This window comes from Streptomyces jeddahensis, from assembly GCF_001642995.1.
GTDB lineage: Bacteria > Actinomycetota > Actinomycetes > Streptomycetales > Streptomycetaceae > Streptomyces > Streptomyces jeddahensis.
Window position 1 is genome coordinate 56736 of the sequence record NZ_LOHS01000084.1, and the last position, 57671, is coordinate 114406.

At 71.2% G+C, this 57671-nt stretch carries 49 protein-coding genes and 3 pseudogenes (2 of these 52 cut by a window edge); 24 read left to right on the forward strand and 28 right to left on the reverse strand.

The window, feature by feature from the left end; all coding sequences use genetic code 11:
• From STSP_RS17715 to STSP_RS17725, 3 genes are all read right to left on the reverse strand, one after another.
• Window positions 1-683, reverse strand: partial view of a Gfo/Idh/MocA family protein gene (locus tag STSP_RS17715; protein WP_067278707.1) — the 5' portion only. 322 nt of this gene lie to the left of the window's left edge; only the first 683 of its 1005 coding nucleotides appear in the window; the start codon lies at window positions 681-683; the stop codon falls past the left edge of the window.
• Between the two features lie 85 nt (window positions 684-768).
• Complete coding sequence (locus STSP_RS17720; protein WP_067278710.1) at window positions 769-1545, reverse strand: SDR family oxidoreductase; 777 nt, start codon at window positions 1543-1545, stop codon at window positions 769-771.
• A gap of 42 nt (window positions 1546-1587) precedes the next feature.
• The gene (locus STSP_RS17725) at window positions 1588-2766 is read right to left on the reverse strand and encodes a phytanoyl-CoA dioxygenase family protein (RefSeq protein ID WP_067278713.1); all 1179 of its coding nucleotides are present in this window, start codon (window positions 2764-2766) and stop codon (window positions 1588-1590) included.
• A gap of 160 nt (window positions 2767-2926) precedes the next feature.
• Between STSP_RS17725 and STSP_RS17730 the strand changes: the two genes are divergently transcribed.
• The gene (locus STSP_RS17730) at window positions 2927-3973 is read left to right on the forward strand and encodes a LacI family DNA-binding transcriptional regulator (protein ID WP_067278716.1); all 1047 of its coding nucleotides are present in this window, start codon (window positions 2927-2929) and stop codon (window positions 3971-3973) included.
• Between the two features lie 229 nt (window positions 3974-4202).
• On the opposite strand, the gene STSP_RS17735 is transcribed toward STSP_RS17730, so the two are convergent.
• Complete coding sequence (locus STSP_RS17735; protein ID WP_198547373.1) at window positions 4203-4478, reverse strand: DUF1876 domain-containing protein; 276 nt, start codon at window positions 4476-4478, stop codon at window positions 4203-4205.
• Between the two features lie 177 nt (window positions 4479-4655).
• Here STSP_RS17735 and STSP_RS17740 point away from each other — a divergent pair, with 177 nt between their 5' ends.
• Window positions 4656-5867: a cysteine desulfurase-like protein gene (locus tag STSP_RS17740; RefSeq protein ID WP_067279011.1), complete on the forward strand. Its 1212-nt coding sequence runs from the start codon at window positions 4656-4658 to the stop codon at window positions 5865-5867.
• A gap of 47 nt (window positions 5868-5914) precedes the next feature.
• Here STSP_RS17740 and STSP_RS17745 read toward each other — a convergent pair whose 3' ends face one another.
• A complete protein-coding gene (locus STSP_RS17745; protein ID WP_067278720.1) occupies window positions 5915-7237 on the reverse strand; it encodes a hypothetical protein in 1323 nt (440 codons plus the stop codon).
• A gap of 304 nt (window positions 7238-7541) precedes the next feature.
• Here STSP_RS17745 and STSP_RS40805 point away from each other — a divergent pair, with 304 nt between their 5' ends.
• The 3 genes from STSP_RS40805 (at window position 7542) to STSP_RS17760 (ending at window position 13091) form a co-directional block, all read left to right on the forward strand.
• A complete protein-coding gene (locus STSP_RS40805) occupies window positions 7542-11147 on the forward strand; it encodes a SpoIIE family protein phosphatase (protein ID WP_067278723.1) in 3606 nt (1201 codons plus the stop codon).
• 400 nt (window positions 11148-11547) lie between these two features.
• Window positions 11548-11910 carry a bifunctional 3-phenylpropionate/cinnamic acid dioxygenase ferredoxin subunit gene (locus STSP_RS17755; RefSeq protein WP_067278725.1) on the forward strand — a complete coding sequence of 121 codons (363 nt, stop codon included), beginning with the start codon at window positions 11548-11550 and terminating at the stop codon, window positions 11908-11910.
• Window positions 11907-13091 carry an NAD(P)/FAD-dependent oxidoreductase gene (locus STSP_RS17760; RefSeq protein WP_067278728.1) on the forward strand — a complete coding sequence of 395 codons (1185 nt, stop codon included), beginning with the start codon at window positions 11907-11909 and terminating at the stop codon, window positions 13089-13091. Before STSP_RS17755 ends, STSP_RS17760 begins: the two co-directional genes overlap by 4 nt.
• 88 nt (window positions 13092-13179) lie before the next feature.
• Here the strand turns inward: STSP_RS17760 and STSP_RS17765 are convergent, their stop codons facing one another.
• On the reverse strand, window positions 13180-13977 hold the full coding sequence (locus STSP_RS17765; protein ID WP_067278730.1) for an IclR family transcriptional regulator: 798 nt from the start codon (window positions 13975-13977) through the stop codon (window positions 13180-13182).
• Between the two features lie 307 nt (window positions 13978-14284).
• On the opposite strand from STSP_RS17765, the pseudogene STSP_RS38470 reads away from it, so the two are divergent.
• From STSP_RS38470 to STSP_RS17785, 4 genes and pseudogenes are all read left to right on the forward strand, one after another.
• A pseudogene (locus STSP_RS38470) lies at window positions 14285-14539 on the forward strand (sarcosine oxidase subunit gamma family protein); the annotation flags it as partial.
• Between the two features lie 127 nt (window positions 14540-14666).
• Window positions 14667-15755 (forward strand): substrate-binding domain-containing protein, encoded by a 1089-nt coding sequence (locus tag STSP_RS17775; protein WP_067278733.1) that lies wholly within the window; start codon window positions 14667-14669, stop codon window positions 15753-15755.
• A 431-nt stretch (window positions 15756-16186) separates the two neighbouring features.
• A complete protein-coding gene (locus tag STSP_RS17780; RefSeq protein WP_067279013.1) occupies window positions 16187-17413 on the forward strand; it encodes a serine hydrolase domain-containing protein in 1227 nt (408 codons plus the stop codon).
• A 68-nt stretch (window positions 17414-17481) separates the two neighbouring features.
• On the forward strand, window positions 17482-18063 hold the full coding sequence (locus tag STSP_RS17785; RefSeq protein ID WP_067278736.1) for an RBBP9/YdeN family alpha/beta hydrolase: 582 nt from the start codon (window positions 17482-17484) through the stop codon (window positions 18061-18063).
• 12 nt (window positions 18064-18075) lie between these two features.
• Here STSP_RS17785 and STSP_RS17790 read toward each other — a convergent pair whose 3' ends face one another.
• A complete protein-coding gene (locus STSP_RS17790) occupies window positions 18076-19047 on the reverse strand; it encodes a zinc-binding dehydrogenase (RefSeq protein ID WP_067279016.1) in 972 nt (323 codons plus the stop codon).
• Between the two features lie 474 nt (window positions 19048-19521).
• On the opposite strand from STSP_RS17790, the gene STSP_RS41220 reads away from it, so the two are divergent.
• The 7 genes from STSP_RS41220 to STSP_RS17825 all read left to right on the forward strand — a co-directional run bounded on the left by STSP_RS41220 (window position 19522) and on the right by STSP_RS17825 (window position 29305).
• On the forward strand, window positions 19522-21390 hold the full coding sequence (locus STSP_RS41220; protein WP_107441334.1) for a polysaccharide pyruvyl transferase family protein: 1869 nt from the start codon (window positions 19522-19524) through the stop codon (window positions 21388-21390).
• Window positions 21368-22810: an FAD-dependent oxidoreductase gene (locus STSP_RS17800; RefSeq protein WP_067278737.1), complete on the forward strand. Its 1443-nt coding sequence runs from the start codon at window positions 21368-21370 to the stop codon at window positions 22808-22810. The genes STSP_RS41220 and STSP_RS17800 overlap by 23 nt, the downstream gene beginning before the upstream one ends.
• A 214-nt stretch (window positions 22811-23024) precedes the next feature.
• Entirely contained in the window at window positions 23025-23762 is a 738-nt protein-coding gene (locus STSP_RS17805) for a hypothetical protein (RefSeq protein WP_067278740.1), read from the forward strand.
• Between the two features lie 127 nt (window positions 23763-23889).
• Window positions 23890-24369, forward strand: a complete 480-nt coding sequence (locus tag STSP_RS17810; protein ID WP_408646321.1) for a GNAT family N-acetyltransferase — start codon at window positions 23890-23892, stop codon at window positions 24367-24369.
• Between the two features lie 131 nt (window positions 24370-24500).
• Window positions 24501-26012 carry an ABC transporter substrate-binding protein gene (locus tag STSP_RS17815; RefSeq protein WP_067278745.1) on the forward strand — a complete coding sequence of 504 codons (1512 nt, stop codon included), beginning with the start codon at window positions 24501-24503 and terminating at the stop codon, window positions 26010-26012.
• A gap of 69 nt (window positions 26013-26081) precedes the next feature.
• Window positions 26082-27992 (forward strand): ABC transporter permease subunit, encoded by a 1911-nt coding sequence (locus STSP_RS17820; RefSeq protein WP_078067289.1) that lies wholly within the window; start codon window positions 26082-26084, stop codon window positions 27990-27992.
• Complete coding sequence (locus STSP_RS17825; RefSeq protein ID WP_067278747.1) at window positions 27989-29305, forward strand: MDR family MFS transporter; 1317 nt, start codon at window positions 27989-27991, stop codon at window positions 29303-29305. The genes STSP_RS17820 and STSP_RS17825 overlap by 4 nt, the downstream gene beginning before the upstream one ends.
• Here STSP_RS17825 and STSP_RS39195 read toward each other — a convergent pair.
• Complete coding sequence (locus STSP_RS39195) at window positions 29300-29470, reverse strand: hypothetical protein (RefSeq protein ID WP_157902854.1); 171 nt, start codon at window positions 29468-29470, stop codon at window positions 29300-29302. The genes STSP_RS17825 and STSP_RS39195 overlap by 6 nt on opposite strands.
• Window positions 29470-30678, reverse strand: coding sequence for an MFS transporter (locus STSP_RS17830; RefSeq protein WP_067278750.1), 1209 nt, complete (start codon window positions 30676-30678; stop codon window positions 29470-29472). Before STSP_RS17830 ends, STSP_RS39195 begins: the two co-directional genes overlap by 1 nt.
• 172 nt (window positions 30679-30850) lie before the next feature.
• Between STSP_RS17830 and STSP_RS17835 the strand changes: the two genes are divergently transcribed.
• Both STSP_RS17835 and STSP_RS17840 read left to right on the forward strand, forming a co-directional pair.
• Window positions 30851-31774, forward strand: a complete 924-nt coding sequence (locus STSP_RS17835; RefSeq protein ID WP_067278752.1) for a phytanoyl-CoA dioxygenase family protein — start codon at window positions 30851-30853, stop codon at window positions 31772-31774.
• Between the two features lie 90 nt (window positions 31775-31864).
• Window positions 31865-32860, forward strand: a complete 996-nt coding sequence (locus tag STSP_RS17840; protein WP_067278754.1) for an acetylxylan esterase — start codon at window positions 31865-31867, stop codon at window positions 32858-32860.
• A 14-nt stretch (window positions 32861-32874) separates the two neighbouring features.
• Here STSP_RS17840 and STSP_RS17845 read toward each other — a convergent pair whose 3' ends face one another.
• From STSP_RS17845 to STSP_RS17875, 7 genes are all read right to left on the reverse strand, one after another.
• Entirely contained in the window at window positions 32875-33495 is a 621-nt protein-coding gene (locus STSP_RS17845; RefSeq protein ID WP_067278756.1) for an L-threonylcarbamoyladenylate synthase, read from the reverse strand.
• A 130-nt stretch (window positions 33496-33625) separates the two neighbouring features.
• A complete protein-coding gene (locus STSP_RS17850) occupies window positions 33626-36070 on the reverse strand; it encodes a SpoIIE family protein phosphatase (protein WP_067278759.1) in 2445 nt (814 codons plus the stop codon).
• Between the two features lie 210 nt (window positions 36071-36280).
• Window positions 36281-37507, reverse strand: coding sequence for an amidohydrolase family protein (locus STSP_RS17855; protein WP_067278761.1), 1227 nt, complete (start codon window positions 37505-37507; stop codon window positions 36281-36283).
• A gap of 3 nt (window positions 37508-37510) precedes the next feature.
• The gene (locus STSP_RS17860) at window positions 37511-38914 is read right to left on the reverse strand and encodes a glutamine synthetase family protein (RefSeq protein ID WP_067278762.1); all 1404 of its coding nucleotides are present in this window, start codon (window positions 38912-38914) and stop codon (window positions 37511-37513) included.
• Between the two features lie 164 nt (window positions 38915-39078).
• Window positions 39079-39801 carry an FAD:protein FMN transferase gene (locus tag STSP_RS17865; protein ID WP_067278764.1) on the reverse strand — a complete coding sequence of 241 codons (723 nt, stop codon included), beginning with the start codon at window positions 39799-39801 and terminating at the stop codon, window positions 39079-39081.
• A 1-nt stretch (window position 39802) separates the two neighbouring features.
• Entirely contained in the window at window positions 39803-40261 is a 459-nt protein-coding gene (locus STSP_RS17870; protein WP_067278765.1) for an FMN-binding protein, read from the reverse strand.
• Window positions 40262-40271: 10 nt separating this feature from the next.
• On the reverse strand, window positions 40272-41615 hold the full coding sequence (locus STSP_RS17875) for a ferredoxin reductase family protein (protein ID WP_067278767.1): 1344 nt from the start codon (window positions 41613-41615) through the stop codon (window positions 40272-40274).
• 180 nt (window positions 41616-41795) lie between these two features.
• Between STSP_RS17875 and STSP_RS17880 the strand changes: the two genes are divergently transcribed.
• Window positions 41796-42503, forward strand: a complete 708-nt coding sequence (locus STSP_RS17880) for a response regulator transcription factor (RefSeq protein ID WP_198547374.1) — start codon at window positions 41796-41798, stop codon at window positions 42501-42503.
• On the forward strand, window positions 42500-43948 hold the full coding sequence (locus STSP_RS17885) for a sensor histidine kinase (RefSeq protein WP_067278769.1): 1449 nt from the start codon (window positions 42500-42502) through the stop codon (window positions 43946-43948). Before STSP_RS17880 ends, STSP_RS17885 begins: the two co-directional genes overlap by 4 nt.
• A gap of 71 nt (window positions 43949-44019) precedes the next feature.
• Here the strand turns inward: STSP_RS17885 and STSP_RS17890 are convergent.
• Both STSP_RS17890 and STSP_RS17895 read right to left on the reverse strand, forming a co-directional pair.
• A pseudogene (locus STSP_RS17890) lies at window positions 44020-44214 on the reverse strand (LysR family transcriptional regulator); the annotation flags it as partial.
• Window positions 44215-44331: 117 nt separating this feature from the next.
• Window positions 44332-45285 carry an alpha/beta hydrolase gene (locus STSP_RS17895; RefSeq protein WP_067278773.1) on the reverse strand — a complete coding sequence of 318 codons (954 nt, stop codon included), beginning with the start codon at window positions 45283-45285 and terminating at the stop codon, window positions 44332-44334.
• A gap of 202 nt (window positions 45286-45487) precedes the next feature.
• Here STSP_RS17895 and STSP_RS40260 point away from each other — a divergent pair.
• A pseudogene (locus STSP_RS40260) lies at window positions 45488-45571 on the forward strand (siderophore-interacting protein); the annotation flags it as partial.
• A 73-nt stretch (window positions 45572-45644) separates the two neighbouring features.
• Here STSP_RS40260 and STSP_RS17900 read toward each other — a convergent pair.
• The 3 genes from STSP_RS17900 to STSP_RS17910 all read right to left on the reverse strand — a co-directional run bounded on the left by STSP_RS17900 (window position 45645) and on the right by STSP_RS17910 (window position 48564).
• Complete coding sequence (locus STSP_RS17900; protein WP_067278776.1) at window positions 45645-46718, reverse strand: maleylacetate reductase; 1074 nt, start codon at window positions 46716-46718, stop codon at window positions 45645-45647.
• Window positions 46715-47113, reverse strand: a complete 399-nt coding sequence (locus STSP_RS17905; RefSeq protein ID WP_157902855.1) for a hypothetical protein — start codon at window positions 47111-47113, stop codon at window positions 46715-46717. The genes STSP_RS17900 and STSP_RS17905 overlap by 4 nt, the downstream gene beginning before the upstream one ends.
• 77 nt (window positions 47114-47190) lie before the next feature.
• On the reverse strand, window positions 47191-48564 hold the full coding sequence (locus STSP_RS17910; protein ID WP_408646319.1) for an MFS transporter: 1374 nt from the start codon (window positions 48562-48564) through the stop codon (window positions 47191-47193).
• Between the two features lie 264 nt (window positions 48565-48828).
• Between STSP_RS17910 and STSP_RS17915 the strand changes: the two genes are divergently transcribed.
• A complete protein-coding gene (locus tag STSP_RS17915; RefSeq protein WP_067278783.1) occupies window positions 48829-50307 on the forward strand; it encodes an MFS transporter in 1479 nt (492 codons plus the stop codon).
• A 132-nt stretch (window positions 50308-50439) separates the two neighbouring features.
• Here STSP_RS17915 and STSP_RS17920 read toward each other — a convergent pair whose 3' ends face one another.
• The 4 genes from STSP_RS17920 to STSP_RS17935 form a co-directional block, all read right to left on the reverse strand.
• Window positions 50440-50784 (reverse strand): STAS domain-containing protein, encoded by a 345-nt coding sequence (locus STSP_RS17920; RefSeq protein WP_067278785.1) that lies wholly within the window; start codon window positions 50782-50784, stop codon window positions 50440-50442.
• Between the two features lie 194 nt (window positions 50785-50978).
• Complete coding sequence (locus tag STSP_RS17925) at window positions 50979-51695, reverse strand: maltokinase N-terminal cap-like domain-containing protein (RefSeq protein WP_067278788.1); 717 nt, start codon at window positions 51693-51695, stop codon at window positions 50979-50981.
• Between the two features lie 25 nt (window positions 51696-51720).
• The gene (locus STSP_RS17930) at window positions 51721-52257 is read right to left on the reverse strand and encodes an NUDIX hydrolase family protein (RefSeq protein ID WP_067278791.1); all 537 of its coding nucleotides are present in this window, start codon (window positions 52255-52257) and stop codon (window positions 51721-51723) included.
• Window positions 52258-52581: 324 nt separating this feature from the next.
• Window positions 52582-53550 carry an alpha/beta hydrolase gene (locus tag STSP_RS17935; protein ID WP_067278793.1) on the reverse strand — a complete coding sequence of 323 codons (969 nt, stop codon included), beginning with the start codon at window positions 53548-53550 and terminating at the stop codon, window positions 52582-52584.
• 203 nt (window positions 53551-53753) lie between these two features.
• Here STSP_RS17935 and STSP_RS17940 point away from each other — a divergent pair, with 203 nt between their 5' ends.
• The gene (locus STSP_RS17940) at window positions 53754-54917 is read left to right on the forward strand and encodes a PP2C family protein-serine/threonine phosphatase (protein WP_067278795.1); all 1164 of its coding nucleotides are present in this window, start codon (window positions 53754-53756) and stop codon (window positions 54915-54917) included.
• 246 nt (window positions 54918-55163) lie between these two features.
• Here STSP_RS17940 and STSP_RS17945 read toward each other — a convergent pair whose 3' ends face one another.
• Both STSP_RS17945 and STSP_RS17950 read right to left on the reverse strand, forming a co-directional pair.
• Window positions 55164-55592 (reverse strand): SRPBCC domain-containing protein, encoded by a 429-nt coding sequence (locus STSP_RS17945; RefSeq protein WP_067278797.1) that lies wholly within the window; start codon window positions 55590-55592, stop codon window positions 55164-55166.
• A 5-nt stretch (window positions 55593-55597) separates the two neighbouring features.
• Entirely contained in the window at window positions 55598-55945 is a 348-nt protein-coding gene (locus tag STSP_RS17950; RefSeq protein ID WP_067278799.1) for an ArsR/SmtB family transcription factor, read from the reverse strand.
• Window positions 55946-56030: 85 nt separating this feature from the next.
• Between STSP_RS17950 and STSP_RS17955 the strand changes: the two genes are divergently transcribed.
• The gene (locus tag STSP_RS17955) at window positions 56031-56762 is read left to right on the forward strand and encodes a TetR/AcrR family transcriptional regulator (protein ID WP_067278801.1); all 732 of its coding nucleotides are present in this window, start codon (window positions 56031-56033) and stop codon (window positions 56760-56762) included.
• A gap of 396 nt (window positions 56763-57158) precedes the next feature.
• On the opposite strand, the gene STSP_RS41225 is transcribed toward STSP_RS17955, so the two are convergent.
• A protein-coding gene (locus STSP_RS41225) for a lamin tail domain-containing protein (RefSeq protein ID WP_408646320.1) crosses the window boundary here: on the reverse strand, window positions 57159-57671 show its 3' portion. It continues 123 nt past the right edge of the window; only the last 513 of its 636 coding nucleotides appear in the window; its start codon lies beyond the right edge, outside the window; it ends in the stop codon at window positions 57159-57161.

Sequence of the window (57671 nt, forward strand, 5' to 3'; positions counted from 1 at the left end):
TGCCGGGTGTTGGAGACCAGGGCCAGCGTGCCGTCGTCCAGGGTGAGGATGGCCGATGCGGTGTCGACGTCCCCGGCATCGGCGATGTAGTCGGCGCCGCGGTTGGACCCGGTCGCGTACACCTCCACGACCTCCCGGCCCGTCACCCAGCGGACGATGTCGAAGTCGTGGACGCTGCAGTCACGGAAGATGCCGCCGGAGACGGCCACGTACGCGGCGGGGGGCGGAGCCGGGTCCAGGGTCGTGGACCGGACGGTGTGCAGCAGGCCGAGTTCGCCGCTGAGCACGGCCTGCCGGGCCGCCACGTATCCGGGGTCGAAGCGTCGGTTGTAGCCGATGTGGACCTCGACGCCGCTGCCCTCGACCGCCCGCAGCACGTCGAGGCTCTCCTCGACGGTGCGCGCCACCGGCTTCTCGCAGAAGACCGGGATTCCGGCCTTGACGGTGGCGAGGATCAGCTCCGGGTGCGCGTCCGTGGCGGCGGCGATCACGACGCCGTCGACCCCGGCGCCCAGGACGGCCTCGGGGGAGTCCACCGCGGTGGCCCCGAAGCGCTCCGCGGCGGAGGCGGCGGCCGCGGCCACCGGGTCGGTGACCACGAGGGAATTCACCGCATCGAGCTGGGACAGGGTTTCGGCGTGGAAGGCGCCGATCCGGCCGAGGCCCATGATGCCTATACGCATGAGATGTTGCTCCTTCAGCCCGGTCGGGCGGTGCACTGGTGGTTCAGTAGTGGTTCAAGGTGTGTCGTCGGTGGCTACGGTGGACTCAGTCCTGGGCGCCGACGACGTTCTGGTCCCAGTCGATGACGGACCCGGTCACGACGCCGCTGCGGTCGGAGAGCAGGAAGACGACGAAGTCGGCGATCTCGTCTGGCTGTCCCAGCTTGCCCATGGGCAGACGACGGGCGGCCTCCTCGCGCCAGTCGTCGCCGGCGCCGTGGAACTCGCGCTGAATGGCGTCCTCGCCCTCGGTCTCCGTCCAGCCGATGTTGAGGCCGTTGATCCGGATACGGTCCCAGCGGTGCGCGTGGGCGGCGTTGCGGGTCAGTCCGGCAAGACCGGCCTTCGCGGCGGAGTACGGCGCCAGGAAGGGAGGCCCGCCGTGCGCGCAGTTGGAGCCGATGTTGACGATGGCGCCCGGCGCCTTACGGGCCACCATGTCGGCGACGGCCGCCTGCATCGCGAAGAACGGCGCCCGCAGGCTGATCGCCATGTGCGCGTCGAACAGCTCCGGAGTGGTCTCGAGGAGCGAGCCGCGGGAGGTCAGACCAGCGGCGTTGACCAGGCAGTCGATCCGCCCGTGTGCGGCGACGACCTGCTCGACGCTGCCGCGCGCCTGCGCGGGGTCGGCCAGGTCGGCCCGTACGAAGGAGATCTTGGTCCCCGCCTCGGCCAGCTCCGCCACGAGGGCCTCACCGACATCGGCGCGGCGCCCCGTGAAGACGACGTCGGCGCCCTCGCGGGCGGCCGCCCGCACGATCGCCGCGCCGACGCCCTGGCTGCCGCCGTTGACGAGGACGACCTTGTCCTCAAGCAGTCCCATGAATGCGGGTTTCCTTTCAGCTCTACCGGTCAGCTCTGCCGGTCAGCTCTGCCGGCGCTCGGTGCCGGCCTGCAGTTCCTGGCGCAGCCTGTCCGGGCTCCAGCCCTCGTTGAGCGCCTGCCATACGGTGTCCGCCTGCGACGGCGGGGCCAGACCGTCGACCGGCGGGTCGAGGTCCAGGTTGGTGGGGAAGGGATAGCCCTCGGCCGAGGCGGCGACCACACGGCGCAGCCACTCCTCGGAGGCACCCTCGGCCTTGCGGCGCAGCAGCACCGGGAACAGCGCGTTCGCCATCGCCTCACGGTCGACGGTCTCCATGGCACGACCGAAAGCCGAGTTGATCTGCAGCAGGTTCGCCATGCGCCTGATGTCCGCGGACCGGTTGTGGCCCGCCGCGTGGAAGAGCGCGGGGTTGAAGAAGACGGCGTCGGCCTTGGCCAGGGGCAGCTGGATGTGGTGCCGCTCGAAGTAGTCGATGAACTCATGCCGTCGCCAGGCGAGATAACCCGGCTCGTACTTCTGCGAGTGGGGCAGATACAGCGTCGGCCCCGACTCCACCGGCATGTCGCAGTGGGCGACCGCGCCCTGCAGGGTCAGCACGGGGGAGAGGCGGTGTACGTGTGCCGGATAGGCGGCCGCCTGGTCCTGGGACAGGAATCCGAGGTGGTAGTCGCGGTGCACGCTCTGGGCCGCACCGCCCGGGTTGACCACGTTGATCTGCGAGGTCACCTGGTAGCCAGGGCCGAGCCAGGCGTCCGCGATGAGCGCCAGCATGTCGTTGGCGTAGTAGTCGGCGAACACCTCGGGTGACCGGACGGCCATCTTCTCCAGCGCGTTCCAGACCCGGTCGTTGGCACCCGGCTGGGCGAAATGATCGCCGCGCGCCGTGCCCGCCGCGCGTTCCTCGTCGATCAGTGCCTGGAAGGCGGCGGTCGCCCGGTCCACGATGTCCCCGTCCGTGAACGCGCGCTGGAGGACGACGATGCCGGGGCCGTCCAGCAGGGCCCGGACCAGCTCCGCCTGGACCGACCGGCGACCGTCCCGAGTGGCGGCGAGGTCACGCAGACGGGCCGAGTCGTACAGCAGGACGTTCTGCTCGACAGCCTCGGCGGACGGATAGTCGCCCACCGCGGTGCTCTGCCCGACCAGGGAGCGCAGGTCGTCGAGGCTGCAGTCGTCCTCACTGAGCCACGCCCGTGATGCCGTAGCGGTGGGGAGCATCGGCGGGTCCTTCCGAAGCGGTGCTGTTTCCGTCAGTCTTGAGAACCGGTGCCCATCACGCAATGAGCAGACATCCATCAAAAAGCCATCATTCAGAGACATCATTCCAAGCCGTCATTCGAAGCCGTCATCCGAGACAGGGACGAGACAGGGAACAGCCATGGCACACCCGTACCCGATCAGGGAGATCGCCCGGCAGGCCGGCCTGAGCACGGCCACCGTCGACCGCGTCCTCAACAACCGCGGCGGCGTCCGGGAGAGCACCGTGCGGGAGGTGCGCCAGGCCATCGCGGACCTGGACCGGCAGCGGACGCAGGTACGCATCGGCGGCCGCACCTTCATGATCGACATCGTGATGCAGACGCCGGAGCGGTTCTCGTCGGCGGTACGGGACGCCCTGGAGGCCGAGCTTCCGGCCCTGCACCCCGCGGTCATGCGCTCACGCTTCCACTTCCGCGAGACCGGCCCGGTGTCGGAACTGATCATGACGCTGGACCGGATCGCCAAGCGAGGCTCCCAGGGCGTGATCCTCAAGGCCCCGGACGTACCCGAGGTCACCGCCGCCGTCAGCCGGCTTGTCGCGGCGGGCATCCCCGTGGTCACGCTGGTGACCGACCTGCCCGGCAGCGCACGCAGCGCCTACGTCGGCATCGACAACCGGGCCGCCGGAGCCACCGCCGCCTATCTCCTCGGACAGTGGCTCGGCGACCGCCCCGGCAGCGTCCTCGTCACCATCAGCCACGGCTCCTTCCGCAACGAGGAGGAGCGCGAAATGGGCTTCCGCAGCGTGATGCGCAGCGCCCACCCCGGGCGGTCACTGGTCGAGGTCACGGACACCGACGGGCTCGACGCGACCCAGCGGGACCTCGTCCTTGAAGCGCTCAAGCGGGACGAGACCATCAACGCGGTCTACTCCATCGGCGGCGGCAACGCCGCCACGCTCGACGCGTTCCAGGCCCTGGACCGCGAGCTCGCCGTCTTCGTCGCCCACGATCTCGACCACGACAACACCCGCCTCCTCCGAGAGCGGCGGCTCTCCGCCGTACTCCACCACGACCTGCGCCAGGACATGCGCCGCGCCTGCCAGACGATCATGCGCGCGCACCATGCGCTGCCGGACGAGGGCCCGTTCCTGCCCTCGGCGATCCAGGTGGTGACGCCGTACAACATGCCGCCGGGCAGCGCGAACATGCCGCTCGCCGGGTGAGGACCCGCCATCCCGTGTCGGGACGGCCTCACGCCCCGCGCCCCGCTGTCAGGCGTTTCGCGCCGGACCGCCGCGCCGGACCGCCCCGCCCGTGCGGCCGCGCATACGCCGGGCCGTGAGAGTGGACGGCCATGCCGTTGCCCCGTCCCGTGGTGTGGCAGGCGGACCGGTCCGCCTGCCACACCACGGGACGGGTATCACGCCCGTACCGACGTGGCGCCAGGTCAGGTCAGGGGGTCAGCGGGTGCGACGTCCTGCCCGACGCCTCGTCGATCTCGTCGTGCGCCTTGGTCAGCAGCTTGGTCGCCATGTCGTTGAGTGCTCTGGCTCCTGCCACCTCCTCGCCGACCCTCGGCTGGTTCGAGTCGGAGGGGTGGCGGCTGGCGTATCCGTGGGACCGCACCTCGCTGCCATCCGGGAGCCGCACGAGGCCGGCGGCGCGGGTGTGGTGATTGTCCTCCTCGAATTCCAGCTCGACGTGCCATCCGACGGGGTGTTGCATCATCACGATCACCTCCGGAACCGCTGATTCCAGGGTGCGCCTGCGGGCCCGCACTTGCACGACGTGCGCCGGTCTGCATCGGATATTCGGATATACCGTCGTCACCAGCTGACCTGACCGCACTACCTGGGCATGCGCTCCCAGGCCCGACAGGAGTTCCTCGTGACGGACGAGACCACCATGTACGACATCGCCGCGATCCGCGCACAGTTCCCCGCCCTCGCGGCCGGAACGGCGCACTTCGACGGGCCCGGCGGTACGCAGACTCCGCTGCCCGTGATCGAAGCCGTCACGAACGCGCTAGTACAGCCGCTTTCGAACCGTGGCGACGGGACGCCGGGGGAGCGCAACGCCGACACGATCGTCACCGAGGCCCGCCAGGCGATGGCCGACCTGCTGGGCGCGGACCCGTCCGGGATCGTCTTCGGCCGCAGCGCCACACAGCTCGCCTACGACTTCTCCCGGACCCTGGCCAAGACGTGGTCGCCGGGGGACGAGGTGGTCGTCACGCGCCTGGACCACGACTCCAACATCCGCCCGTGGATCCAGGCCGCGGCGCAGGCAGGCGCCACGGTCAGGTGGGCGGACTTCGACCCCGCGACGGGCGAACTGACCCCCGACGACATCCGCGCCGTCCTCTCCGACCGGACCCGCCTGGTCGCGGTGACCGCCGCATCGAATCTGATCGGCACGCGCCCCGCGATAGCCGAGATCTCCCGTCTGGTGCACCAGGCCGGCGCGCTGCTCTACGTCGACGGCGTCCACTACACCGCCCACACCCTTGTCGACATCGAGCGGCTCGGCTCCGACTTCTTCGCGTGCTCCCCGTACAAGTTCCTCGGCCCTCACCTCGGCGTCCTCGCCGCCCGGCCCGCGCTCCTCGAGCCCCTGCAGCCGGACAAGCTGCTGCCGTCGACGAACGCGGTTCCCGAACGCTTCGAGCTCGGCACCCTGCCGTACGAGTTCCTTGCGGGCACCCGCGCCGCCGTCGACTTCCTCGCCGGACTCGGCGGACTCGGCGCGAACGCCGAGCGGGGCCGCCGGGAGCGCCTCGCGTCCGCGTTCGCAGCGATCGAGGAGCACGAGGACACCCTCCGCGCGCAGATCGAGAAGGGGCTGTCCGCCTTCGAACAGATCACGATCCACTCCCGGGCGGCCGAGCGCACCCCCACCCTGCTTCTGACCTTCGACGGCCACAGCACGACGGACGCCTACCGCTACCTGGCCGAGCGCGGCGTCCATGCCCCCTCCGGCTCCTTCTACGCGCTCGAGGCGTCCCGCCGGCTCGACCTGGGAGACACCGGCGGCCTCCGTGTCGGCCTCGCCCCCTACAACGACGCGGACGACGTCGAGAGGCTGCTCGCGGGCCTCGCGGACTTCCTGAACTCCTGAAGCAATCTGAGCGACGTCAGCGAGCCGTCGGGAGAGGGCACGCCGCCTCAACCGGCGACGACATCGCCGAGCACGGCGAGGACTACGCCCCCGCGGGGAAGTCCCGTGAGGAGTGCGGGGGCGGCGTCCTCGTGGAAGGGGCCGTAGAGGACACCGGCGAAGTACTCGTCCTCATCCTCGTATGCGTCTTCGTCGTCGAGCTCGTCGTTTTCTTCGTCATCGAGCTCGTCCACTCCCACGTCCCAGGCGGCGAGGTCGTCCTCCGGTTCGGCCTCGCGGATGACCACCGTCTGGTCGTGCCTGCGGAGGGCCCGGGCCCGCACGTCACCGGCGTCCGCCGCGTTCACCGGATACAGGTCGACCACCTGTTCCCCCGTCGACGGCCACACCGCCACGCGAAGCACCGGCTGCGGGCCCGAACGCAGCGCGCGGGCCCGCCGGTTGAGGAGGAGCCCACGGCCGATCAGTGCGGCGCCCGGCGCCAGAAAGAGGGCGGCCGCCAGTTGCTGCGGCATCGCGTCGTACGGCTCCGCGCGCAACCGCAGCCATGTCCCGTCCACGAGGACGGTCACGGTACGGGCGACCGGGTAGCCGTGCGCGTACCCCGAGCCGATGGTGCGGGTCTCACCGGGGTACGGGCCTTCCAGGAACTCGACGCGCACATCGGGGTCGCCGTCGCCCCCTTCCGCGTAGCCGAGGACCACAGCCGGGACGGCCTCGGCTCGTGCGCCACGGGCGTCCGACTCGGACTGGGCGACCACACCCCACAGCACGAACAAGCCGCCGACCAGGAGGAGAACGGCTCCGGTCGTGATCCGCACCAACCCGCCTCGGAAGCGGGGAAGCGGGCGCGGCAGCGCCGCCCGGTAGCCGGCGGTCGCCTCCTCGTGGAGCGCACGCTGACGGCCACGGGCACGCAGCCGTACGTGCACCGCACACCAAGCCACCGCAAGGCCGAGCGCCATGACCGCGCCACCGGCCAGAAATCCCGCGGAGAGCCGTGAGGCGCCGGCCAACCCCGCTACCGGCACGACGAGCCCGAACGGCAGCAGCACACGCGCCACGCTCGGCAGCCACAGCACCGCGCACGGCAGGAACACCAGGACCGCCGCGAACGGCAGCAGTTGCCAGTCGGTGCCGCACGGATCGCGTTCCGAGCACACCTGGTCCGGCTCCGAGAAACCGATGACCAGCAGGCCGCCGACCAGCGCGACGACCAGGGCCAGGGCCTGCAGACCGAGCCCGGTCCACCGGGGCGGGGCCGCGGCGCACCAGCGGGCGGCGTCCTTGCTGAACCAGTCGGGCGCGGCCGGGACTTCACCCAGCGGCAGAGACAGCGGCAGAGGTACGGCGTCAGAGGGCGTGGTCATCCGCGCAGTATCGGCCGGAACGCACTGGTCCGACAGGGCGTCGGGGATGTCCGCGCACAGGTCATTGCCCCCGTCCGGACGTTGACGGGCGCCGGGACCGCCCGATGCCGGGCGCGGCCGACGGCAGAGTGCGTACGGCGGCCGCGCGCGGCGTCGACGAGCGGCCTTGCCCGGGTGCGCCGGGTCGACCCCCGACACGAGGGAGAGGATATTTGAGATAAACAGTGCGTCTGCGGCGCGACCGCGCTGTGTGAGGCCGTGCCATCGGGCTCTGTGAGGCTGTGCCCAAGGAGAGGCCGAGCCGATGACCACGTCCGACGATCATGCGACGGCGGCGGCCGAGGTGTTCGCCGGGGGCGGCGCGCTGGGCAGGCTGATGAGCCGAGTCGACTGGTCGGCGACGCCACTCGGACCCGTCCGTTCATGGCCGACACGGCTCATCGAGGCACTGCGCATCATCCTGGCCACGAAGCAGCCCATGGTGCTCTTCTGGGGCCCCGAGCTCACGATGCTCTACAACGAGGGGTACTCGGCCGTACTCGGAATCCTGCACCCCGGAGCGCTGGGGACGCCCGCTGCGGAGGTGTTCGGCGAGGCCTGGGAGTACGAGTCCGGCGGAGGGCCGCTCATCAGAGGTGTGAGGGACAGCCGGCAACCGGTCGGCTACAGCAGCCGCCCCTTCGTCTTCCAGCGGTACGGCTTCCTGGAGAAGTCGTACTACGACGGCTCCGTCCAGCCGCTCCTGCTGGACGACGGCCAGGTGGGAGGCGTACTGGCCGTCGTCAACGAGACCACGGCCCGGGTCCTGAGCGAGCGGCGCCTGGGTCTGCTCGCGGACATCGGCTCCCGCACGGCCGGGCTCCTCACCCCGCAGGATGTCGCCCGTGCGGTCGCCGAGGTGCTGCAAGCCAACCGTGAGGACGTGCCGCTGGCCCTCCTCTACCTGATGGGCGCGCCCGGGGAGCTCCGCCTCGCCGCTTCGGCGGGCTTCTCGGAGGCCGCCGTCCAGCCGCCGGAAAGCGTCCAGCTCCAAGGGACCACGGGCGCGGCTGCCGGGCGGACCACCGTCGCGGCTGCCGACGGGACCACCGGCGCGACCCGTGTGCCCGGACTCGCGGCCGCCCTGGCGCCGGTCGTGGAGGAGGCCACCCCTGCCAGGCTTCCGGGCGCCTACCTCGCGGGCCCCTCCGCCGTCGGAAAGGAAGCGACGGCCCTGCCGGACGCATGGGCCCTGCCCCTGACCCGCGCGAGCGGTGTGGCAGGCGTCCTCGTCGTGGGCGTCAACCCGATGCTGCCGGCCACCGCCGCGTACCGGGAGTTCCTCGACGTACTCGCCTCGCTGGTCAGCGCGGCGCTGTCGGCGGCGCACGCCCAGCTGGAGAACCGCCGGCGCGCGGACGAGCTGGCCGAGCTGGACCGCGCCAAGACCGCCTTCTTCTCCAACGTCAGCCATGAGTTCCGCACCCCGCTCACCCTGATGCTGGGCCCGGTCCAGCAGGCGATCGCGCGCGAAACCCACCCGGAGCGGCGCGCCGAGCTCGAACTCGCCGAGCGCAACGCGCAGCGCCTGCTGAAGCTCGTCAACACGCTGCTCGACGTGTCACGGGCCGAGGCCGGACGGCTCCACGCCGTCTTCGAGCCGGTGGATCTCGCGCAGCTGACCGCGGAACTGTCGGCGATGTTCCGGTCGGCCTTCGAGCTGGCCGGCATGGAGCTGCGGATCGACTGCCCGCCGCTGCCGGAGCCGGTGCACGTCGACCGGGAGATGTGGGAGAAGATCGTCCTCAACCTGCTGAGCAACGCGCTCAAGTTCACCGCCGAAGGCGGCGTCGTGGTGCGGATGAGGGCCGCGGGCCGATGGGCACGGCTGACGGTGACCGACACCGGGACGGGCATCCCCGAGGAGGAGCTGCCCCGCCTGTTCGAGCGCTTCCACCAGGTGCGGGACGCAGAGTCCCGTTCCCGTTCCTACGAGGGGAGCGGCATCGGACTGTCCCTGGTCAAGGACCTGGTCGAGCTGCACGCAGGCACCGTGTCGGTGACCAGCCGACCGGACGAGGGCAGCGAGTTCACGGTGGACATACCGTTCGGCACGGCGCATCTGCCGGAACAGCAGCGACCCGGCGTCGAACGCGGCAGACCGGTACGCCCGCCGGACCCGGACGCTCTCCGGGCGCGCGCGGTGGGCTATGTCGGCCAGGCACGGCGGTGGGCCGAAACCGGGCCGGGCCGTGATGCGGACGCGGCACCCTCAGCCGAGGCGACCGGCGCGGATACGCGTCCCCCTACCCGCACCGATGCCGTATCCGACGCGGAACCTGCGCCGGCCCCACCCGCCGCCACCCCGCCCGGCACCGAGGAGCCCCGCCACGCCCGCGTCCTCGTCGTCGACGACAACGCCGACATGCGCTCGTACCTCACCGGGCTTCTCGATCCCGAATACGACGTGCTGCTGGCGTCCGACGGCCAGGCAGCGCTGGAGGCCGCCCTGGCCCGGCCCGTCGATCTGGTCCTGACCGACGTGATGATGCCGCGTCTCGACGGTTTCGCCCTCGTACAGGCGCTGCGCTCCCACCCCCGCACCACCCGCCTGCCGATCATCATGCTCACGGCGATGGCGGGTGAGGAGGCGACGGTGCAGGGCCTGGAGACGGGTGCGGACGACTACCTTGCCAAGCCCTTCTCGGCGCGCCAGCTGCTCGCCCGGGTGCGGGCCAACCTCGAGCTGTCGCGGCTGCGTGAGCAGGTGCTCGAGGAGAGCCGCCGTCATGCGGACATGGTCTCCACGCTGGCCCAGGCCGGCCTGAAGCTCAGCGAGAGCCTCGAGCCGCCGCAGGTCCTGGAGAGTGCCGGCGAGATCGTGATCCCCATCCTGGCCGACGAGATCCGGATACGCCTGACCGATCCGCGGGCCGCCGAGCCGGTCTTCGCCGCAGGGGACCGGGTGTTCGACGAAGAGCTCCTCGACCACGCGCTCGACGCCGTCATCACGTCCGGTAGCGACTGGGGGCGGGCGGGTCTGCCCGCCACCGTGCTGTGCGCACCGCTGCTCTCCCGCGGCCAGGTCATGGGAGCCGTCGCCATCGCCAGGCACCGAGGGGCCTACTCCCAGGGCGACCAGCGATACCTCGACGCCCTGGCCAGCCGGCTCGCCCTGGCGTACGACAACGCGACCCGCTACCAGAACGAACGCCATCTCGCCCTGACCCTCCAGCGTGCGCTGCTCCCGCAGCAACTGCCCCAGACACCCGGCCTGCGCACCGCCTCCTACTACCGGGCCAGCGGCACGGGAGCGGAGATCGGCGGCGACTGGTACGACGTGATCGCGCTCTCCGACGGCGGCATGGGGCTGGCGATAGGCGACGTCATGGGCCACGACGTCGATGCCGCCACGGTGATGGGCCGGCTGCGTTCGGCACTGCGCGGGCTCGCGCTGGACCGCGAACCGCCCGAGGTGATCCTGGCGAAGCTGGACGCCTACCTGAGGTCACTCGACGTCGACCACTTCGCGACCTGCCTGTATGCGGAGTACGAACCGCGGACACACCGGCTCTCGTACGCCTCGAGCGGCCATCTCCCGCCCCTGATGGTGGCCGGCGAACGGACCGGCTTCCTCGACGTCCGTCCGGGTACCCCGCTGGGACTCGCCGGAGACGCACCCTGCCACCACGAGCTGGAACTGCGTCCCACCGCGGGTCTGTTGCTGTACACCGACGGCCTGGTGGAGAACCACGGGCTGCCTCTGGACACCGGGCTGGCCGCACTGCGCCGCGCCTGCGCCACGCTCTCTCCGCCCGCACTGGCGGACCCGAAGTCCATCATCGGGCGAGCCCTGCAACTGCTCGACGTGCCCGGCCGTGTCGACGACGACACGGCCCTGCTCGCCGCGTCGGTGACTCCGATCGCTTGACGATCAAGGATCCGCTGGTGCAGCGAGGCGCTCCATGAACCAGCCTGCTCACCGATCCTTGACCCACCAGGTCCGTGCTGTCGTCGCGCGAGGGAAGGGCGCCCCAGTCAGCCTGGAAACGATCAACGGTGGATCGACCGCGGTTTCTGACCGGACCCACACCGGACCCACACCCCCCGGGAACGGCGGTCTCGCCGGCGTTCGACGACGCCCGTACGACGCCCGTACGACGCCCGTACGGCGCTCGACGACGCCCATGGCGAGGCCGCCGTTCGGCGTTTTCGCGCGCGCGTCGAACCGTGCCCGAAGGGCCTCTGGAACTCCTTGACAAGGGTTTGGGGGAACCTCAGACTGATGTTGCGCTTACCGCAATCCGTTCCGCTATACGCACCGAGGTGTCATGATGATTCCCGCGTGCCGTCTCGCAGATCTGCCGCGAGGCGAGGCCTTCCGGCTCGACATCGACCCGCCGATATCGGTGTTCCACACCGACGACGGCGAGGTCTTCGCGATCGACGACACCTGCACCCACCAGGACGCCTCGCTCGCCGACGGCTGGCTGGAGGGCCCCGAGGTCGAATGCCCGCTGCATGCCTCGAAGTTCGACCTCCGGACCGGCGCGGTCGACGCACCGCCGGCGAAGCTGCCCGTGCGCACCCACCAGGTCCTGATCGAGGACGGCGTGATCTACGTCCAGCCGTCCACGGACGCCCCGAACCTGCCGCCCTGCGTCGCGTCCCGGCTCGCCGGAGGAGCCGCGTGAGGACGGTGGCCGTGGTGGGCGCCTCGCTGGCCGGGTTGTCGGCGGCGCGCTCGCTGCGGAAGCGGGGGTACGACGGGCGGCTGGTCGTCATCGGCGACGAACCGCACCGCCCGTACGACAGGCCGCCGCTGTCCAAGGAGTTCCTCGCCGGCGGCATGGGCGAAGCGGATCTCGCGCTGGAGACGGACGACGAGGACCTGCAGGCGGAATGGCTGTTCGGGGCCCGGGCCACCGGACTCGACCGCCAGACCCGCACCGTACGGCTCGCCGACGGCCGCTCCGTACGGGCCGACGGCATCGTCATCGCCACCGGCGCGGCGGCGCGGGCGCTGCCGGGCACCGACGGTCTCGCCGGAGTGCACACGCTGCGCACGCTGGACGACGCACGCGCCCTGCGCGATGAACTCGCCCTGGGCGGGCGGCTCGTCGTCATCGGGGGCGGGTTCATCGGCGCCGAAGTGGCCTCCACCGCCCACGGGATGGGCCTGGATGTGACGGTCGTCGAGGCGGCGCCCACACCACTGGCCGGTCCACTCGGCGAGACCATGGGCAGCGTCGTCTCAGCGCTCCACGCGGACCACGGCGTACGGCTGTTGTGCGGCGTCGGTGTGAAGGGGCTGAGCGGGGAGACCCGCGTCGACGCGGTCCTGCTGGAGGACGGCCGGACCCTGCCCGCCGACCTCGTGGTCGTCGGAGTGGGCGCCCGCCCCTGCGTCGACTGGCTGGAGGGATCGGGTGTCGCACTCGAGAACGGCGTGAAGTGCGGGGCCGACGGCCGTACCAGTCTCGCCGGTGTGGTCGCCGTCGGCGACTGCGCCAACTGGTACGACCCGGTCGCGGGCATCCACCGCCGCGTCGAGCACTGGACCGGCGCCCGGGAGCGGCCCGACGCGGCCGTGGCCGCGCTGCTCTCCGGGGGAGCAGCTGAACCGGGCCTGCCCAAACCGCCGTACTTCTGGTCCGACCAGTACGGCGTGACGATCCAGTTCGTGGGCCACTCCGCCGGGGCCGACAGCGTCACGGTCGAGGAAGGGTCCCCGGACGACCGCAGCTTCCTGGCCGTCTACCGCCGCGCCGGACACCCCGTCGCGGTGCTCGGAATGAACCAGCTGCGGCTCTTCACCCGCTGGCGCAAGCAACTCGCAGCCGCCACGACGTTCCCCGCGATGAGTGCACTGTGACCTCGACCAGCCTGCCGGAGAGCCTGATCGCCACCCTCCCCGGCTCCTGCAGCCCGAGTAGCGGCGACCGCGTCGTGCAGGGACCGGATCAGCCCAGGAAGCCCATCCGGTGGCTGATCTCCTCCGCGCCCTTGAGCAGCACCGGCGAGAGCTCGTGCATGCGCTCCTCGGTGAAGCGGTACGAGGGCCCGGAGGCGCTGAGCGCCGCGATGACCTCGCCGTCCCGGTTGCGGACGGGAGCGGCCATGGCATGGAGACCGATCTCCAGCTCCTCCAGGGTGTACGCGTAGCCGCGCTCCCGGGCCTCGGCGAGGTTCTTCTCGAGCTTCGTCTTCGAGGTCAGGGTGTGCGGGGTCAGCTTCTCCAGGCCGGCGTCGGACAGCAGTGCGGCGCGTTGCCTGGCGGGCAGGTGGGCCAGCAGGATCTTGCCGCTGGACGTTGCGTGCAACGGGGTCAGCTGGCCTACCCAGTTGTGCGCGGTGACGGCCCCCGGACCGCGCACCTGGTACAGGTTGATCGCGTAGTGCTCCTGCATCACGGCGATGTTGACCGTCTCGCCGATCTCCTCCGCGAGGCGCTCGCAGACCGGGCGGCCCTGCTGGGTGATGTCGATGCGTCCCGTGACCGCGCCGGCCAGGCGTACGATGCCGAAGCCGAGCCGGTACTTGCCGCGCTCGCCCGCCTGCTCCACCAGACCGCGCGCCTCCAGGGCGCCGAGCAGCCGGAACGCGGTGGACTTGTGAACCTCGATCTCTGCAGCCACCTCGCTGACGCCCGCCTCGCCGCGCTGGGCCAGGATCTCCAGGACGCTGATGGCGCGGTCGACGGACTGTACGCCGCCGGCCCCTGAACTGGTCGTCTCGGTATCCGAACTGAAGTGGCTCACAGCGAAACCATACGCGCAGTAAACAACGGCGGCGCAAGTAACAGCTGCGAAACCCAAAGCTCGCAAGCGTCGGCGCATCTACCACGCGCGCGGCAAGGTGCTGAGCGGCTCCAGCAGCATCAACGGCATGAGCTTCCAACGCGGCAACCTGAGTGAGGCCCGCCGCCGGGTGAAGCCGCCTGCCCCGCCATGGTGGGTGGCGGGAAGTTTGGGCGGTCGGTCCCTGGGTCCTGCCCGAGGAGCGCTGCCCTGGCTCGCGCTCCACGATCGTCACGGACGGGGCTTGCGACGGTGACCGGGACCAGCTGTGCTCGTCTCAGGCCCGCGCGCCCGCGACCTGCCGGCCCACGGCTGCCCGCTGGACCTGTATCCGCGCGCATTCCGTGCCGGACGCTGCGCCCAGACCACGCTGGCCCGCACACAGGTCGTACTGTTCGCGCGGGAGCAGCCCGAGCGCGGCTTCTGGGTGCTGGTCCGTTCGTCCTTCGCCGGATACCTGACGGACTGGCTGCTGGACGCGGCGACGGAGTACGTCCGGACTGACCGACGAGAAAACGCCTGACGCGGTCGTCAGGACGCAGGCGGCCGTAGTCGCCATGCAGGCGCGGCGGTGACAACACGGCGGACCGGTTCCGATATGGGTCTATTGTCTGGTTAGCGGTGGGGGACGGCCCAGGGAGGTGCCTCGCATGAACGGCTGGCGGGGTCGTACTGCCGTCGTCGTGACCGCGCTGTCGCTGGCGGTCGGCGTCGCCGCCTGTGACCGCACCGACGGCTCCGGCTCCGACGACGGCGGCTTCGCCATCGGCCTGCTGCTCCCGGCGAACGGGACCTCCCGCTTCGGATACTTCGACAAGCCCTTGATCGAGAAGAAGGTCAAGGAGCTGTGCGGGGACTGCGCGGTGGAGTATGCCAACGCCGGGGGAGATGCGGCGATCCAACGGCAGCAGATGGGCTCCATGATGACCAAAGGGATCAAGGTCGTGATCCTCGGTGCCGTCGACCCCATGGCCCTGCGCTCCTCGGTCGAGGACATGAAGGAGGCGGGCATCCCGGTCGTCGCCTACGACCGCCTCGCCGAGGGCCCGATCTCGGGCTACGTCACCTTCGACGGCGCCCAGGTCGGCAGGGTCCAGGCCGAGGCGCTGCTGAAGGGCATGGGCGACAAGGCGGACGGCGGCCGGATCGTGATGATGAACGGCGCCGTCACCGATCCCAATGCGCGCTGGTTCAAGGGAGGCGCGCTGTCCGTGCTCGAGGACAAGGTGAAGATCGCGCAGACGTACGACACCGAGGGGTGGCGGGAGGAGAACGCCCACACCAACATGTCCGGCGCCATCGCCGCCCTGGGCGTCGACGGCATCGACGGCGTCTACGCCGCCAACGACCGGATCGCCTCCGGTGTCATCGCCGCTCTCAAGGCCGCCGATGTCACGCCGCTTCCGCCCGTCACCGGGCAGGACGCCGATCTCGCGGCCGTGCAGCGCATCCTCACCGGCGACCAGTACATGACCGTCTACAAGCCCTTCAAGCCCGAGGCGGACGCCGCTGCCGCCATGGCCGTCGCCCTGGGCCGCGGAGAGGACATCGGCGGCCTCGCCCGGACCACCGTCGACAGTGCCACCGCGAAGGACATCCCCGCCGTCCTGCTGACCCCCGTGTCCGTGACCGTCGGCAACATCAAGGACACCCTCGTCAAGGACGGCATGTACACGCTCGACGAGATCTGCAGCCCGGAGTACCGGACCGCCTGCGACAAGGCCGGGCTCACCGAGTGACCGACGAGGTGCACGCGCGCAACCGCGGGCTCGGCGGCTGGACCGTGGAGCGACTGGACTGTGGAGCGTTGGGCAGGTCTCGCACCTGCATCTCCCCGCCGGGGGCGGAGCGTCTTTCTTTGGACCACCAACGCGAGGCGGCACCGGTTCCCGGAGGCGCCTGAGATCAACATACGGGGAAGGACAGCTCCTCGCCGCCAGACGGACCTCGCGAGGACTCCAGTCGGCGGAGCCGTGACGGGGCGGGCGCCGGTGGTGGCCGTGCTGCCGAACGGGTCAGTCCCGGGCGCCGCCACCCCGCAGGGCGCGCATCCCGGACGTACGTTGTGCCTGGCAGACGTCTGGCCGCTGCAGCCTCCTCGGGCTTCGGGGTGCGCACGTCGGCCCGAAGATCACGAGGCCGGAAAGAAACACCCCTGGGGATGATGCGCATGCGCAGGCACGTCGGGATCGCGACGGCAGCACTGTCCGCCGGCGCGCTGCTGACATCCGCGGCGTGCTCCGGCGCCCCCGAGTCGGTCCCGCCGGCCGCGGCGGTCGCGACGTCCGGGACACCCTCTCCCGGTGCCACGGTCCGCGATCTGACCCCAGCGGTCGCGGAACAACTCGACAAAGCCGTCACCGACACGCTGCGTCAGGCAGGCGTGCCCGGCGTCATCGTGGGGCTGTGGATTCCCGGAAAGGGCAGCTACGTCCGCGCGTTCGGCGTCGCCGACAAGAGCAGCGGCGCCCCCATGTCGGACGGGCTGCGCATGCGCATCGGCAGCGAGACCAAGACCTTCACCGCGACAGCGGTCCTCCGGCTGGTCGACGAGGGCAAGGTCGGCCTAGACGACACGGTGTCGAAGTACGTGGAGGGCGTGCCCAACGGTGACCGGATCACCCTGCGCCAACTCGCCGGCATGCGCAGCGGGCTGTACCCGTACACGGACGACCCGGGCTTCGTCAAAGCCTTCCTCTCCGATCCCGACCGCAGGTTCACCCCGCAGGAACTGCTCGACTACGCCTTCCGGCACCCCGTGGGATTCCAGCCGGGCCAGAAGTTCCAGTACTCCAACACGAACGCGATCCTGCTGGGACTGGTCGTGGAGAAGGCGAGCGGCCAGCGATTCGGCGACTATCTGAAGCAGCACGTCCTGGAGCCGAGCCGGCTGGACAACACGCTCTTCCCCACCGGAGCGGAGTTCCCCCAGCCGCACGCACACGGCTACACCACCCAGACGCCCGACGGCCAGGTCGCCGATGCGACGCACTGGGACCCGTCCTGGGCCTGGTCCGCCGGAGCGATGATCTCGGACCTGTCCGACCTCCGCGCATGGGCCCGTATCGCCGCGACGGGCACCCTCCTCAAGCCCGCCACGCAGGCGCAGCGACTGCGGACCCTGCCCACCGGCTACGCCGGGACCGGATACGGCCTCGGCATCTTCACCAACCACGGCTGGATCGGGCACAACGGCTCCCTGCCCGGCTACCAGTCGGTCACGGTCTACCTGCCGTCGGCCGAGGCGACCCTGGTGATCCTCAACAACACCGACACCCCCTACGAGGGCAACGAGAACAGCACGCTCTTCGCAAAGGCGGTCACCAGCATCGTGACGCCCAGCAACGTGTACGACCTGCCGCCCACGCCTCCCTCCACGGCGTCGCCGTCGCGGTGAGCCGCGTCCGCGGTGAACTGTCACGCTCGTGCCGGACACGGTCGGCGCCTGTCATAGAGTGCGGCCCCATGTGGAACCGTAGTTTTCTGATCCTCCACGGCGTCGAGAACCGGCGCCCGGCCGAGCACTGGCAGTACGACCTCGCGCAGCGGCTGAGGGAACACGGTGAGCAGGTCTTCTATCCGCAACTGCCCGATCCCGACCAGCCGTCACTCGACGCCTGGGTCGAGGCGATCGAGGCCGAGCTGCGGATGATGCGCGGTGAGCGCGTCGTCGTGTGCCACAGCCTGGGATGCGCGGCATGGTTCCACGTCGCCGCGAGGCGCGGCGAGACGCCCGCCGCCGACCGCGTGCTCCTGGTCGGCCCGCCGGGACCGAGCGCGTTTTCCTGGGACGCCATCGCCGGGTTCACGCCCGAGCCGCTCGACCTGACCAGGCTGAAGCTCGCCGTGGCGACGCCCCGGCTTGTCTGCTCCGACAACGACCCGTACTGCCCGGAGGGCGCCGCCGAGGTCTTCGGCCGCCCGCTGGGCTGCGACGTCGACCTGCTCACGGGCGCCGGGCATCTCGCCATTCCCGACGGGTACGGTCCCTGGCCGTCGGCACTGGACTGGTGCCTGGACCCCGGCACCCGGCTGACGGTCAACTGACTCTTCCCGTGATTACGGGATGAGCAGGGCCTTGCCCAGGACGGAGCGGGCCTCGATCGCGTGGTGGGCGTCGGCAGCCCGGGACAGGGGGAACTCCTCTGCGATCACCGGGTGCAGTCGCCCCGCTGCCGCCTCCGCGAGCGCTTTCGCGGTCAGCCGTACGATCTCCGGCGCGTCGTACTGCACATCGGCGATGCCCCGCAGGGCGATGCCGCGCCGCCGTGCGCTCTCCTGGTCGAGCTCGGCGAAGCCGCCGCTCGGCGCGCCGTGGGCGGACACGCGCCCGCCGTCGGCCACCAACCCGAAGGCGAGGGTGCCCAGTTCACCCCCGACGCCGTCCAGCAGCACGTCCACGGGCATCCCGCCGAAGGCGTTCCGTACGTGCTGCGTCCAGTCGCCCTCTGTGTAGTCGACGACGGCGTCGGCGCCCAGCCGCCTCACCAGTGCCAGCTTCTGCGGGCCCCGCGCGGCCCCGACCACCTGTGCTCCCGCCGAGTGCGCGATCTGCACCAGAAGCGTCCCCATGCCGCCCGCGGCCCCCAGAATCAGCACCCGGTCGCCCGGCTTCACCGCGATGGCTTCCATGATGCCGATGCCGGTCACGCCGTCGTGCGCGAGCGCGGCCGCCTCCCGGGAACCGAGGCCCTCCGGTACGGGCACCAGCCGGTCGACGCCGGTACGGACCAGTTCGGCGTACGCACCCTTCGTACCGGCCCCGGCGACGACCCGGTGGCCGGTCCAGGCCGGATCGACGCCCGGGCCGACGGAGACGACGGTCCCCGCGGCTGCGCCACCCGGCACGTACGGCGGGGGGATGCCGAACGCCTCGCCCCAGTCTCCGCGGCGGATCTGGGTCTCGACGTGGAGGGTGTCGACGGCCTCGGCGCGTACGACGACCTCCCCCTCGCCGGGCACCGGGTCCGGCACCTCCACCGGCACCAGGACCTCGGGCCCTCCGTACTCGGCCACTCGAATCGCACGCATGCGGATCACGCCCCTCGTCCCGGGCCGCGCCCGCAGCACGGCCGCTCGGTCAGGGTGCCAGTCTCAAACCTCGATCGAACTTGAGGTCAAGGTGGCGCGGGGCCGGGCGGCGCGCCGCCGAGGGACCAGCGACCTGTCGCGGACACCTGGCGTACCGGCCGGAGGTCGGTTCTCCCGTTCAAAACCTGTTTCCGAGGGCGTCCACGGGGCAGCCGTCGGGTGTCGGTCCGGAGCTGAGGATCATGAAGGGCGCAGTGGGCCCGCTCCTCCTCACGCTGCGGACCCGCTCTCCCCGAGCAGCGGGCCACTGTCCAGACCGCTGCCCCTCCAGCCGGTCCATTCACGCAGGACGATGCGCGCGCAGAGCAGACCAGTCCAGCAGTTCGGCAGCTCAGGGGCTGAGCACCCGACGAGCAAGGCAGGAGGCGCCAGGGAGCCGCCCATCCACCACAGAGCCAGGTGTCGGAGGTACGGATGACCGGGAACCAGGGCACAGGGACAGCCGGCGCACGGGCACCCGCCATCGGGGTGCTCGGCTCGTACGGCGGCATCAACATCGGCGACGAATCCATCCTGGCCTGCGTGCTCGGATGCCTGCGCGCCTGCCGACCGGACGCACGGCTGGTCGTCTTCAGCCGGAACCCCGACCACACCAGGGCACATCACAGCGCGGCGGACGACGTGACGTGCTGGGAGGGGATCAGCCAGCAGCAGATGCGTGAGCGACTGTCCGGCCTGGACCTGCTGGTTCTCGGCGGCGGCGGTGTCCTGTACGACAGTGAGGCCCGCCGCTATCTGCGGCTGGTCAGCGCCGCCCAGGACCTGGGCATACGCACCTTCGCGTACGCCGTGGGCGCCGGACCGCTGCGCGAACCCGAGGACCGGAAGGCCGTACGCACCGCTCTGGCCGGGATGGACGACGTGGTGGTGCGTGACGACGAGTCCCGGCTGGTCCTGGAGGAGGCGGGGGTCCAGCGGGACATCGTGGTCACCGCGGACCCGGCGATGATGCTCGCGCCGAACGACTTCAGCGAGCGGATGCTGCGGTACGAGGGCATACCGGACGGTCCGCGCCTGGTGGCGATGTCCGTACGGGAGCCGGGCAGGGCGGCCGAGCATCTGGACGTGGCCGATTATCACGCGCTGCTCGCCGATGTGGCGGACTTCCTGGTGCGCCGCCTGGAGGCGTACGTGGTCTTCATGCCGATGGAGCGGCAGGACGTGCGCCATGCGCACGCCGTCCTTTCGCACATGACCGCGCCGGACCGGGGGCGGATCCTCCACGGCGCGTACAGTCCCGCCCAGTTTCTCGGGTTCATGCGGCACGTGGACCTGGCCGTGGGCATGCGGCTGCACTTCCTGATCTTCGCGGCGCTGTCCGGTGTGCCGTTCCTGCCGCTGCCGTACGCGGGGAAGGTCTTCGACTTCGCCCGCAGACTGGGGGCTCCGGCGCTGGTCGGGGTGGCGAGGGAGCAGGCGGGCCTGCTGATCGCGGAGGTGGACCGGCTGTGGGACGAGTATCCGAAACAGCGTGACCACGTCCGTACGCGGGTCGCGGAGCTGCGCGAACTGTCCCAGGTGACGTGCGGCCGCTGCGCGGCACTGCTGGCGGACATCGAGGCGGCCGGGTCCCGGCAGCTGCCCGGCCGGGACGTGCGGCCGCCGACAGGTCCGGACGGCCGACCGCCGGCCGGACCGCACGAGCCGGCACCTGCCGGTCCGCACAACCGGCCGTCGGCCGGTCCGGAGGGCCGCCCTCCGGGGGGTCCTGGCACACGGCTTCCGGCCGGTTCCGGCGAGTGGCCTGCGGCTGGTTCGGGTGGGCGTCTGGTGGGCGGCCTGGGGGAAGCGCCGGTGGCTGGTTCGGGTGGGCGTCCGGTGGCCGACCTGGGGGAGTGGCCGGTGGCTGGTTCGGGTGGGGGGCCTGTGGCCGGTCTGGGGGGATGGCCGGTGGCTGGTTCGGGTGGGCGCCCGGTGGCCGACCTGGGGGGATGGCCGGTGGCTGGCTCGGGCGGGAGCCCGCTGGACGGCCGGGGTGAGCGGCCGGTTGCCGGTTCGGGTGGGAGCCCGGTGGTCGGCCAGGGTGAGCGGACGGTGGACTCGGGCGGGAGCGCACGGGGCTGCCTTGGCGAGCGGTCCGCAGTCGGCCCGGCCGGGGCTGGGCAGTCGCCGGTCGGCCCGGACCAGCCGGAGCCGAGTGCTGGTGAGCCCGGCCTGAGCGCAGCTGCCCCGGCCGCGCCGCCCACGGACGTGCCGTTGCCCGGCGTGCACGTGTCCGGCCTGAGCGCCGCTGCCGCGGACCCTGCGGAAGGAGAGGCCGATGCCGGTGCTGAAGCCACCTGAGCGGCCGCGCACCGTCGTGCTGCCGCCGCGCGAGGCCGCGTACGGGGGCACGACCGAGGTGCTCGTCGTGGGCGGCGGCCCGGCCGGCCTCGGCGCGGCGCTCGCGGCCGCGGACGCCGGCGCAGAGGTAGTCCTCGTCGAGCGCTACGGCTTCCTCGGTGGCAACGCCACCGTGGCCCTCGTCATGCCGCTGATGTCCTTCCACAACGAGATGAAGCAGGCCATAGAGGGCGACACCACCCGCCTCCTGCCCACCGACCACGGCCACGGCGAGCCGGTTGTCGCCGGCGTGGTGTCGCGGCTGCTCGACCGGCTCACCGAGCGCGGCGGCGGCATCCCGCCGTCGCTCGACACGGGCTACACCGTGCCGTTCGACCCGGAGATCTTCAAACTCGTCGCGCTGGACCTGCTGGACGAGGCGGGCGTGCAGCTGCTGCTGCACGCCTTCGCGTCCACCGTGCTGCCGCTGGGGGACGGCCGCCGGGTGGTCTTCGAGACCAAGTCCGGCCCTGTGGTGATCGATGCGCAGGTGGTCGTGGACTGCACCGGGGACGGCGACATCGCGGCCGCCGCAGGCGCCCGGTACGAGATCGGACGGCGCGAGGACCACCTGGTGCAGCCGATGACGCTGATGTTCCGCGTCGTGGACTTCATGCAACCGGAGTTCGCCGCGTACGTGCGCGAGCACCCCGACCAGTGGCGCGGCGTCCATGGCCTGTGGGACCTCGTGAAGGAGGCGACGGAGCACGGCGAACTGGTCCTGCCGCGCGAGGACATCCTGTTCTTCGCGACGCCGCACCCCCACGAGGTCAGCGTCAACAGCACCCGTGTCACCCGTGCGTTCGGCACCAGCGTGTGGGACCTCACCCGCGCCGAATACGCCGCGCGCCGGCAGATGGAGCAGATCGACCGCTTCCTGTGCAACCACGTACCGGGCTTCGAGCGCTCGTACATCGCGCAGAGCGGCGTACAGATCGGCGTCCGCGAGAGCCGCCGCATCCTCGGCGACTACCAGCTCACCGGACACGACATCCTGGCCGCCTGCCCGTTCCCGGACGCGATCGCGCACGGCGCCTACCCCGTCGACATCCACAACCCCCGAGGCTCCGGCACCACGCTGCGGCGTGTCCCGCGCGGCCGCATGTACGACATCCCGCTGCGCTGCCTGCTGCCCCGCGACACCGACCGGATCCTGGTGGCCGGCCGCTGCATCTCGGGTACGCACGTGGCCCACTCCTCGTACCGGGTGATGCCCATCGCCATGGCCACCGGACAGGCGGCCGGCGTGTGCGCAGCCCTTGCGGTCCGCATGAACCGCAGCCCACGCGACGTCCCCGCGACACTGGTGCAGGGTGAACTGGTCCAGCAGGGCGCCTACGTCCGCGAGGGGATCCGGGAGGAGGCCAGCACAACGCTGTGAGAACGTCACGCCCGTGCAGGGGGCTTGACGCGGCTGAAGGGTGACGGTCGGCAGGTAGCGCGGCCGTGAAGCGGGCGATATCGTCCATCTGTGCGCTGATCTTCCGGGCGGCGGCCGAGTGCCGCCGCGGACGATGCCGGGCGGTCCCGTCAGACGGGGCCGCCCGGCAGTCATACCCGCCTCGCCCACCGCACCCCACCCGGGAGATCACCCCATGACGACTCAACAGCCGCTGACCTACGACTCGTTCGTCGAACTCGCCGCCGCCGACCCCGCCGTGGTCGGTCTCGTACTCAAGGGTTCCCGCGCACACGAGGGCATGCCGACGGAGTACTCCGATCACGACCTGTACGTAGTCGTCGCTGACGGAGCCGCGACGGATCTCCTTCGCTTTCATGGGCACCGCTCGGCCGAACTCGATCTCATCGTTCTCCCGCTCGCCGCATTCCGGGAGGCCGGAATGCCCGGCTTCGAGCGCTACGCTCTCGCACGCGCCAGGATCGTGCTGGACCGGCTCGACGGAGAGCTCGCCCGGATCCTGGCCGCCAAGGCGCGGCTCGGTGCCGATGAAGCGTTCCGGGACGCCGGCGAGTGGCTCGATGCGTACGCCAACTCCCTTTACCGCTCCCTCAAGAACGCCCGCGACGGACATCCGCTCGCCGCCTGCCTCGACGCCGCCGACAGTGCCCGGTTTCTGCTCGAGCTGCTCTTCGCTCTCGATCGTCGCCCCCGCCCCTACAACAAGTACCTGGAGTGGGAGCTCGCCCGGTACCCGCTGCCGGGCTGGGACTCCGGTCTGCTGCTGGAGGCCGTGGACCGCATCTCGTGCACGGGCGACCCGGCCCTCCAACGGAGACTCTTCGCCCGTGTCGAGGCGGTGACCCGTGGTGCCGGGCAGGGCGCGGTGCTGGACGCCTGGGGCGAGGACCTGAAGCTGATGCGACCGCAATAGGGCGATCGAGCTGCCGTTCAGGCGCCCACCCGTGCTCAAGGCGTCGCTTAATGCATATGATGTGCAAGTGCCTGAGCTCCGCATTAAAACCGCGACCCCTGACGACCTCGACGGCGCGCGTGCCGTGATGCTGGACACCGTCTACCGCGACTTCGGCACGGGATACGTCCCGCACTGGCATCGCGACATCATCGATATGGAGGGCGCGTATCTCGCGCCCGCGCGGCACACCCTGCTCGTCGCGGTCGACGAGCGGGACGGGGCGGTGGTGGCGACGGCGGCGCTGGACTCCCGAGGGCCCGCCCACCCGCCGAACCCCCGGTGGCTGGCCGAGCGTTACCCGTCGGGGGAGACCGCCCAGCTGCGGCGGGTGTACGTACGCCCCGAGTACCGGCGGCGCGGGCTGGCCCGCCGACTGGTCGGTGAACTGCTGGACTTCGCGGCCGCGGACGGCGGCTACCGGGCCGTGTACCTGCACACGGATCCCGCGGTGCCGGGCGCAGAGCCCTTCTGGCGAGCGCTCGGCAAGGTCGTCTGCGACGAGCGGGAGGAGGAGCCCGGCGGCGGAAGCCGAGTCGTCCACTTCGAGGTGCCCATCGCTTGTTGAGATCGACTGGCCATGGGATCGACTGGGCGACTGCCGTTGAAAGATCGATTGGTCAACTGCCCGGCGGCCCAAGGCTGTTCGCGCCTTCCTGCCCCTCTCCCGACGCGCCCCACCAGTGAAGAACGAGGACCATGCGCTCTGTCCGACACCGGCTCCTCGCCGGTCTGCTGCTCTCGCCCCTTCTCTCCGGCTGCTTCGCCTCAGGCGGTGACGCCTCGTCAGCCGATGCCGATGCCGATGCCGGTTCCGCTGACGGCTCGCGGCTGCGCGTGGCGCTCGCCTTCCCGCCCGCCGAGGGCTTCTCCCCGTACGGCGCAGACGCCACGCTCCTCAGCCGGCTCGGCGTCACCGAGGGGCTGACCAGGCTCGACGCCAACGGCAGCGCCGCACCCGCACTCGCGGAGTCATGGAAGCGGGAGAACGACCGCAGCTGGCTGTTCACCGTGCGCGAGGCGACGTTCCAGGACGGCACCGACGTCACGCCGAGCAGCGTCGCCGCCTCCCTCGCCCATGCCACTCGGGCGAAGCCGGTGCCCGCTGCGCTGGCCGGTGTCACGCTCACCGCGAAGGCCGCGGGCGACCGGCAGGTGCGGGTCACCACCGCGGAGCCCGACCCGGTTCTTCCGCTACGGCTGTCCAGCCCCTCTCTGGCGGTGCTGTCCGCGAAGGCGTACGAGACGAAGGGCACCACCAGTCCGGTGGGCACAGCCACCGGGCCCTTCGAACTCACCGAGGTCAACGGCACCACCGCGGCCACCCTGGACCGCTTCGACGACTACTGGGGCGGCCGTGCCCAGGCCGCCGGGATCGACGCGAAGTTCATAGCCGACGGCACGGCTCGTACGAACGCGCTCCGCACCGGCGAGGCGGACATCGCCGAGGCGGTGCCCGTCTCGCAGGCCGCGTCCCTCGACGAGGGCATCGGCCGTGAGACGGCCACGACGCGCACCACGAGCCTGCTCCTCAACACCGCGTCCGGCCCGTTCGCCGACGCGAGGCTGCGGGCCGCCGCGCGCGAGGCGATCGACACCTCCGCGCTCGCCAAGGGTGTGTACGAGGGACACGCCGACCCGGGCGAAGGCATCTTCGGACCCGCACTGACCTGGGCGGACGGCAAGCGTGTCACGCCGTCCGGGCGCGCGCGGGCCACGGAACCCCGCGGCACCTCGATCACCCTCGCCACGTACGACAACCGGCCCGAACTGCCCGAAGCCGCCCAGGTGCTCAAGCAGCAGCTGGAGAAGGCGGGCTTCTCGGTGAAGCTGGAGGTCCGCGAGTACGCGCGCCTGGAGAGCGATGTGCTGGCTGGCAAGTTCGACGCGTTCGTCTCCGCCCGCAACACGATGCTCGACACGGGCGACCCCGTCTCGATCCTTGCCGGCGACTACACCTGCGACGGCGGCTACAACCTGGCACTGCTGTGCGACAAGCAGGCCGACCAGGCCGTGGCCCGGGCCGAGAGCGTCGCCGACTCCGCGAAGCGCCAGGACGCGACCATGGCGGCCGAGGCAGCGATCCTCCGCACAGACGCGGTCGTTCCACTCGTCCATCAGCGGATCATCACCGGTGTCGCGGCCGACGTTCGCGGTGTGCTGCTCGACCCGTACGAGCGCACCCTCGTCGGCACCGGAACCCGGCGGTGAGGGGCGCACAGGGCACACCCGACGACACCGAGCGGACACGACGACACCATGCGGATACGCGACGAAACCATGGGCAGACGCAAGGCGCTGGGGCTGTTCTCGCGCAGTGGCGCAGCGGTACTGATCTGGCGCATCGTCCTCGTGGCCGTCCTGGTGTGCGGCATCGGCCTGCTGCCCTGGCTGACGCGCACCGACCCGGCGCTCACGGTGCTCAAGGCCCGGTCGGCGGAACGCGACCCCACGCCTGACGTGCTGGCCGCCATCCGCGATGAACTCGGTCTCGACGCCGGGCCGCTGCGGCTGCTCGGTCAGTGGCTCGGCGGACTGCTGCACGGCGACGCGGGACGCTCGTGGATCTCCGGCGCGGAGGTGCTGCCCTCCGTCCTCCAGGCCCTCGGCGCGTCGTTGTCGCTGATGGCCGCGGCGCTTGCGGTCGCGGGCGTCACGGCCGGCGTGCTGTGCGCCCGCACCCTGCTGCTCGGTTCAGGGGGGCGGCTCGCTGGGCGCCGGCCCGGTGGGAGCGGAGCCGCTCTGCTGGCGGCGCTGCCGGAGTTCCTGATCGCATCCGTGCTCGCCACCGTGGTCGGCGTCCAGCTCGGCTGGCTGCCCGCACTCGGCTGGTACGGGCCGCAGTGGATGCTCCTGCCAGCGCTCTCGCTCGGCCTGCCCGCCGGGGCGGTGCTCGGACGCATGCTCGACGACCTGCTTCCCGGCGCCTTCGCCGAGCCCTGGGCCCTGGCCGCCGCCGCACGCGGACTGCCCGGCCGGAGCATCGCGCGCCAGGCGCTGCGCCGCTGCGTCCCCGGACTCCTGCCGAACCTCGGGCTGTTCGTCGTCGGCCTCACCGGAGGCGCGGTCGCCGTGGAGCAGATCTTCGACATCCCAGGGCTTGGGCGGGCCACCCTTCAGGCCGCCGTCGCCCAGGACCTGCCCGTCCTCCAAGCCGGCACCCTGGCCCTCCTCCTGCTCGCCGCCACCACCGCAGGACTCGCCCGCCTGGCGGCCCGTCTTCTGATCGGCCCGGCGCTGCGGGACGGCGCCCTCCACTCGCTCCACCGCCCGTCACCGCCCGGGCGCCGGGTGCAGCCTCTGCTCTACGGTGCCGCGCTGCTCGCCGTCATCGCGCTGGGACTGCCCCGCGATCCGCTGGCCCTGGACACCACCGCCCGCCTCCAACCCCCGTCCGCGACACACCCGTTCGGCACGGACGCACTGGGCCGCGACGTACTGGCCCGCATCGCCCACGGCGCCCTGGACACCCTCACACTCGCCGTCGCCATCAGCGCCGCCGCCCTGCTCACCGGCGTACTCCTGGGCTGTCTGCCCCGCTTCTCCGGGCCCCTCGTCGACACCGTCAACGCGGTCCCGCCCGTACTCGCCGCTCTCCTCGTCACCGCAGTCACGGGAAGCGGCTCCGCGACACCCGCCCTGGCCGTGGCCGCCGTCGCCTGGGCGCCACTCGCCGCGCACACCTCCGCCCTGCTGCAACAGGAGCGCGCCACCACGCACCTGCTCGCGACCCGCGGCCTCGGCGCCCGCCCGCCCCACCTGCTGCGGTACGAGCTGCTCCCCGCCGTACTGCCGCCCGTCACCCGTCACGCCCTGCTCCGGCTTCCCGGAACCGCCCTGGCCCTCGCAGCCCTTGGCTTCCTCGGCCTGGGCGCCCAGCCGCCGTCCCCCGAGTGGGGCCTGCTCCTGGCCGAGAACCAGCCGTACGCCGAACGCGCACCCTGGGCGGTCCTGGCCCCCGCCGCCGTCCTCGCCCTGCTTGGGGCCCTGGCGGTGACCGCGGCGGACGGTGTGCGGTGGCCGCGGAGGCACCGGCGGACAAGGCCGGCCCGGGAACGCCGCCCGGACATCGGCCCCCCCGGGCACGATCCCCTCCCCGAGCGAAAAGCGTCCGAGCCCGCACAGCGACACGTGGGGGCGACCCCGCAGCCCCGTCAGGAAGCCGCCACCGTACGAGAGAGCTCCCCATGACTGAAACGCCATCCCGAGCCACCACCGGCCCCAGACCGAGGACGGCCCCTCGCGGTGACGCGCACCGCGAGCGCACCTGGCGCGGCCTCTCGCCCCTGCTTCGCCTGCTGATCCTCACCCAACTCGCCTTCAACATCGGCTTCTACGCCGTCCTGCCCTTCCTGGCCGAGCACCTCGGCACCGCGATCGGGATGGCGGGCTGGCTGGTCGGCCTCGTGCTCGGCTTGCGGACCTTCAGCCAGCAGGGCCTGTTCGTGGTGGGCGGCGCGCTGACCGACCGGTACGGTGTGCGGCCGGTGGTACTCGCGGGCTGCGTGCTGCGCATTGCCGGCTTCGCCTGGCTGGGATACGCACAACAGGCCTGGGCGGTCGTCGGCGCCGTCCTGATCATCGGCTTCGCCGCCGCGCTGTTCTCACCGGCCGTGGAGTCCGAGGTCGCCCGGCAGGCCGTTCTCCGGGAGGAGTCGGGCGGCGGCTCCCGTACGCACGTACTGGCCCTGCTCACCGTCGCAGGCCAGGCCGGCGCGTTCGTCGGCCCGTTCCTCGGCGCGCTGCTCCTGTCGGTGGACTTCCGTGCCGTGTGCCTGGCAGGCGCCGGGGTGTTCGTGCTCGTTCTATTCGGTCACCTGTGGCTGCTGCCGCAGCACATTCCCGGCCGGGCGGTGGGACGGAAAGCGGCCGACCGGCCGGCGGCACTCCTGCGCAACCGCCACTTCTTGGGCCTGTGTTGTGCATATGGCGCGTACCTGCTGGCGTACAACCAGCTGTATCTCCTCCTCCCCGAGGAGGTGGAGCGCGCGGCGGGCTCACAGGCCGCGCTGGCGTGGCTGTTCGCTCTGTCGTCGCTGCTGGTCGTCACCGCCCAGTTGCCCGTCACCCGGTGGACGGCGCGCCGTCTCGACCTGCGCCGGTCCATGGCCGCCGGGATGCTGCTCGTCGCCGCCGGGTTCGCCGTCGTGGCCGTGGCCCGTCCCGCCGCGTGGACGGGAACGGCGGGGCTGCTGCCCGCGGCGGGCTTCGTCGTCCTGCTCACCCTCGGCCAGATGCTCGTCGCACCCGCCGCCCGCGCCTGGGTGCCCGACTTCGCCGAGGACGGCAGGCTCGGCCTCTACACCGGTGCGATGTCGTCCGTATCCGGCCTGATCGTGCTGGCCGGCAGCGCGGGGGCCGGATGGCTCCTCGACACCGGTCTGCCGCCGGCTGCGCCCTGGCTGGTACTGGCGGCCATCGCTGTAGCGTCGATCGGACTGCTGCCGCGCGGGAGCGGGCAGGGGCAAAGGTCCCGAGCGCCGCTGATCAAGCGCCGGTCATGAGCTGCCGGCCCTTCCTGCCGTCCTCGAGCGCACGAGGCTGCGCACGCGGCCGGCCAGGACGGCCGACGGCGGCAGGGCGACCAGGACGGCGAAGACGGTCCCGGCCGTCGACAGGCCGCACAGCGGGACGAGGGCACCGACTCCGACGGCCGGGACGGCGAGCATCACATAAAGGATCGCGAAGAACGTCGAGAACGCTTCCCCGCGCCGCTCGGGGGGCACGCCGGTGGCGATGGCGGTGACTCCGCGCCGACCGCGGTTCCGGTGGCCAGGCCGGTGAGGACGGCTGCGGCGAGCAACGGGACGAGGAGCGTGGCGAGCAGGGCGGCTGCGAGGAGCGCTGGCGCGGCGACCAGACCGGTGCACGCCCACGGGAGTGCGCTCCGTGGGCTGAGAACGCGGACCAGGAGCTGACCTGATCCGGTACCGAGGAAGGCGAGGGCGACCACGAGGCCGGCGACGGTGTGGTTGCGCACGTGCAGCTCCGCCGTGAGGAACAGACCGGTCATGGACGCCAGCACACCGAGGACCGCGAAGCCGGAGCCCGCGGCGAGGGCGGAGCGTACGAAGGCTCCGCGGATCTCTTCGGGGATCCGTAGGCGCTGAAAGGTCTGGAAGGACCGGAAGGTCTGGGAGGTGGCGAGGGCTGCGCTGCCGCGCTGGAGGGCTAGGGGTGCGCCGGGGCGCCGGCGAGCGAGGGGTGCGCCGACGCGCTGGAGGGTGACGGTGGCCGGGACGCGACGGCCGGTCACGGTCGCGCGGACGGTGCGGGTGACGGTTTCCGGCACGGCGGCGAGGCCGGTCAGCGCGACGATGACGAGGATGCCCTGCGCGACCCACGGCAGGCGCAGCGGCGCGGGCGCCCACTGGGCGCAGAAGCCGCCGAGCAGGGTGCCGCAGGCGAGTCCGCCCATGTTCGCGGCGAGGGCGAGGATGCCCGCGCGAGCGCGGCGGCCGGCAGGCGCGAGCTCGGTGAGACCGGCGGTCGCCGCTCCGGTGATCAGGGCGGCGGACAGTCCCGAAAGGACGCGGCCCACCAGAAGCAGCGTCAGATCGTGCGCCAGGAAGAACGCCACGGCGGCGGCGAGCGAGACCAGCAGCGCGGCCGCCTGAACCGGGCGGCGGCCGACCTGGTCGGAGAGCCTGCCGAACGCGAGCAGCCCGACGACGACTCCGCACGCGTAGAGAGCGAAGGCGACCGTGACCATCAGCGGGGAGAGGCCGAAGGCGCGTTCGTAGAGCGGGTAGAGCGGCGTCGGCACGGTCGTGCCGACCATGGTGCTCCAGAAGCCGAACGCCACGGCCGCGGTGGCGAGGCCCCTTCGGCCACCCGGGTCCGGGACGGGAGGGGCGGCGGAACCGGCGGTGGTCATGGGGACTCATTGTCACGTGTGGTCGCTGCTAGTCGCCTGTGGTCCCTGCATCCGCGTGAACCGTCGGACCACGCGGAGCGGCGGGCCGCTCGAGCGGAAGCGCCGAACCGATACTGACGGCCCCAAGCACCCGTGCTCACCTCACGCCACCAGGACCGAAGGAAGCACAGCCATGGCGGTTTTCTCCCTGACACCCGCGGAACAAGCGCTGCTGCCGTCGCCCGAAGAGGTCCGTTTCTACCGGGACCATGGCTGGTACCTGTCCAAACGACTGTTCTCGGACGAGGAGATCGAAGAGGTGTCGCGGAGCAACGAGCGGTTCTACGAGGGCCACCGGGACCGCACCCTGCCGAAGAAGCCACCCCGGGAGGAGTACTGGGAGCCCGAGCACGGAGACGTGCTCCGCCACAACGACTACATCTGCTACGAGAACCTGACGGTGCGGCGGATCCTGTGCAAGCCCCTGATCGCGGCCGTGGCCGGGCGCCTGATGGGCACCGAACAGGTGCGGCTGTGGACCAGCACCCTCATCTACAAGCCGCCGCAGCCGGAGGAGCCCACCAACGTCGTCCCCTGGCACACTGATCGCCACCACTGGCAGATGTGCACCTCCGACAAGCTGCTGACCGCCTTCATTCCGCTGCACGACTGCGATGAGGACTCCGGCACGCTGAGCGTGATCGACTCCAGCCACACCTGGGAAGACGTCGACCTACCCGACAGCAGCGCCCTCCACTTCGCTCAGCGCGACGCCGACGAACTGGACGATCTCCTCGAAGCCACAGCGACCCGCAACGGCTCGCGTGCCCGCGCCGTCCCGCTCGCCATCGAGAAGGGACAGGTGAGCTTCCACCACTGCCGCACGTACCACGGCAGCGGCCCCAATGTCAGCGGCCGTCCCCGCCGGGTGGTGACGATCCGCTTCCAGGACCAGTCCAACAGGTGGCGCCCCTTCCGCCTGTCCGACGGCAGCCTGGCCACCCACAACATCGACGAGCTGGTGCGCCGCACGCCCGAAGGCCATCCCGACTACGCGGACCCGGACTTCTGCCCGGTGCTGTACGAGGACACACCGCGAACGAGGAGATCCCCGTGAACAACGACGACATCCCCGTGAACGACGAGGACATCCCCGTGAGCGAGGAGAACGCCGTGAACGAGGACAGGCCGTGAACGGGGACCGACCGTGGCGCTGATCGATCTGCCCGTCGAGGAACTCACGAGGTACCGGCCCGAGCGGGACGAACCGGAGGACTTCGACCGGTTCTGGGAAGACACGCTGGCCCGGGCCTCGGCGGCCCCCGTCGATGCGGTGTTCTCCCCGCACCCGACGCGGCTCCGGCTCATCGACGTCTACGACGTCTCCTTCACCGGCTGGGGCGGACAGCGCATCGCCGCATGGCTGCTCCTGCCCGCGAACGCGACCGGCCCTCTGTCGTGCGTCGTCGAATACGTCGGCTACAACGCAGGTCGCGGATTCCCCCACGAATGGCTCCTGTGGGCCACCGCCGGATACGCCCACTTCGTCATGGACAACCGCGGTCAGGGAGCCGGGTGGCGGACCGGAGACACGGCCGACAACGCCGAGGGCAGCGGGCCGGCCCACCCCGGTTTCATGACGCGGGGCATCCTCGACCCGAACGACTACTACTACCGTCGGCTGTACGTCGACGCCGTCCGCGCAGTCGACGCCGCCCGGTCCGCACCCGGAGTCGATGCATCCCGGGTGATCGTCGCCGGGAGCAGCCAGGGCGGAGGACTCGCCCTCGTCGCCGCCGGACTCGTCCCCGACGTCACGGCCGTCCTGGCCGACGTGCCGTTCCTCTGCCACTTCACCCGCGGCACGATGATCACGGACGAGCTGCCGTTCCGCGAGATCGCCGCGTACTGCCGAGCGCATCGGGACAAGGTCGCGCAGGTGTTCCGCACCCTCTCCTACTTCGACTGCGTCAACTTCGCAGCCCGCGCCTACGCCCCGAGCCTGTTCTCCGTCGGGCTGATGGACCAGATCACACCGCCGTCCACCGTGTATGCCGCGCACAACCACTACGCGGGCAGCAAGGAGATCCACGTCTACCGCTACAACGACCACGAAGGCGGCGGACCGCACCACCAGGAGGTCCAACTCGCCTTCGTAGAAGGAGTGTTGGAGGCAACCGCACCGTTGGGCGGCAGGCTGTAGGCGCGGCCCCAGGGCTACTCGAACGGTGTGGGGTCGCCCGCTCCCCGGCGGACGACTTCGGGTTCCCCGCTGGAGAAGTCGACGACGGTCGTGGGTTCGGTGCCGCAGTCACCCGAGTCGATGACCGCGTCCACCACGTGGTCGAGTTCCTCCTTGATCTCCCAGCCCTGGGTGAGCGGCTCGTCCTGACCGGGCAGCAGCAGGGTGCTGGACAGCAGCGGCTCACCGAGCTCGGCGAGGAGCGCCTGAGCGACGACGTGGTCGGGAATCCTGACTCCGACGGTCTTCTTCTTCGGGTGCAGCAGCCTGCGCGGTGCCTCCTTCGTCGCGGGGAGGATGAAGGTGTAGCTGCCCGGGGTGAACGCCTTGATCTCGCGGAACACGGCGTTGTCGAGGCGTACGAACTGGCCGAGCTGCGCGAAGTCCTGGCACATCAGGGTGAAGTGGTGCCGTTCGTCGAGGTCGCGGATCGAACGGATCCGGTCGAGTCCGTCCCGGTTGCCCAGCTGGCAGCCGAGCGCGAAACAGGAGTCCGTCGGGTAGACGACGAGACCTCCCGTGCGGATGATCTCGGTCACCTGACCGATGGTCCGTCGCTGTGGATTCTCCGGATGCACGTCGAAGTACTTCGCCATGGCCCCGAGCTTAGGTCCGCAGGGTGGCGTCCACGGCTTCATCCAGCTCTTTGCGGGCGTGTGCCGCGGGATCGACGTCATGTCAGGGGCGCCGTGTCAGGGCGTCACGGCACAGCGTCAGGCGAGGGCGTCACGTCAGAGTCTGTTCCGCCCAGATCGTCTTGCCCTTGGCGGCGTGGCGCGTGCCCCAGTGCCGGCTCAGCTGCGCGACAAGGAGCAGTCCGCGACCGCCCTCGTCGTAGATGCGGGCGCGGCGCATGTGGGGGGCCGTGCTGCTGGCGTCCGTGACCTCGCAGATCAGGTTCCTGTCGTGGATGAGACGCAGCTGGATGGGCGGCTCGGCGTGCCGGATGGCGTTGGTGACCAGCTCGCTGACGATCAGTTCGGTGACGAAGACGGCGTCGCCCAGGCCCCAGGCCTCCAGCTGTGCCACGGCGTCCTTGCGTGCCTGGGCGACGGCGGCGGGATCGGCGGCCACGTCCCAGGTGGCGACGTGGTCCTCCTTCAGCGCCCGGGTACGGGCGACGAGCAGGGCCGCGTCGTCGACCGGCCGCTGCGGCAGCACGGCGGCGAGAACCGTGTCGCACAGCGCGTCCAGCGAGCCCGCGGGACGGGCGAGGACCTGGCGCAGCCGGGACATGCCGGCGTCGATGTCGCTCTCCCGCGACGCGAGCAGACCGTCGGTGTAGAGGACGAGCAGGCTGCCCTCCGGCAGGTCCACCTCGACCGCCTCGAAGGGGAGTCCGCCCAGGCCCAGCGGGGGTCCCGCCGGAAGGTCGAGCAGCTCCACGGTGCCGTCCGGGCTCACCACGGCCGGCGGCGGATGCCCGGCCCTGGAGAGCGTGCAGCGGCGGGAGACCGGGTCGTACACGGCGTACAGACAGGTCGCTCCGACCTCTCCGCTCTCCGCCTCCCGGGCGGGCCGCTCCATGCCCCCCACCTCGGTGGACAGCCGGGCGACCAGGTCATCGAGGTGGGTGAGCAGCTCGTCCGGGAGCAGATCGATGTCGGCGAGGGTGCGTACTGCGGTACGCAGCCGTCCCATGGTCGCGGAGGCGTGGATGCCGTGGCCCACGACATCGCCCACGACCAGCGCCACCCTGGCGCCGGACAGGGGGATCACGTCGAACCAGTCGCCGCCGACGCCGGCCTGTGCGCCGGCCGGAAGGTAGCGCGACGCGACCTCCACAGCGGCCTGCTCGGGCAGCCGCTGCGGCAGCAGGCTGCGCTGCAGGGTCACCGCGGTGCTCCGCTCACGGGTGTAGCGACGGGCGTTGTCGATGCTGAGCGCCGCCCTGGCCGCCAGCTCCTCGGCCAGTACCAGATCGTCCTCCCCGAACGGGTCGGGGTGCCGTTGCCGGTAGCGGGAGAGGACGGCGACGCCCAGGGTGGTTCCGCGGGCCGACAGCGGCACGGTCATCACCGAGTGGATGCCGAAGTCGCGGACACGGGCGGCCCGGACCGGGTCCCGGGCGAGCCATGCGGCGATCGCCGGCTCGCTCACCTGGTGCAGCAGGGCACGTCCCTGCCGCAGGCTCGCGGCCGGCGGGGTGTCCTCCGGATATTCGTCCAACCCGCCGAGAGCGACGACCGCTTCGGGGACTCCCGGGTGCACGGACTGGTGGGCGACGCGCCGCAGCGCGAGGGGGCCGCTCGCCGTCACCGCTCCCGGCTGCGGCTCGTGCACGTCGTCGAGGCAGGCCAGCAGGTCGACGCTGATGAAGTCGGCGAGTTCCGGCACCGCCACGTCCGCGAGCTCCTGCGCCGTCCGCATCACATCGAGGGTGCTGCCGATGCGCTTGCCCGCCTCGGCTATCACCTGGAGCCGTTTGCGGGCCCAGTACTGCTCGGTCATGTCGTGCGCGGAGAGACACACACCGTGGAGCCGGCCCTCCCCATCCCACAGCGGCGCCAGGAAGACCGACCAGGCGTGCTCCCGGGTCTCACCGGCGGCGCGCAGATAGTTCTCGCGGTAGCGCGGCTCCCCGGTCGCCAGCACCTGCAGCATGTCCTGTTCCGCCAGCTCACCCGCCTCGTTGTCCACGATCTCCGGCACGCGCAGCCCTCGCATCTCATCCTCGGTGAGGGCCACGCTCCGTTCCATGGCCTCGTTGGCCCGCCGCAGCCGGAGCCTCGAGTCGTACAGCGCCATCGCGCAGCAGGGGGACTGCGCGAAGCTCCAGCCCACCAGGGTGTCGTCGTCCGGCTGGGACAGCCGCCCGGTCACCGCGGAGAGCAGCAGCCATTCACCGCTCGCGTGCTCCGGCGACCTGTGGTGTGCCAGCACCCCGGCCTCCACCCGATGGCCGTCCCGGTGCCTCAGTGCGAGCCTGCCGTGCCACCTCGGCAGCTGGGCGAGCGGCGGCAGGTCCCGCGCCGTGGTCTCATCGGCGAGGAGGGAAACCGCCGGACGTCCCACGATCTGCGCGGCCGAGTACCCGAGCAGCGCCTCGGCGCCGACGCTCCAGCCGGTCACGGTTGCCTGTTCGTCGACGGTGGCGCGGGCGGTGAGGGCCTCGTCGACCACGTCTCCGAGAGGACCTGTTCCCTGGTCGGAGGCGATGCGCCGGTCCATGGCCGCTCATCTCGCTCTCGTCGGGATCTTCGCCCCTGAGCCGGTGAGTTCGTCACCCCTCAGGCCGGTGAGATCGTCACCCCTCAGGGCACCGCACGTGACACCCGGACGCCGCCGCGCGCCCTGGAACGCACTGCATATACCTCTATTACGTATTATCGCCGTGCACCGACTGTGGCGGCTAACAAGTGGTGTCCGCCGCTGAGACGCTCATGCGCGGTCGCTGCCCGGGGTGGGGTGACGTTCCGGGAATCCGTAGACGCGGAAGGCGTTGTCGCGCCCCGTCCACGCCGCGATCCGCAACGCGTCGGCGAGGCACAGATCGTCGCTGCCCACCCGGTCCTGGAGCAGTGCGGCCAGACCCTGCCGGAACGCCACCGCGCCGAGCTGGTAGAACTCCGCAACGCCGTATGCGTCGGAGCTGTAGAGCAGCTTGCGGAACGGGGTGATCTCGAGCGCCTCCTCCAGGATCGCCCGGGCGCGGGCCGGGCCGACGTAGTGCAGAGTGAGACCGACGTCGAGGTACACCTGCTCGAAGACCGTCGCCAGGTAGGCGGCCTGGCGCTGGTAGGGCCAGCAGTGCAGCAGCAGCACCGGGACGGTGCCGGAGATCAGGTGCAGCCAGTCGGTGAGGTGGGTGGGGTCCACCCGGTGCATCCGGATGTCGTTGTCCCCGAATCCGGTGTGGAGTTGGAGCGGCAGCCCGAGGTCCACGGCCGTCCAGAGCAGGTGCCGCACCAGGACGGGATCGTCCAGCCGGTGCGCGACCGGCGCCTCGGGCCGGTGCGTGCGCACGGCGGCCTCGTGGGTGCGCAGCCAGCGCCGGGCCGCTTCGGTGACGTCCGCGTCCGAAGGCCGGCTCGGGTCCAGGTCGAATCCGGTGCGGTAGGCGGCCACGGACTTCACCCCCACCGTGCCCGGCCGCTCGACGGCCGCCTGTGCGGCCGCGCGGAATACCGCGGCGTACTCGCCCGGCTCCACTCCCTCGTCCGCCACGGACTCGGCGACGCTTTCCAGGCGTACGACCTCGTACGCGGCGGCCGCACCGACGACGCAGTCGGCCAGCTCCGCCGGTGTCGTGAGGCGGTCCGGGGCGTACCCGGTGTCGACGCAGAACACATCGGTTCCCGCGGCGGAGACGAACCTCCGGTTCACCTCGCGCCAGCCGAGCTCGGCCCGCCGTGCCAGGTACTCCGCGGCGGGAGCGTGCCGTGGCAGGTCCAGCACGGGCGCGCAGTACCGGCGGACGGCTACGCCCACGGGACTGTCGAACGACGTGATCCCGCTGCCGGGCCACGCCTCACCCTCGGTGATCAGCGACTCGAACCTCTCCGGGCTCGGATCGGCGGTGACGACGCCGTGGCAGTGGTGATCCACGAGCCGAAGACCGGCGAGGAACTCCTGGACCGGCCCCGTTCCGGGTGGTGGGGTGCTCACGGGTCAGTACTTCCACCGGTACGCCGCTGCCACGAGCTCGTCGTCCAGCCCGGCCACGGCCGCGATCTCCCCGAGACGCACGGCGATCACCGCGTCGGCCAGGACCGGTCCGAGCGCGGCGCGGAGCAGCTCATCCTTGCGGAACTCCTCCACGGCCTCCTCCAGCGACGTCGGCAGGCGCCGCACACCTCGGGCCGCCGCCTCTTCGGCGCCGAACCGAGCGGGATCCCCCGTGATCTCCTCGGGCAGCACGGCGGACGACTCCAGACCGTCGAGCCCGCCGGCGATGAGGCAGCCGAGCGCCAGATACGGGTTCGCGGCCAGGTCGACCGGTTTCACCTCGAGGTTCGCCGCCTGGTCGCGCCATCCCGCCGTACCGGTGATGACGCGGACCGCGGACTCGCGTGTCTCGCGGCCCCAGGCCGTGAAGACGCCCGCCCACTGCGAGGGCTTGAGCCGCAGATAGCTCGCCGGGCTCGGGGCGGTCACGGCCGTGAGAGCCGGCAGGTGTGCGAGCACGCCGGCGGCGAACGACTCGGCCCAGGCCGTCATGCCGTACCGCCGATCACCACCCGAGTGCAGGTTCACCCCGTCGCGCCAGGCCGAGAGGTGCACATGGCCGCCGTTGCCGACACCTTCGGCGAAGACAGCGGGGGAGAAGGAGACCTTGAGCCCGTGGCGCTGCGACACCGCCCGGATCGTCTGCCGCACCAGCACGCTCCGGTCGGCCGCCGCCACCGGGTCGAGCGAGCCCACCGAGATCTCGAACTGGCCTGCCGCGTACTCGGGATGGATCTGGTCGACATCCACGCCCTGGGCCGCGAACGCAGCCATCAACTCGGCCGTGTAGTCGCTCAGTTCGACCTGCCGGGTGGCACTGTAGGCCGGACCTGAGGTCGCGGGGACGAACGCGTCACCGGCCGCCGAACCCTGCCCGATCGCCCACTCGACCTCGATTCCCGCCTTGAACGTGATGCCGTGCTGCCGGGCCGCGTCCGCGACGATCCGGCGCAGGAACGTGCGGCTGCACCCCGGGTGCCGTTCGCCTTCCTGCGTGATCCGGTCCACCGGGGCCCACGCCCAGCCGGGTTGCCCGGCCAGCACCACCACCTGGTCGAGATCGGGGTAGAGCCGAAGATCACCGTCCGGCGAGCCCAGCACGTCGGTGGAGACGATGGAGTCGTTCGCCAGGAAGGTGTCGAACACCGGCGACATACCGACGCCCCACGCGGCCGCGGAGGCGAGCCGGCCCGTCGGCACGGTCTTCACCCGGCCGATGCCCGCGGTGTCGACATAGGCCAGCACGATGCCGTGCACACCCCGCCCGGACAGCTCCGCGCTCAGCGCGGTGGCCCGCTCGACGTCACCGGGTCGCCCGCCGGGGACCGGGTCGGCAAGGGTGGTCATGCGTCCTCCTGGGCGGGGTTGGCAGTACGGCGGCAGACCGGGCGGGCCGTTCTGTCGTTACGTAATGGCTGTACCCCGGCAGGCACGCCTAAGCGTGGCGTGACGCGCGCGGCCCCCGCGTGCCGGGGGTGTGACTACCTGCGGCGCCGCGCGCGTGCGAGCGATCAGGTGGCGACCGGTAGCCCCGGGGTGCGGACGACGCGGTGCTCGGCGTCGACGGCGAACACCTCGCAGCCCTCCCGCGCGGCGGCCCACTCGATGCCCTCCGCGCCCATGGCGAAAGCCGCCGTCGCGGTCGCGTCTGCCTCGGTCAGCGACCGCGCCACCACGGTCACGCTCAGGAGCCCGGTCGCCGGACGGCCGGTACGCCCGTCGACGATGTGGTCACCCCGTTCGTACCGGGCGGAGGTCGCCACCGCGCCGTCGGTGATCTCCAGGACCGTGCACAGCCGGTCCGCCCGCTCCGGGTGCCGCACACCCACCCGCCATGGACCGCCGGCCGTGACGACGTCACCGCCCGCGTTGAGGCAGAACCGTGTCGCCCCGGAGGCCGCCAGCAGCTCCGCCGCCCGCTGAACCGACCAGCCCTTGACCACCGCGCAGGGGTCGAGGCCCCGGCCGGGCAGCCGCGCGTCGAAAGCACCGCCGGTCGCGACCCGGTACTCCTCGCAGAGGCCGAGGACCTCCACCAGATCCGCGCTGAGGCCGTCGGCCGCCAGCTCGCCCCGGTCCAGCCGGGACACCTCGCTGTCGGGCTTGAAGGGACTGAACCGCGCGTCGACCTCGCGCAGCCACGCGAACAGCCCGTCCGCCGCCGCCTCGGGGACGTCCTCGTCGTCGATCCGCAGCGACACCGGGAATCCCATGACGTGCTCGACGCGCCGCACGTCAGGCGCCCTTCGCGTCGATGGCGGCCTGCAGCGACTGGATGTATCCCTCACTGGTGATCGTGGCGCCGGACACCGTGTCGATGTCGGCGCTCTGTGCCTGCAGCGTCTCCTCGATCAGCTTCGGCACGGCGGCCGTGGTCTGCGGATGGTTCGGCTGCTGGAGCATCCGCACGTAACTGATCTTGTCGCCTTCGAAGGTCACCTCCACCTGTACGGCGCCCTTCGACGTGTTGACGGTGCTGCCCTTGACGACCTGCGAGGCGGCGGCCGACGCGGACGACGACGAAGAGGCGGACGGCGAGGCCGAGGACGACGACGGAGACGACGACGTGGTCGACGAGGGCGTCGGGGCGATCTCGGCGGCCTCGGTGGTCGTCGTGCCGGTGGACGGTGCGTAGCGCCACACCGGGATCAGGCCCGCGATGGTCAGGACGAAGACCGGCAGTGCTCGTTTCACGGTGTCCCCCTCATCCCGCCAGGCTGAAGCGCTCGAAGTGGATCTGCTGCTTGGGCACGCCCAGCTCGCGCAGGTTGCGCAGCACCGCGCTGGTCATCCCGGGCGGCCCGCACACGAAGACGTCGCGGTCGCACACGTCCGGCACGAGGTGTGCGACGGCCTCCGGCGCCAGCTTGTCGGGCGTGGCCGGTCCGGTGACGAGGTGCAGTTCGGCGCCCTTGGCGGAGGCGAGTTCGAGCAGTTCGCCGTAGAGCACCGCGTCGCGGTCGGAGGCCACCCGGTAGATGAGCACCGTGTGGCCGTGCAGCTCCTCCAGCAGGGCCCGTATCGGGGTGATGCCGACGCCGCCGGCGATGAGCAGGGTGTCGGGGCGGGTGCGGTGCAGGGTGGTGAACGCGCCGTACGGGCCCTCGGCGAAGACGCGCGTACCCACCGGGATGTGCCGCAGGGCCGCGGTGCCGTCTCCGGCTGTCTTCGCGGTCAGCCGCAGCGACCTGCCGTCCGGCGCGGCCGACAGCGAGAACGGGTTGGCCTGCCACCACCGGTCCCTGGTCAGGAACCGCCACAGGAAGAACTGGCCCGCTCGCGCGGGCAGTCGGTCGAGGTCGCGGCCCGTCATGTAGATCGACACGACGTTGTCGGACTCGGGTACGACGGCCGAGACCCGCAGCTGGTGCCGCAGGTTCCGCCACAGCGGCAGCGCCAGGCGTCCCACGAACACCGAGCCCAGCGCCACCCCCCACAGGGTCCACCAGTACGCGGTGGCGGCGGGCGACGTGGTGAAGGTCGTGCCCACCGTGACCTGGTGCGTGAACGCCAGCAGCACCGCGAGATAGGTGTAGAGATGGATGAAGTGCCACGTCTCGTACGCCAGTCGGCGCCGGGCGAAGCGCGCCGAGACCGCGCCGACCAGCATGATCAGCACCAGCGCGACGATCGCCCGCAGCACGCCCTCGATGGTCGTGGCCAGCTCCACGAACTCGTCCACCGGGCCCAGCGAGGAGAACTGCGCGTAGCCGAGGGTGATGAACACCGCGTGTGCCACCAGCGTCCACAGCAGACCGAATCCGACCCGGCGGTGCCAGGACGTCAGCCGGTCCATGCCGATGCGGCGGTCGAGCCACGGCAGCCTGGCGACGAGCAGCAACTGGAAGGCCATCAGGAGCGCGCCGTACAGCCCCGCCAGCCGTCCCAGCACGATGAGGGCGTTCGAGCCGGCGAACCCGGCCTGGACGAAGAACACGGCCACGGCGACCGCGTTGGCGGCCAGCACGACGTACAGGCCGGTGCGGGCCACCACCCTGGGGCGTAGCCCCGTGGGCGGCGCCGAAGGAGGCGATTGGACGGTCGTCACGGTCGGCAACTCCTTGATCTGGTCCTGGACCCGAACTGGATCGGGTCCCGGGCACCGGGCTTGATCGGGTCCTGGACACCGAGCTTCGCCGCCGTGAGCTGTCTTTTCCCTGTCGTCCGACTTTCAAGTACGTATCGATGTGGAAGCGGCAGGGCAGCCGGGTCTGGCGTCGGGAGCCGCATGAAGCACTATGAGCGGGTGGAAAAAGTACGACTCCTCGTCGTGGACGACGACCCGCCCATCGCCGACCTCGTCGCCACGGTCGCCCGCTACGAGGGCTGGGACGCGGTCACCGCCTACCGCGGTGAGGAGGCGCTGCGCCTGGCCGCCGAGTTCCGGCCGGACATCGTGGTGCTCGACCTGATGCTCCCCGACATCGACGGGTTCGGCGTCCTCGACCGGCTGCGCCGGTCCGGGACGATGGTGCCCGTCGTGTTCCTCACCGCGCGCGACGGCGTCGCCGACCGGGTCGCAGGGCTGACGCGGGGCGGCGACGACTACCTGATCAAGCCGTTCGCGGTGGAGGAGCTGATGGCCCGGCTGCGGACCGTGCTGCGGCGCAGCACCGGCCCCGGGTTCCAGCGGTCCGTGCTGAAGGTGGCCGACCTGACCATGGACGAGGACACCCGCGAGGTGCGCCGCGGCGACCGGCTGCTCACGCTCACCCCGACCGAGTACGAGGTGCTCCGCTACCTGATGCGCAAGTCGCCGACCGTGCTGACCAAGGCGCAGATCCTCGACCACGTCTGGGAGTACGGCTTCGGTGGCCGCTCCAACGTCGTGGAGCTGGTCGTCAGCCGGCTGCGCCGCAAGCTCGACGACAGCGGCCCGCCGCTGATCCACACCGTCCGGGGATTCGGGTACGTGATACGGCAGGCGGCGGAGTGATCAGGCGCCTGCGGGGGATCTACGGCACGCTGCGCCTGGGCACCAGGCTGGCCCTGGGCCTGGGCGTGCTGGCGCTGGTGGTGTTCGCCGTCGTCGGCACGGCCCTGACGACGTACATGCGGGACTATCTGTCGAACCAGCTCGACCAGCAGCTGGCACAGGCCCAGATCGCCCAGTCCAAGAGCATCGCGGACTACGGCACGCTCTCCGGCAAGAAGTACTACAGCTGGTTCTACGCCGTGTACGACGTGTCGGACGGCACGCCCGAGCTCCGCAGACCGGAGGACCCTGCCGACCTGCCGCAGGACGTCGACGACTTCACCGCCGTGGCCCGGGCGCAGACCATCGAGGACACCGAGGTCCTGCGCACCGGGCACCTCAAGGACGTGGGCCTGTACCGGCTCCGCGCCTGCGAGGTCGAGCCCGGGGTGGTCCTGGTCAGCGCCGCGCCCATGGAGGACATCGAGGACACCGTCGGTCAGCTGATCACGATCCAGGTCGTCACCTTCGTGCTCGCGCTGCTGGCCCTCGTGGTGTTCGGGCGGGCGATGCTGCGGCGCGGCCTGAAGCCGCTGAGCGACATGGCACACACCGCCCGCGGGATCACCTCGCACGATCTGACGGACTCGGCGCGGCTGCCGGTGCGGCACGACGGTCGCAGCGGCGGGCCCGAGGTCGAGGAGCTGCGCACCGCGTTCAACACCATGCTGGAGCACATCGACGACTCCCTCGCCGTGCGGGCGGAGGCGGAGCAGCGGCTGCGCCGTTTCGTGGCGGACGCCTCGCACGAACTCCGTACGCCCCTGATGTCGGTGCGCGGCTATGCGGACCTGTTCCAGTACGCGGCCGCCAACGCCCCCGCGGAGCGGGACAAGCACCTGGCGCGGCTGCGCGCCGAGGCGGCCCGGATGGGCTTCCTCCTGGACGACCTGCTGCTGCTCGCCCGCCTGGACGCCGCGGAGGTGGAGACACCGCTGCGGCTCGAGGACACCGACCTGGTGGAGCTGGTGCGCCAGGCGGCGGACGCGTTCCGCGCGGGCCGGCCGGACCAACCGCTGTCCGTGGCGGCCGGTCCGGAACCGGTGCGGCTGCGTCTCGACCCCCTGCGTGTCCGGCAGGTGCTGGACAATCTGCTCACCAACGCCGCCGTGCACACCCCGGCCGACACCAAGGTGTCCCTGGAGATGTCGGTCGCGGCCGGCGAGGCGGTCGTACGGGTCGCCGACTCCGGACCGGGCATCCCGGCAGCCGACCAGGAGCGGGTCTTCGACCGCTTCTACCGCGTCGACAAGGCCCGCAGCCGGGACCGCGGCGGCAGCGGTCTCGGCCTGTCGGTCGCGCGGTCACTGGTGCAGGCGCACGGCGGCACCATCGAATTGACCAGCCGGCCCGGTTCCACGGCCTTCACCATCAGGCTTCCTCTCGCCCGGAGGGAGAGGGACTGAGAGCCGATCCGCGGTAGGGACCGAGAGCCGGTCCGTGCGCCCTGGCGGCGAAGCCCCTGGCGGCAGATGCCCTAGCGATAGGGCTCCGTGAGCAGTTCGATCGCGGCCTGCGTGGCCGGGCGCGGGTCGTCCCGCCACCAGGCGAGCCGTACGGCGATCGGCTCGGCGTCGCGGACCGGCCGGTAGACCACACCGGGCCGCGGGTACTGGTTCGCGGTGGACTCGGCCGTCATGCCGATGCGGCGGCCCGTGGAGATCACCCTGAGCCTGGGCACGCTGCCCGCAACCGTGTAGGTGCGGGTGACACAGAAGCGGCCTGATGCGGAGGCCCTGAACGTCGCCGGCCGTTCGGGGAGAGGCGGCCGGCGGCATCCCGCATCCGCTCAGGTGGCCTCGGGTGCCTCTGCGTGGACGGCCTTCCGTACATGCCGGGCAATCAACGCATAGACCTGCCGGGCCTTCTCGTCGTCCTCGCCGTCGTACCCGTGGTCGGCGCCGGGCACGTCGTGGTGCTCGACCAGGGCGCCTGCCTCCCGCAGACGCTCCGCGTAGCGCTCGCCCTCCGCCTTGAGGAGGTCGAACTCCGCGGTGATGACCACGGCTGGGGCGATGCCCTTGAGATCGGCGGTGTCCGTCGGGTGGGCGGGCGACACGAGCCGGTCGGCGCGTTTCCGCGGGTCCGGCACGTAGGAGTTGTCGAAGATCTCCGCCATCCAGGGGCGCAGCATCGGCTTGGCTATGGCGGCTCGCTTGTCCTTGGCGCTCGTCACGAGGTCCAGCGGCGGGTAGTGGAGGACCTGCAGTGCGATCGAAGGGCCGCCCTCCTCGAGGGCCTGGCGGGCCACGGCCGCGGCGAGCCCGCCTCCGGCGCTCTGGCCGCCCACCGTGAGGCGGCTGCCGTCCCACCCGTGCTCGGCGCCGTGTTCGGCGACCCAGCGGACGACCTCGTACCCCTGGCGGGGCGGAGCGGGGAACGGGTGCTGCGGGGCGACGGCGTACTCCACGTTGACCACGGCCACACCCGCCTGCGCGGCGAGGCAGCGGCACAGTGCGTCGTCCATCTCCGCGCCCTGCAGGACGTAGCCGCCGCCGTGGAAGTTGACGTGGACGGGCGGAGGCGAGTCCGGGGCGGCCTCGGGCAGGTACACCGTGACCTGGGCCGGGGCGACCGAGGTCGGGATCGTCAACTCGCGTGCGGTGCGCGGGAATTCCGGAAGGCGGGCGAGCCGCGAAGCCGTCGAACCCGGCCCGGAGGCGCGTCGGCTCGCCAGCAGGACAAGACGTTGCATGGCTTGGGCGGCGAAGGCGGCCACCGCCGGCCGGGCCAGGATGGACATGCGGCTCCGTTCGTTCTGCTCGTTCTGCTCGGTCGAACCGTTCTCCGTTTTCGGGTACTTGAGCCGGCGCTGGCTGTTCCCCGTTCGCCGCGATCGCGCCGGTGACGCACTCGATTATCAAGTTTCCTGTCGATGGGTGGCTGATCGTAACATCACTGGACCCGGCTGGTTTAGTGAGGCTACGTAAGGGAGAGGGGAGAGCCGCGGGGGCTGGCCGGTGGGTGAGGCGCTGGTCGAGGCGGGGCGCGCGCTGGAGTTCCCTCCGGGTCGCGTGCACGCGTTCGTCCGCCACCGCATAGGCCAACCACCGCATAGACCACATGGGCCCTCGGTTCCGTTCCGCCCTGCTTGCGTCGTGCCTATCGGCCCTCGCCCCCGGGGACACGGCCGTGCCAAGCGCCGTCGAGCAGACCCGCGACACCCTCTACGGTGATCGGCCGCGGATTCGGGTACGGAGCCGCCGCCACCCTCTCCGCGATCCCGCGCAGTGCGTCGGCGGGGACGCCCAGATCCGCGAGGGCCGTCGGCCCGTCGTGGGCTCGGGCCAGGTCGGACACGGCCACGACCGGGTCCCCTCCGGTGCCGCGCTCCATACGGGCGAACGCCTCCGGCGCGGCGGGCCGGTTGAACGCCATCACGTGCGCCAGCAAGAGCGTGTGCAGCTCCGCGTGCGGCAGGTCGAAGGTGCCGCCGAGGACGTGTGCGAGCTGGTGGTGCAGGCCCATGCGCGCCTGGGCCAGGCAGAGGCCGGCGAGCCAGGCCGCGGACTGCAGGCGTCCGCGGGCCTCCGGGTCGGCCACGTCGTCGAGCACCGCCGGAAGCGAGGTCAGGATGCCACCCACGGCCTCGGTGGCCAGCGCGTCCGTGACCGGACTTGCGGTGGGCGACCAGAGGGCCTCGACGGCGTGGGCAAGGGCGTTGACCGCGCTGGTCCTGGTGAGGCCGGGCGGCAGCGTAAGGGTGAGATCGGGGTCGTAGACCACCGTGCCGGGCACCAGTGCGGGATCGCGGCGCGTGGTCTTCACACCGTCCTTGGTCTCGCCGAGCACGGGTGTGACCTCCGAGCCCGCGTAGGTGGTGGGGACCGCGATCTGCGGCATTCCGGTACGTGCGGACACCGCCTTCGACAGTCCGATCGCCGAGCCGCCGCCGATCGCGACGACGCAGTCGGCCGACGCCGCCTCGACGACCGCCATCGCCTCCGCCGTGACGGCCACCGGGGTGTGCGCGGCGGGGCGGTCGAAGCGGGCCGCGAGCCGCGCGCCGAGTCCTTGGGCGACGCGGTCGGCCGCCGCCTTGGCCGAGGGGGTCGCGACCAGCAGGACGCGCCCTGTCCCGAGCCTTCCGACCTCCTGCGGAACGTGGTCGACCGCGCCGCGCCCCGTCAGCACGCGGCTGGCAACGGTCTCATGGATGGTGATGGATGTGCTCATGCGGTGGTCTCCGATAGGGGAACGGGCGCGGAAGGGCTTCGTGCTTCGTACCCCGGGCCGGGACACGGATCAATGCGCCGCCGTGGACGGCATGCGTGCGGGCGACCGCGCCGCCTGGGCGTGGTCCCCGGCACGCGCGGTGCCGCGGCCAGGCGGAGTGGCCACGTGCGCGCCAGCGCCCGCGCCGCTTCCATGGTGCCCGGTCGATGGACGAAGCCGATGGCCTCGTGCCACCGCTCCTTGGTGAGGTGGTCGAGGGCCTTCTTCAGCGGTGCGGCATCGGCGACGACCTCGGCGAGGTCGATGCGCTCGACGTCGAAGCCGCCGCGCTCGCGGGCGTACTCGGCGAACCACGAGCCGGTCTTCCACCCCACCGCCACCCCCACTGTCGGCATGCGGCCTGACCTCGGCGTGCCCCCGGGGGGCAACGCGCCAAGCTGCCGGGGCCGACGCCGGGCCCGGCCGCCCGTGATCAGACCCGATGGCGTCGCAGGGCCGGCATCGTGGCGGCCAGGGCCAGCATCGTGGCGATGACCAGCAGGCCGCCGCCTACGACAGCCGTACGTACTCCCAGGGCCGAAGCAGCAGTGCCATGCAACACGTCAGCCAGGCGTGGGCCGCCGGCGACCACCACCGTGAACACGCCCTGCATGCGGCCGCGCATCTCGTCGGTGGCAGCCGACAGCAGGATGGCTCCACGGAAGACCATGGAGATCATGTCGGCGATGCCGGCGGCGGCGAGGAACACCACCGCAATCCACAGGCTGGTGCTCAGTCCGAATCCTGTGATGGCCGCTCCCCAGGCCACCACTGCCGCGATGACCATCAGTCCGTGCCGGCGTGCGCGGGAGAACGTGCCCGACATCAGGCCGCCGACCACCGCACCGATCGGGATGGCCGCGAACAGCAGCCCGAGCGCGAGTCCTTCTCCGTACGGCGCATACGTCTCTGCGGCGAGCTGGGGGAACAGTGCCCGAGGCATGCCGAAGACCATGGCGATGATGTCGGCGAGGAAGGACAGCAGCAGTACCTTGCGCTGCGCGATGTAGCGGAAGCCTGCGACGATCTCGCGCCATCCCGCCCGCCCGGTCGCCGCTGTGGTCACCGGCGGCAGTGGGGGGAGTTGCCAGACCGCCCACACGGTGACGCACAGGGCCAGGGCATCGATCAGATAGAGCTCGGCCAGGCCGATGACGGGGATCAGGGCACCGGCGAGCAGCGGTCCGGCCACCAACCCCGTCTGCATGACCGTCGATCCGAGCGCGTTCGCAGCGGCCAGTTCCTCCTTGGGAACCAAGCGGGCGATGGATGCGTTGCGGGCGGGGGAGTTGAGGCCGAAGAACGCCTGCTGAAGGGCGAGCAGCACCATCAGCACCAGCACAGAGTCCAGGCTTGTGACGGCCTGGACCCAGAAGAGCAGCGAGGTGACGGCTATACCGCCGTTGGTGAGCAGCAGCAGTTTGCGCCGGTCCATGCTGTCCGCGATCGCGCCGCCCCACAGCGCGAAGACCACCAACGGCACAAGCCCGGCGAGGCTGGCGTAGCCCACCCACGCCGATGAGCCCGTGATGTCGTAGATCTGCTTGGGTACTGCGACGGCAGTGAGCTGGCTGCCGACGGCGGTGACGATGGTCGAGGACCAGAGCCGGCGAAAGGCCGGGCGCCGCAGCGGCCGAGTGTCCATCATCCAACGGCGCCACCCGCGCCCGTGGGAGGTTGTCTTGGGGTGCGATGCCGTGCGGGCGCCGGCGCTGCTCTTGTCCGTGCTGCCGTCACCTGTACTGCCTCCGTCGGTGCTGCTGTCACCAGTACTGCCGTGATCGGTACCGCTGTTACTCGTATCCACATTCGTCCTGGCTGCTCGTTGCATCTTTCTGTTCAGGACTCACTATCTCCGACGTGTGGTGGCTGCTCTTCGCCGGCTCATCCCTGTTCGGCCGGTATGCCTGCGGTGGACCGGGCGCCGAGACACAACAGTTAGCGCTTCCCCACGTGATCTCTATTGACGTCTTGATCATCCTGCTGCGACCTTAGCAAGCGCTTACTTAAGGCGCTCCGTGGTGACCGGTCGACAGCCGGTCCCATGGGGCACTCGCGTCAAGGGGAATGCATGCGCGACCTACTTGGGTCGGGACGGCCCGTAGCCGCCTCCGTCGCCACCGCCGAACCGCGTCCGGTCTTCAGCGGCCGCTACCAGCAGTTGTGGATGTTCCTGCTGCTCGGCTGGCTGATCAGCTACGCCGACCGGACGGTCACAGGCCCCGTCATCGCCTGGATGATCGAGAACAAGGCGGGGTTCATCGGCGACGCCGCCAACCCCGCCACCCTCGGCGGGCTCATCGGCTCGATGTTCTTCACGGGCTACATGCTCACCCAGTACGCCGGCGGACGGCTCGGAGACCGCTACGGCCACCGCGAGATGCTCGTCCTGTCCCTGGTGTGGGCGGGCGTTATGACCTTCGTCTCCGGTGTGGTCACCGGACTGGTCGCCTTCGTCGTCGCGCGCGTGCTCACCGGCCTCGGTGAGGGGGTCTTCTACTCGAACGACCGCACACTCGTCATCGGCCACACTCCGCCCGAGCGGCGGACGATGGGCCTCGGCGTCGTCATCTCGGGGCTGTCGATCGGCCTGACCGTCGGCGTCGTCGCCACCCCGTACCTGATCGACTGGGGCGGCTCGCTCGGCATGGGCGGGCGCGCCTGGAGCATGCCGCTCTACGTGCTGGGCATCGTCTCGCTGCTCGTGGCCGCGGCCACTTGGGCCTTCTTCCGGGCCCGCGGCGACCGGCCCCTTCGGCTCGGGCCCCCGCTGGTGCGGCTGCTCGCGTACTCGCTCCCGTCCGCTGTTGCCATCACCGGCTTGTTCCTGCTCACCGAGCGGCTCGGCTGGCCGGACTGGCTCACCGCCGTGGGCTCCGGCGTGTTGGCCGCCGCCATGATCGCTGTGGTGGTGCGCGAGATCGTCCGCACCGGTCGCTCCGGGGTGCTGCTCACCAAGAACATGTGGCTGCTCTACATCGCCTTCATCGCCGTGATGTGGAACCTGTGGTTCTTCTCCTTCTGGTCCGTACAGATCGTCAAGGAGAGCACGCACAGCAGTCTCATCGCGGCCGCCCTGACCGCCGCGTTCAACGCCGGCGCCGGAATCATCGGCTTCCCGCTCGGCGGCTGGCTCGCCGACCGGCAGGTGCGGCGCGGCAAGGGCCGCAAGTCGCTCGCCATAGCCTGTGCGGTCGCACACACGGTGCTGGCGGTGGCGTTCGGCCTCTCCCTGCTGGCCGGGCGCCCGTCGCTGTGGCTGCTCGGACTGATCCTGTTCGTCTCCGGACTGTTCTTCAACGCCCTGCAGCCGATCGTCCACAGCATGCTCGGTGACCAGGTGCCCGACGAGCAACGCGGCTCTGCATTCGGTGTGTTCAACCTTGTCGCCGAGATCGGCGCGGTGGCCAGCCCGGTCGTCAGCGGCGTGATGCGCGACGCGACCGGCAGCTGGGCGCCGGGCGTGTTCACCGCGGCCGGGATCATGGCCGTCTCGGTGGTGCTGTACGCCCTGGTACGGGAGCGGGTGCCAGGCGGCGCCGCGGCCTGACCCCGCACGAACGCCAGTGAACGAACTCCGGCTCGCCCCGCTCGGCATACCGCCGGGGGTAGTGGTGCAGCGGTCCGGCGGGCTTCTGCCCGTCGGACTGTCACTGTTCCTGCCGGTCAGCCGCGCGTGCGCTTATGGGGCCGTCAGCGCGGCGCCGAGCGAGTCGTAGATGGGGAAGACGCCGTACAGGCTGGTGAGGTCGAAGATCTTGCGGACGGTCTGACTCGCGATCACCAGTCTCAGGGCGCCCTCGCGTTCGCGGATGCGCTTGAGGATGCCGACGAACACGCCGAGGCCCGTCGAGTCGATGAAGGTCACCCGGCGCAGGTCGAGAATGAGGCGGAGGCGGCCGTCCTCGATCCGGGTGATCACGTGATCGCGAATGCGCGGCACGGTGTAGACGTCCACCTCGCCGTGGATCTCTACGACCGTCCAGTCGTTCTCATCGCGGTCGGCGATTTGAAAATGGGGCTCCATGGATCACATAAGGGCATTCCGGGGGAAAAGGTTTCGGCCCGTACCGCCCAGCCGGGGGAATCAGCGCGCATCGGCACGAAAAGCAGCGGTCGTGAGGGCCAGCCCGCCGGCAGAGCGCCACGAGAGTGACGCGGCCCCCACGCCCGCCCCTGCCTCGACGTGCGCGACGGCGCATCAGGCGAGTCCGCGGACCGTCAGCCGTTCGGTCGCTGGTCGGTTGCGGCGTCATGCACCACGCAGAAGAGGTCGCGCGCGCTGGTGCCGTCGGGCTGAAGCCAGCCGGCGGTGACGTGTCCCAGGGGCCGAGTCGCATCGGAGGACGCGGCGTCTCGGCCGGGGCCGAGGATCCGGTGGACGCGGATGACCAGCTGCCGGTCCGGTCGGGTCCCCGGGCCTGGGGCGGTGTCGGTCTGCACGAGGAGATCGGTGTGTTCCGGCCCGTCGGTCACGGACTTGAGACTGATCGCCGCTGAATGGCCGGTCTCCGAGAAGTGGCTCGTGACGGTTGGGTCGGGGGTGTCGCTGGCGCTCTGGGCCTGCGGTTCGCTTTCGCCGACGATCAGGGCGAACAGCTGGGCGACGAGAACCGGGTCGTGTGTTCCGTCATAGATCCACCGTCGTCCCAGCACCCCGTGTTCGGAGGTTCCCATGAGTGCGTGATCGGCTCCGTCCAGCGGCTGCCCGCGGTAGGTGAACGGCACCTGGTACGTGGCGGGCTGGTCTCCGGACTCGTCGGTGACCACCATGAACTCGATGCCGACATCGCCTTGCGGATCGTCGAGACGGAAGCCGCCGGCCTTGGTCAGCTTCGGTTCGCGCCCCGTGCCCGAATACCACGGCTGGGCAGGCAGCCAGGAGCCGAGAAGCTCCAGCTTGCTGGGCGTCATCGTGGTGCGGTGGATGAAGGCCATGTCTCCGTTACCCTTCCGGCTTCGCTCAGGACAGGCAGCCTACGTGTGCGAGTGCCTGTTTGAGGAGGACCCCGTGTCCGCCTGGCATCTCGTTCTGGACCAGCGGCGACGACGCCTCCTGCGGGCTGAACCAGACCAGGTCCAGAGCGTCCTGCCGCGGGCGGCAGTCGCCGGCCACCGGGACGATGTAGGCGAGGGACACCGCGTGCTGACGCGGGTCGTGGAACGCCGTGATCCCTTGCGTCGGGAAGTACTCGGCGACGGTGAAGGGCTGCAGTGATGCCGGAATCCGGGGAAGCGCCACCGGGCCGAGATCCTTCTCCAGATGGCGCAGCAGGGCGTCGCGGACGCGTTCATGGTGCATGACCCGCCCGGAGACGAGGGTGCGGCTGACCGTCCCGTCCGGGCCGATGCGGAGCAGCAGCCCGATGCTGGTGACTTCGCCGCTGTCGTCGACTCTCACCGGCACGGCCTCGACGTAGAGGATCGGCATGCTTGCGCGCGCCATTTCGAGTTCGTCGGGACTGAGCCAGCCGGGCATGGTTTCGGTCGTGTCAGACATTGGTTGATCGTACTTTCAGTGCGTTCGGTTTTGCGTCAGCCCCTCCTGTTTCGTGCGTGCCGCTCACGGTGGCGGCGAGGCGGGCGTCGGCGCAAGGGGACCACCGTGACGAGGACTTCGCCCGCACGCCGGCCGGCGGCCCGGGCCAGTCGCATGGCGTCCGGGTGTCCCTGGGCGAGGAGTTCACGTACGTCCGAGCTGGAGGCCGTGGGGATGCCGAGAGCCGAGTGCCTCGCCATCCCCGCACACACGTTCCCTGCGTGACGCCGTCCAGCAGGGTTCCGCGCCACCCCTGCGACACGGAACCCTGAGGCGTCTCACGGGTCAGGCGGTGCCGAGGGCCATGCGCAGTGTGCTGATCGCCTGGCTGATGGCGGCCTGGGCGGCGTGGGTCTCGCGCAGGGCGTTGAGCATGACGAAGTCGTGGATGATGCCCTGGTAGCGGACGGCGGTGACGGGGACGCCGGCCTGGCGCAGCTTGGCCGCGTACGCCTCGCCCTCGTCGCGCAGGACGTCCGCTTCGGCGGTGATGACCAGGGCCGGGGGCAGGCCCGTGAGCTGGTCGGCGGTTGCGCGAAGTGGGGAGGCCGTGATCTCCGCGCGCTCCTTCTCGTCGGTCGTGTACTGGTCCCAGAACCACTGCATGGCGTCGCGGCGCAGGAAGTACCCCTCCGCGAACTGGTGGTAGGAACCGGTGTCGAAGGCCGCGTCGGTGACGGGGTAGAAGAGGACCTGCTGGACGAGGGGAACGTCTCCGCGTTCCTTGGCCATGAGGGTCAGGGCGGCGCTCATGTTGCCGCCGACGGAGTCGCCGGCGACGGCGATGCGTGAGGCGTCCAGACCGTGCCCGCCGCCGTCGGTGACAACCCAGCGGGCGACGGCGTAGCTCTGCTCGACGGCGACCGGATAGCGGGCCTCGGGGGAGAGGTCGTACTCGGGGAAGACCACGGCGGCGCCTGTGCCGACGGCCAGTTCGCGCACCAGGCGGTCATGGGTGTGGGCGTTGCCGAAGACCCAGCCGGCGCCGTGGATGTAGATGATCACCGGGAGCTGTCCGGTGGCTCCCGCCGGACGGACGATGCGCGTGCGGACCTGGCCGGTGGGACCACCGGCCACGGTGACCCATTCCTCGTCGACATCGGGTTTGGCGATCTCACCTGACTGCACGTCGTCGACGACTCTGCGGCCCTCGACAGGGCCGAGGTCGAACAGGTACGGCGGGTTCGCGGTCGCTTCGGCGAAGGCCGCGGCGGCGGGTTCCAGGACGGGGCGGGGAGCGGTGTTCTCGGTCATGGGGATCTCCGTGAGTTTGTCAGGCGGCCCGGGAGGACCGGGTGTGGCTGAGGGAGCCGGGCGTCGGGCATCTCCTGCTCGAGAACTACTCGTACCGGGTGCGGCCACGGCCTAATCGATTCACTCACGGGGGGCGTACGGCTGGCCGGAACGCGGCGTCCCGGCAAGTCTGAGGCGACAGCCCTGACGACGGGAGCACGGACGTGGCGAGTGCCGGTGAGCCCTCCACCGACGTGGGGCGCGGCCTCGTACGCCGCGCCCGGCTGCTGCCTGTCGTCCTGCTGATCGGCGGCGGCCTGCTGGACGTACTGACCCCGCGGCAGTTCAGCGCGACCGCCTTCTACTCGATCGCGCCCATCATCGCGGCCCCGCTGATGTCGCTGACCGGGACCGTGCTGACCGGCATCGCCGCCTGTGCCGTCGATGCCGCCGTGCTGACCCGTTTCGGCTATCTGCCGCATGAGCTGGAGGGCGGGCTGACCGAACTGGCGTCGATCGCGGCCGTCGCGATCATGGCCGTGGTCATCAACCGGGTGCTCTACCGCCGCGATGTGCGGCTGCGCTCGGCGCGGGGGATCGCCACGGTCGTGCAGAGCGCGGTACTGCCGCGCCCCCGCAGCCGCATCGGGCCGTTCCGGATCGCCGTACGCTACGAGGCCGCGCTGAAGGAGGCGCAGATCGGCGGAGATCTGTACGCCGTCCAGAGGACAGGGCAGGGTCTCCGCTGCATCATCGGCGACGTGCGGGGGAAGGGCCTGGGCGCGGTCGAGGCGGTCTCCGTCGTCCTCGGGGCGTTCCGCGAGGCCGCTCACGACGAACCCACGCTGGACGGAGTCTGGCGACGACTGGAGCGCACCCTGGCCCGTGAACTCGAGTCCCGGCCGAGTCTCGACCGGATCGAGGGGTTCATCACCGCCCTGCTGGCCGAGATCGCCCCATCGGGCGACCAGGTCAGACTGGTCAATCGCGGCCACCCCGCGCCGCTGGTGCTCCTGCCGGACGGCGTGATCCGGGCCGCCGAGCCGTCCCGGTCGGCACTGCCGCTCGGCCTGGCGGTGCTGGACGCCGACCCGGACCGGGTCGCGGTGGACGCCGTGCCCTTCCCGGAAGGCGCCACGCTGCTGCTGTACACGGACGGCGTCACCGAGGCGCGCGACCGCGCCGGCGTCTTCTACGACCCGGTCACCGCCCTCGCCGGCCGCCGCTTCGCAGGCCCCGACGCCGTGCTGAACGCCGTCGTCGACGACGTCCACCGGCACACCGGGAGCGGCGGCGCGGACGACGACATGGCCTTGCTCGCGGTCACCGTCACACGGGGAGACGGCGGCGTGTACGGCGACGTCCGTGAGCCGAGAACCGCTTCATGACAGGACCCTGCGCAGCACGGGACACATCACCCGGGCGGTGCAAGGGCGGCGCTGTGCCTCTGCAGGATGTCGTGCGGGTATCCGGGATGGACGCGTGTGGCGGCGTCGAGGCGATCGAGCTGCGACGCGTCGAGCCGGACCCTCACCGCGTCGAGGGCAACCATCTACTCGGCCGGACTGCACGTCACGGGCATCTTCCGCTGGTCAGCCCGCCGACCAGCGGAAGACCGGCCTGCCGCTGGGGGGTCATCCCGCAGCGTCGAGCTGTGCCGCGAGTTCGTCCAAGCACCTCTGCCAGCCAACGGAGGCGCCGTCCGCAATCAGGGGATCGGCCATGACGTGCGTGAACACCAGGAGGCAGCCGTCTCCCTCGTCACGCAGCTCGATCCTCAGGTGATCGTCGAACTCGCGCTCCCTGCCGTCCGGGTCGTACTCGTCGAACGCGAACAACCGTGGCGGGTCGAAGTGAGTGATGGTGGCCGTGTAGAGAGTGCCCTCACCGTCGTCGAAGGCAAGCCGACCACCGGCCCTCGGCTCCATTCCTGTCACCCGGAACGGATACCACTGGCTCAGGTGGTCCGGATCGGTGACGGCCAGCCAGACCTTCTCCCGGCTGTGCTTCAGGCGGCGCTCGAACTGCAGGGCAGGACGCCCGTCAAAGGTGGTGGTACTCATCGTTCTCACGACTCCTCGGCCGCGTGACGCGACCTTTCCATGGGGGTGTCGGGCATCGTTTCCAGGTGCCGTTCCAGCGCGTCCAGGCGTTCGGTCCACAGGCGGCGATACGGTGCAAGCCATGCGTCGAGATCGGCCAACGGCTCCGGGCGGAGCACGTACCAACGGCGCTGCGCTTCCGCCCGCACCGTGACGAGTCCGGCGTCACGCAACACCCGCAGATGCTTGGACACCCGCGGCTGACTCATCTCCAGCTCGTGGGCCATCTCCCCCACGAGGTAGGGACGCCGGAGCAGTAGCCCGAGTATCCGCCGTCGCGTGGGGTCGGCCAGTAGGTCGAATGGCAGGGGCACACCATCAATATACCCCTCTGGTTATATAACGGCAGCCGTATTCAGCCCCAGCCGACGTGACGCCGAGAGGCCGTAGGCTTGCCAGGTGGCAGCGGAAGATTCATCAGTCGAGCCCGAAGCGGCTCAGGCACCCACCACCAGCTGGCGTGACCTGGCCGTGGCCCGGTCGGTCGATCCCGCGCGGTTTCGGGCCGAGAAGCGGGTGCAGCGATTCCTCGACGCCGCGCTCGAGTTGATGAGCGGCGACTACGGCAAGGACTTCACCGTCCAGGAGGTGGTCAAGAAGTCCGGCCAGTCCCTGCGGAGCTTCTACCAGTACTTCACCGGCAAGCACGAGTTGCTGCTCGCGCTGTTCGAGGAGTCGGTGCACAGCGCGGCGCGGCGTCTGCAGGAGACGATCGCCGACGAGGACGACGCTCTGGAGCGCCTGCGGCGGTTCACGGTCGAGCACTACCTGCTGTGCCGGCCCCTGCCCGAGGACAGCTCCGAGGGCAAGACGGTCATCCCCGGCATGGCGCAGTTCGCGCAGCAGCTCCTCACCGAGCATCCGAAGGAGGCGGCGCGGGCCTTCGCCCCCGTGTTCGCCCTTCTGCAGGGCCTCCTCGACGAAGCGGCAGCCCAGGGCGCCATCCGCAGCGGCCTCGACCACCGGGCGATCGCGGGCACGATGCTCCAGGCCATCATGTTCTACTCGTTCGCCGTGACCATCAGCGGTTCACCGGTGCGCTCGGACGGCAGCGACGCCGATGCGGTGTGGGATCTGTTCCTGCACGGCCTTGCGGCCGGCCCGCCGAAGCGGAAGCGTTCCACGCGCTGACGCCCGCGGGGCGACGCGGGTTCGCGGCGGTCGACTCGGACCACGCAGAGCCGACGAAGCACCACGCCCACCTGACGAAGGAGAGCGGAGACGCTCGTGGCGCATGCCTGCCGGGAGCCCACCACGGTCACGGCATGTGGACGGCCGACTCGGCAACGGGGACGGGGCCTTCTGGAAGCTCGACCAGCGCGTCGAGCCGCAACACCTCGAGCCGCAACACCTGGAGCAGCCAAAGCTCCGAGCGGCACGACCGCGCCCCGCGCCGACCGCGCCAACGCATCGGCCTCCAGGACCACGAAAGGTCCTGGAGGCCGATGTCACGCACAGCCCGCACGTTGGCAGAGCCGCGCCGTGGGGTGCGGGCTTCGTCCGGACTTCTGAGTGCCCCGCCGCGGATCAGCGGCGGCGGCCCCACGACACGATGTCGACGAGACGCCCTCCGTCGTCGTACAGGGCCGCGGTGTCGGACCGGTTGTCCCAGACGTAGCGACGGCGGTCCTGGTAGACGTCGTAGCGGGTGTCACGGCCGACGCCGGTGTGGACGCGGACGGTGGAGCCGGCCGCCAGCCGCAGGTAGCCGAAGCGGTAGCGGACACCGTCCTCGTTGCGCAGGGTCCAGCCGACCAGGTTGACGGCCCTGCGAGAGGTGTTGACGATCTCGACCCACTCGCCGTTCAGGGACCAGTTGGAGCCGTCGTCGAAGCCCGGGCTGTCGGCCTGGACGTCTCTGATCACGACCGCGGAGTACGGCGTGCGGTCGTGACGGCCGGGGCGGCCGTCGCCGGGGAACGGGTCCCGGTGGTCGCGGCCGAAGCCGTCGCCCGGGAACGGGTCCCGGTGGTCACGGCCGAAACCGTCGCCGGGGAACGGGTCGCGGTGGTGCCGCCCGGGGAAGTCGTCGGACGAGTG

Coding starts and splice junctions, on each gene's coding strand:
- STSP_RS17790 (WP_067279016.1), bottom strand. CDS start 19,047: ATGCGTGCGATTCGAGTGGCCGAGTACGGAGGGCCCGAGGTCCTGGTG.
- STSP_RS17825 (WP_067278747.1), top strand. CDS start 27,989: ATGACTGAAACGCCATCCCGAGCCACCACCGGCCCCAGACCGAGGACG.
- STSP_RS17945 (WP_067278797.1), bottom strand. CDS start 55,592: ATGAGTACCACCACCTTTGACGGGCGTCCTGCCCTGCAGTTCGAGCGC.
- STSP_RS17905 (WP_157902855.1), bottom strand. CDS start 47,113: ATGCCGACAGTGGGGGTGGCGGTGGGGTGGAAGACCGGCTCGTGGTTC.
- STSP_RS17745 (WP_067278720.1), bottom strand. CDS start 7,237: ATGACCACGCCCTCTGACGCCGTACCTCTGCCGCTGTCTCTGCCGCTG.
- STSP_RS17920 (WP_067278785.1), bottom strand. CDS start 50,784: ATGGAGCCCCATTTTCAAATCGCCGACCGCGATGAGAACGACTGGACG.
- STSP_RS17880 (WP_198547374.1), top strand. CDS start 41,796: ATGAAGCACTATGAGCGGGTGGAAAAAGTACGACTCCTCGTCGTGGAC.
- STSP_RS17935 (WP_067278793.1), bottom strand. CDS start 53,550: ATGACCGAGAACACCGCTCCCCGCCCCGTCCTGGAACCCGCCGCCGCG.
- STSP_RS40805 (WP_067278723.1), top strand. CDS start 7,542: ATGACCACGTCCGACGATCATGCGACGGCGGCGGCCGAGGTGTTCGCC.
- STSP_RS17800 (WP_067278737.1), top strand. CDS start 21,368: ATGCCGGTGCTGAAGCCACCTGAGCGGCCGCGCACCGTCGTGCTGCCG.
- STSP_RS17835 (WP_067278752.1), top strand. CDS start 30,851: ATGGCGGTTTTCTCCCTGACACCCGCGGAACAAGCGCTGCTGCCGTCG.
- STSP_RS17780 (WP_067279013.1), top strand. CDS start 16,187: ATGCGCAGGCACGTCGGGATCGCGACGGCAGCACTGTCCGCCGGCGCG.
- STSP_RS17785 (WP_067278736.1), top strand. CDS start 17,482: ATGTGGAACCGTAGTTTTCTGATCCTCCACGGCGTCGAGAACCGGCGC.
- STSP_RS17895 (WP_067278773.1), bottom strand. CDS start 45,285: ATGTCCATCCTGGCCCGGCCGGCGGTGGCCGCCTTCGCCGCCCAAGCC.
- STSP_RS17805 (WP_067278740.1), top strand. CDS start 23,025: ATGACGACTCAACAGCCGCTGACCTACGACTCGTTCGTCGAACTCGCC.
- STSP_RS17740 (WP_067279011.1), top strand. CDS start 4,656: ATGTACGACATCGCCGCGATCCGCGCACAGTTCCCCGCCCTCGCGGCC.
- STSP_RS17830 (WP_067278750.1), bottom strand. CDS start 30,678: ATGACCACCGCCGGTTCCGCCGCCCCTCCCGTCCCGGACCCGGGTGGC.
- STSP_RS17845 (WP_067278756.1), bottom strand. CDS start 33,495: ATGGCGAAGTACTTCGACGTGCATCCGGAGAATCCACAGCGACGGACC.
- STSP_RS17735 (WP_198547373.1), bottom strand. CDS start 4,478: ATGATGCAACACCCCGTCGGATGGCACGTCGAGCTGGAATTCGAGGAG.
- STSP_RS17755 (WP_067278725.1), top strand. CDS start 11,548: ATGATGATTCCCGCGTGCCGTCTCGCAGATCTGCCGCGAGGCGAGGCC.
- STSP_RS41220 (WP_107441334.1), top strand. CDS start 19,522: ATGACCGGGAACCAGGGCACAGGGACAGCCGGCGCACGGGCACCCGCC.
- STSP_RS17820 (WP_078067289.1), top strand. CDS start 26,082: ATGGGCAGACGCAAGGCGCTGGGGCTGTTCTCGCGCAGTGGCGCAGCG.
- STSP_RS17810 (WP_408646321.1), top strand. CDS start 23,890: ATGCTGGACACCGTCTACCGCGACTTCGGCACGGGATACGTCCCGCAC.
- STSP_RS17815 (WP_067278745.1), top strand. CDS start 24,501: ATGCGCTCTGTCCGACACCGGCTCCTCGCCGGTCTGCTGCTCTCGCCC.
- STSP_RS17720 (WP_067278710.1), bottom strand. CDS start 1,545: ATGGGACTGCTTGAGGACAAGGTCGTCCTCGTCAACGGCGGCAGCCAG.
- STSP_RS17930 (WP_067278791.1), bottom strand. CDS start 52,257: ATGTCTGACACGACCGAAACCATGCCCGGCTGGCTCAGTCCCGACGAA.
- STSP_RS17925 (WP_067278788.1), bottom strand. CDS start 51,695: ATGGCCTTCATCCACCGCACCACGATGACGCCCAGCAAGCTGGAGCTT.
- STSP_RS17725 (WP_067278713.1), bottom strand. CDS start 2,766: ATGCTCCCCACCGCTACGGCATCACGGGCGTGGCTCAGTGAGGACGAC.
- STSP_RS17860 (WP_067278762.1), bottom strand. CDS start 38,914: ATGACCACCCTTGCCGACCCGGTCCCCGGCGGGCGACCCGGTGACGTC.
- STSP_RS17915 (WP_067278783.1), top strand. CDS start 48,829: ATGCGCGACCTACTTGGGTCGGGACGGCCCGTAGCCGCCTCCGTCGCC.
- STSP_RS17850 (WP_067278759.1), bottom strand. CDS start 36,070: ATGGACCGGCGCATCGCCTCCGACCAGGGAACAGGTCCTCTCGGAGAC.
- STSP_RS17900 (WP_067278776.1), bottom strand. CDS start 46,718: ATGAGCACATCCATCACCATCCATGAGACCGTTGCCAGCCGCGTGCTG.
- STSP_RS17775 (WP_067278733.1), top strand. CDS start 14,667: ATGAACGGCTGGCGGGGTCGTACTGCCGTCGTCGTGACCGCGCTGTCG.
- STSP_RS39195 (WP_157902854.1), bottom strand. CDS start 29,470: ATGCTCGCCGTCCCGGCCGTCGGAGTCGGTGCCCTCGTCCCGCTGTGC.
- STSP_RS17730 (WP_067278716.1), top strand. CDS start 2,927: ATGGCACACCCGTACCCGATCAGGGAGATCGCCCGGCAGGCCGGCCTG.